Below are 57671 nucleotides of genomic sequence, written 5' to 3'. Positions count from 1 at the left end.
AAGCCCCCGCAAAGTTCGGCATATTGTTGGCGACAGTGGTTTCCGGCCGCTGCAGCAGGAAGTGTGAGCGGCGGGCAACCACGATACCTTCGCCTACCAGCATGCCCTGGCTGATGGCGACGCGGTTGCGGTCGTCGTAGCGATACCAGTTGCTGTAGCCCACCCAACGGGTGCCGGCTGTCTCCATGCTGGCCCCCAGCACGGCACGACGGTTGCCGGCACCGTCGTAGTAGTAGGTCATGGCCACGCCGTTGGCGGCGACGCGTTCCAGCCGGCCGGCGTTGTCGTAGGCGGTGGCCTGCACCCAGTAGAGGTTGCCACGATCCTGCTGCTCCATTACCACGCGGCCTTCGCTGTCGTAACGTCGCGTGGCATCGCCCAGATTGGTGATCTGATCGCGGATCACGGTCTGACCGTTCACCCAGTCGGCGACGTTGGCGGTACGGCTCTCGCGAGTGCTGATGAGGTGGCCGGCTTCGTCGTAAGCAAAACTGCGATCAATGCGGCCCGTGCGGTACTGCAGACCGGTGGTTTCTTCGTTGCGGGCGTTCTGGCCGCTCAGCGTCATGCGCTGGCTGGCCTGCTGGCCGGCCGCGTTGTAGGTGTAGGTGTAGACGTTATTGCTCAGATCGCTATGGCTCTTCAGCAACCCGGTGGCGTCGTAGCCCCAGGTTTTGGCATCGGCGGTGTTTTCCTGGCCAGCGGCATTCCACCAGAGGTTCTTTTCCGAAACCTTGTTGCCAAAGACATCGTAACCGCTGACATGACGGGTGCCTCGGTTGCTGATCTGACCGTTCTGCAGTTCAAGCTGCTGGCTGGCGATGACATGGCCCTGGCTGTCGAAGTCCTGACGGGTCTGCAGCTGGCTGGTGGCCAGATTTTCACGGTAGCGGGCTTCGAGAACCCGCTGACCACGGCTGTCGTAGCGGTAGTCGGTGAGCTCGGTAACTTGGGTAATTTGGGTGCCCGTTTTGGTGGATACGTTAGTGGAATCGGCTTCCTTTGACAGTTGGGAAACATCGCCGGTACGGCGAATCTGGATCAGCTGATCGGCCACGTTGTAGCGATAGACGTTTTTGGCGACAGCCGTATCGGCCTGTTCTTCGCTCAGACGGCCGAAGCCGTCGTAACTGCGGGCGCTATCGAGGGAATACTGGCCGGTCGCGCCGTTGCGGCTATTGAGTGCGCTGATGTCGTCTGCGCTGAGCGTGGTCTGGTCGGTAATGCGATGCCACTGCGCCGTGTTGTGGCCGACGCGGTCGTAGTCGAATACGGTGATATGGCCTTCGCCGTCACGTTGTTCCTGCACTTGTCCGAACAGGTCGTAACGTGCCTGGTTGAGCAGCACGGCCTGCCGCAGCTGGCCTCGCTCGTTGACGCGGGCGGTGATGGCGCCGTATTCGTTGGTCACCTGATTGAAGCTGTTGTAGAGCCAGCGGCTGGTATTGCGCTGGCTATCGGTCAGACTGACGCGATTGCCCCAGCGGTCCTGCTCCATAAAGCGCTCGGCGGTGGTGGCGGTGATCAGGCCATCGCCAGTCAGCGCGAGCTGGGTCTGACCATTGACGCGTGACAGATTGAAGCGGGCGTAGCCGACGGCGTGCTTGGCCAGCGCGATGCTGTCCATGTCGGCGGTCAGGCCGATGCCCGGCATCATCTTGATGATTTCGACTTCGCGTGGGCCGGCGCTGCCGCCCAATAGCTTGTCGATCTCCTGGCGGTTGAAGTCACCATCGAGCGAAGTATCCGGCGCAAAAACTTTCCAGCTGTTATCCGGCTGGCGTACCCGCACCCAGCTGACGGCGGAATCGGGGGTCTGCCGGGGCAGACTCAGTAAGGCGATGGGTGCCTGGGTGCTATCGCGCAGTAACTGGCGGCTGCCATTGACTGTGCCATAGACGCGAACAACCGGTTCTGAAATCTGCACCGCATTGGCAGGGTCTTCAATATCGTCTGGGTAGACCGCAGTGCTATTCAGGTCGGCTTCCTTACTGATGGTTCGGGCGACCCCATTCAGTGTGAAGCTGGTCTCGATGGTCAGCTTACCCGTGAGGCCGGTCACACCGGCCACGGATAGCCAGCGTGGCAAAAGGGTAATCCTGGTGCCCTTTTGTACTTCTCCTTCCGGCCCGCTGATATTGCCGCCCGTTTTCGGCACCATGATTGGCGCAGTTTTGATATCTCCGCTTGCTGGTCTGAGCTGGGTCTTTGTATCCGGCGCATAGAATAATCCGCCCACCGAGGTGTTGAAGGTCGGGTCGATCTGGCGGGTGACCTGGCCCAGCGCGTTGTAGTCGGTGTAGCTGCGGCGCCAGACGGGGCTGGCGTTGATGATGCGACGGCCGCTCGAATCTGCCACGACATTCAGCCCCAGCGCTTCGGCGCTGGCGGCATTGGCGATGGCACCTTCAACCGGGCTCACCAGGCGGGCGGTTTCCTGGCCGGCGCGGTTGTAGAAACTGGCGCTCCAGCTGCCTTTTTCATAGCGGGCCCAGATGCGGCCGGCTTCGTCGTAACGGTATAGCGACTGGGTCTCGTTGTTGATGGCGCGGCGGGTAATGTCGCCATAGCTGTTGTAGTCCACCGAAGTGGTTACCAGACGGGTAGCCGTGCCGACCCCGCCCAGCCGCTCGATGGTGGCCGTTTGCCGGCCGGCCGCATCAAACACAAAGCTGCGCACGGTGTTGTTCTGGGCGCCGTCGGCGTTCTGGTTAGCGGTCCATTCGAGTACGGCACGGCCTTGGGCATCGTACAGCCAGCTCTGGCGGATGCTGCCACCTTGAATACCTTCTGCATCGAGCCGGTATTCGATCTGATGGCCTGCGGCGTCAAAACGGCGGGTTTCGACTTTGTGAACGAGCGTCTTGGAGAACATATCGAAGACGCTGTTCGGTGACAGTGCTTCTGGTGAAGCGCCCAGACGTGAGCGGGCCAGGGTTTCGCCATAGCGTAGGGTGCGTACTTCGTTGCCGAAGGCGTTATAGCTGTGGCCGATGGCGGTGTACTGCAGCTCGCCATTCAGGTCGCCCGTTGCGTTCAGCTCCAGTGCCAGACGGCCCAAGGCATCGTAGTAGCGATAGTGGCTATTGCCACGGGCATCAGTCAGGACGATCAGGTTGCCGGCGGCGTCATACCGGTTGAATGTGGTGAGATCGCCACGTACCCCCATGCCGGCGTGGGCATTGACCTGTACATCGGCAATCGCCCGGTTCATCCGGTCGTAGACCTGCCGATGCACACGGGCGCTGCTGCTCCCCTTGTCGCTACGATTGGCTACCTGCTCGATCAGGTCGGCCAGCTTGCTGTCGGCGTTGTAGCTGCCGGCACGCAAGGCGGCGCTGTATTGCACATCGACGAAGGCATTGCCGCGCTCGTCATAGTTCCAGGTGCTCAGATAACCGCCGGCATCCACCTGTCCGACCTTGCGGCCGAGGGCGTCGTAGTAGAAATACGTGTCGGCAGTCTGGGTCGCATCAAGGGTCACCGACTGTTTTACCAGCTGGCCGAGCTTGTTATAGACCTGACGGGTTTCGCGTTCGAACTTGCCGGCTTCTGCGGTGCCGGACTGGTTGAACTGATACGCCTTCGGCTCGATGGTTTTAACGAGTTGGCCGTTGCGGTCATATTCGTAGCGCATGACACGCTTGTCGTTCTGATCCAGCCCCGCCACCTTCGCGGCCAGTTCGGCCGTGGTGTAGCCGGTGGCGTTGGCCGGTGTGCTGATACGGCCGCCGTAGCGGATCAACTCCTTCTGATTGCCGAACATGTCGTAGCGATGTTCGGTGACCTGGCCGAGTGGATCGACCTCAAAGCGGACGCGGCCCGATCCGTCGTAAGACTTGCAGCTCCAGTTACCTGCTTCATCCAGATGCGCCACCGCGTTGCCGAAGGCATCGTAAGCGGTTTCACTACGCGGCACCTTGCTGGTGCTCAGGCTGGCCAGATTCAGGCTGGCGAGGTTGTACAAGCCTTCGTTGTCGAGTGCGGGGGTGCCATTGGCGCGGGCAAAGGTAGGCTGCTCCAGCGCGTACTGGCGGCCCGCAGCGTTATAGAAGAATTTGGTGACACGCTTCTGCTCGGCTACGCCGGCGCCATCGTTTTCCCAGCGCTCGGTCAGGTTGCCGGCCTTGTCGTAGACATAGCGGGTGATCAGCTGCGGATAGCCGATCTGCGCCTCTGCGGCCGTCATGACCGGTATGGCAGCGCTTGTCTCTGTGTTCAGCCGGCCGGCACCATCAAAGGTATAGGTAGTGACGCTGCCACGTACATTGGTCAGCTGAGTCTTGCGACCGATGCTGTCGTATTCGTACTTCTCGCTGCTGCCATCCGGGTTGGTCAGGGTCTTGAGCCGGCCGGCTGCATCGTAGAGGTAGCCGGTGACCAGATCTTCCTTGGCGTCATGGACTGGTTTGCTGAAATAAGCCTGGAAATCCGCATTCATACGGGCGGTATCGCCTGCATTCAGTACCGATTGATCAGAGGCCAGCTGCAGGCCGTAGTCGCGCTGCCATTGCTGGGCGATAGCGGGGCTGAGGCTGGCGATTTCCGCCACGCTCATACTTTGCGTCAGGCGGAAGACCTGTCCTTGCGGATCGGTGTAGGTGGCCGAGTCGTCCAGATTGCGCACCCACTTGCCCTGCGCCCAATCCATGCTCTGGCCGGGCTGGCTGTTGGCCCACAGGGCAGCCAGCTCGCTGGCGTGGCGGGCGGCCTGGGGTTGGGCAACGATGGCGTAGCCAATGCGGAAGCCATAGCTGGCTTGCCAGGCGCGGGCCAGGGCCGGGCTGCGACGGGCGATATCGAGATAGCTGGTCTGCGCGGTGAAGTTGATCTGTTCGCCTTCCGGGCCGTGGAAGGTGTAGCTGCCATCGGCTTCGCGGCGCAGTACGCCGCCTGCCAAAGCCTGCGTCGCCAGCGTCCACTGCCGGCGTTCCTTGATGCGGCTGGCGGCATCGTAAACAAACTCGGTGACCTGGCCTTTGGCGTCGGTCTCACGGGTTTTGCGGCCGGCGGCATCGTATTCGAAGCGGCTGGCGGTGCTAGCGGCATTGGTGACCGTGAACAGATTGCCGGCGGCGTCGTAACGATTGGTCGCGACGGTAATACCGTTCACGGTGAGCGTCTGCTCGCGGCCCAGTGCGTCGTAGCCGCGGCTCAGCACACTGTCGGTGGCATCGTTGCGGTAGTCACGCAGGAAGGTCCATTCGCGCTGGGTGGCGTTGTCGATATTGTTGTCGATGGCCTCATCGCTCGTCAGGAAGGCCCAGACCAGTTCACCACGCTTTGCAGTGTTTTCGGTTCTCAGCAGACCCATCCAGCCATCGACTTCGCTGACGGAGGGGTCCTGAGTCCGGCCCAGCAGGGTGCGGTAAGCCCAGATGACGAAGTTGCGGTTGTTGGCGGCGCCGTCCAGCGGCAGGCTGTAGCCCGCCCAGGCGGTTTTAAATTCGCCGGCATTCAAAATATCCTGCGCCAAGCCCGGTCCGCGCAGCTCAGGATGTTTGCGTAAGCTTTCCATGTAGTTGGCAAAGCTTGGTGCATCCGGTTGGCGATTGAGCAGGCGGCTGTACAGCAGGTTGGCGTAGTCGCTGCCGTTGAGGCGGGTCAGATTACCGTTGGCATCGCGAATGGCCGGCACGTCGGCCAGCACCGCGCTGGCGTAACGGCGCTCACCCACCACCAGCCCGCGCTTGTCATAGATCCGCTCGGTAATCTGGCCGTCGGGGCCGATTTCAAAGATATTGCGGCCATCCTTGTCGTAAATGAAGCGCTGGCGTTTATCCAGTGCGTCGTTACGCAAGCTGCGGCGGTCGGTGTTTTTCAGGACGGCCGGCAGGGTGGCGGCGTCGCTCATCCGGTTGGCCCACTGCCGCTTCTCGATCAGGCGATTGCTGTTGTCGTAGATCGACTCGACCACTTCGCCCTGATGATTGACCTCCATCACCAGCAGACCGCGGTTGTCGTAGGCAAAGCGGGTGATGCGGCCTTCGCCGTCGGTCTTGCTGATCACCCGGTCGTCGCGGTCGTAGCGGTAAGTGGTGGTCAGCTTGAGCCCGGCCGGATCAACGATTTCCTGTTCGCGCCGACCTTGCACGTCGTAAATGTATTGCGTGGTTTTCGGCTGGGTGCTGCCAGCGCCTTCGATGACTGTCAGTACGGCGCCTTGCGTGTCGTAGGTGTACTCGGTGCGCAGGTTGAGGCCGTTCGGATTGGCGGTGGTCTTGGGGTCGATCACCGTCGCTTTGACGCGCCCTCCGGCATCGTATTCGGTCACCGTCACGGTGCCGGCCGGGTCGGTGGTCTGGATGGTGCGACCCACGCCATCGAATGCATAGCGGGTCGCCAGATTCAGCCCATCCGGGTCGGTACGCTTGGCTAACACACGGTTGGCGGCGTCGTACTCAAAGCGGGTGACCACGCCTTTGGCATCGACAACCTGGAATGCATTGCCTGCCTTGCGATAGGTCTTGAGCACGGTGTCGGTCAATCGGCCGGCGGCGTCGTAGCTCTGGGTCGTTTCCTGGTATTCGTCGGCGCTGACCGGGCGTTTGGTGGTAATCAGCCGGCCGTTGCGGTCATAGGCGTACTCGCTGACATTGCCTTCCCCGTCGGTCAGCTTGAAGGTCTCGCCAAAGCGATTTTTCTCGGTGACGGTCTTGATGCCTTCCGGCGTCGTCACGGTGATGGTGCGCAGCTTGTCGTCGTAAACCGTGGTAGTGGTGCGGCCGTAGGCATCGGTCTGGGTCAGCACCCGGCCGAAAGCATCGAAGGTGGCGCTGCTGTTCTGCGCGCCCTGTACGGTTACCACCCGGCCGAGCCGGTCGTAACGCTGGCGTTGCACCACATTGCCGGCGCTGGTGGTCTGTACCACGCGGCCGAAGGCGTCGTATTCGGTGCGACTGGTTTTGGCCTCAGTACCATCGACCGTTGCCTCTTTCAGCAGGCCACGGGCATCGTAGACAAAGCTGGCATGCCGGTTGCGGTTATCCCCCAGGGCACTCAGGCTGTCCTTGAGTTCGCCGAAGGCCGTGTAGCTGAAGGTCTCGCGCCCGCCGGCACTGGTCAGGGTCAGCACTTTTTCGCCGCGTGCGTTGTATTCGTAGTGCTCGGCCAGATCATCGGTGCCGGTCAGAGTGCCGATGTGCGCGCTGATGGTATTGAAATCCCCGCCTTGCCATTTAGCCAGGGTATCGGCCGCCACCCGCTTGACCAGTTTGCGGGTGTCGGTGAGCTGCCCCAAGCGGCTGTAGAAGTTGATCAGGACATCACCCTGCGCGTTGACGGTGTAGACCAGATTGTCACCGCCATCGTAATAGAACAGCGTGCGCACCTCCTTGTCATCGACCGGATTGCGGCTGATGGCCTGGGTGCGGCGACCAATCGCATCGTACTGATAGCTGACGCCATACTTTGCCCAGAGGGTATCGGCAGCGGCAGGCGTAGCGGCGGCGATGGCCAGGGCTGCGCCTTCGCCGTTCAGTTCCGCAATCACCTGACCCAAGGCGTTGTAGCGCGTCAGGCTGTAGCGGGCATCATTGCCAGCATTCGACCCGATGACCGTCTGCGTGCGCTGACCCATGGCATCGTAAGTAAAGCGGCTGACCGTGCCGTCGGTGGCCGTGGTGGTCTCGACTTGCAGCAGCTTGGTATAGGTAAAGCTCTGGGTGTGATCCAGCGGGCTGTCTGCAGGCCGCAGGCTGTCGAGTGTGGAACTGGCACTGAGGTTGAGACTGCTGGCGACCGGCGTGGCATAGCGGGTTTCGCTCAGCTTGTTGCCAGCGGCGTCGTAGCGGACTTCGCTCAGATAGCGCTCGGCATCCAGCGTGCCGATGGCGCGGTTCTGGCCATCGTAGAAGGTATAGCTGTGCTGGTCCTGAGCTGCATTGGCGGCAGGCTGCAGCTGCGCCAGGGTGCTGCTGGCGGCCAGGGTGGCATTGACCGCCGTGGCATAGCGCACGGCATGCCAGGCGCGGCCGGCTTTGTCATAGTCGATGGTGTTCAGATAACCGGCGGCATCCAGCGTGCCAACCAGCTTGCCATCGTTATCGTAAAAGCGGCGGCTGACGCGGCTGTCGGTGGCCGAGGGCTGAATGTCTTCAGCCTTGCTGGTGGCCGTTGGCAGGGTGGCCTGCGGGGTGGCATAGCGGATCTCGGCCACAATGCGGCCGGCGCCATCGTAGCGGGTCTCGCTGACATAGCCTTGGGCATCGACGGTCTTGGTTTGCCGGCCGGCTTTGTCATACAGATACCAGACTGACAGATCGTGTGCGGCATCGGCAGCGGGGCGCAGCTTGTCCAGCGATGGATTGGCCGGGCTGCCATCAGGTTTGGTCAGTGCCACGAACCCTTCGTACGACAGTGGGTTGAGGTAGCGAATGGTGCGGACTTTTTCGCCCCGCTGGTTGTAGAGGTGCTCGGTCAGTTGCGAGGTGCCGGCATCGACTTCGCCCACCAGTCGGTTCGCTTCGTCATACAAGCGGTATTGGCGGGTGCCATTGGCATCCTGGCTCCAGGCCAGACGGCCCGCATTGTCGTAGCGGTACTGAACGGGCAGCTGGCCGCCAGTCAGTTTGCTGATCAGTTGGCCTGCAGCATCATAAACTTCCGTGTCAACACGGGCGTTGGCCAGGGTGTGGGTGATAGTGCGGCCGGCGTCGTCATAACTGTGCAGGGTGGCCTTCTGATTGGCGTCGGTCGTACTGAGCAAACGGCCCAGGCCATCGTAGCTGTAGCTGGTCTGATTGGTATTGGCATCGACGCTGGTCAGCAGGCGACCGGCGGTGTCGTAGGTCTGGCGGGTAATGCTGGCCCCGGCGGCCACGCCATTGCCGTTGCTGTCCACTTGCGTGTAGCGGGTGGTGACGTCGTTCAGGCCGCGCAGGGAATAGCCATAATCTTCACGGCTGGTCTGGGCTTTGCTCTGGCCATTGCTCCAGGCAAGGAGCTGGGCTTCGGTTAAAGCGGCATCCTTGCCGAGTCCGCTTAGCGGATAGAGGCCGCCCAGGTAGGCAATCTGGCTGGTGCGTTGGCCCTGGGCGTTATAGCGGTATTCAGTGACCCGACCTTCGGCACTCACCACAAAGCGCAGATTGAGCTGGCTGTCGTAGGCAAAGCGGGTGGTCATTGGCTGGCTGGCCGTGGCCGCGCCGGCCACGCCATCCGGGTCGGGTACTGCGAAGCTGGTTTCGGTCAGCAGCTGGTTGGCACTGCCATAGCTGCGTTCGATCCGGTTGCCAAGTGCGTCCTGCTGACTGGTCTGGTTGCCGGCCGCATCGTAGCTGTAGGTGACGACATTCCCTTGCGCATCGGTGCTGCGGTACAGATTGCCAGCGGCGTCGTACTCGAAACCGACCGACTGCGCGCCGGCACTGGTGGTGGGGGCGGTGACCGATAGCAGGCGCTGCTCACCGTCGTAGGTGTAGAGCGTGGCGTTGCTATAGGGGTCGAATACGGTGGTGGTGCGGGTGGTTGTGTTGTAGCTGAAGCGGGTAACGCGGCTCAAGGCATCGGTGACAGTCTCCAGCCGGTATTCACCCGCCACTTGCACATAGGTGAAGCTCAGCCTGCTGCCATCGGTCTGTTCAATGCCGGCCAACCGATTGCTGTTGCCGTCATAGCGATAGACGGTCTGGTAGATCTTGCCATCGGTGGTGGTGTTGTCATCAGGACTCAGATCGACCGTCACCTGCTTCAGGCGGTTCTGCTCGTCGTAAGCGTAATAGGTGCGGGTGACATTACCATCTGCTTTGATGACACGCTCGCTGGTCAGATTGCGACCGTTGTAGGTCAGTTCGATGGCTTCGCCATTGGCTGTGCTGATGCGGCTCAGCAGGTCGCCGTTATAGCTGTAGGTAAGGGGGTTGCCGCTGAGGTCGTTGCTGGCAACCAGGCGGTAGACACTGCCAAAGGCGCTATAGGTTTCGGTAGCCTGGCTGCTGCCATCGGTCCAGGTCCAGCTGCCGTTGCCAAAGCTGAGGGTGTCGTGGGCGCCATCGCCATCGGTGCTGCGGTAGACGCCACCACTGCAGGTAAAGCGTTGCACGCTGCCATCGCCCGTGACCCGCTCAATTGTGCTGCCGTTGGCACCGATATTGCCTTGCAGGTTCTGCAGGCGACGGTATCCCGCCAGCCACCAGGCGTCGCTGTTGTCATCGGAAAATTTGGCCTGGCTGTTGTAGGTGCGGACCAGCGTGGCATCCAGCCCCCGGCCGCTTAACAGTTCATCCTGCCGTTGCAGGACAAGATTACCGTTGGTGACGTTGACGGCAACGCTTTCGCCGCTGCGTCCCTGTACGCCACTTTGTTGTCCGGCGCCGATCTGGGCGATGGCGCTACCTGAAAATAAACCTGTATCACGTCCGGCGACGATGGCAACCATGCAATTTCTCCGCGAGAGCGCGGCCAGCAGGGCGGAACGGGACCGGGAAGCGCTACCTTGTCAGCACTGGCTGACGGGTGGCTTCCGAAATCAGGGTGTTACCGATGCAGGCCGCAAACGGCTTCGTCACCATGAAGATGGACAGAGAAGGCACTGACCAAAGGCGACGAAGCTTTGTTTGTTTAAGTAATTCGTCTGGACACCACGTTTGTCGTTTTAGGGTGTCTTCATAGGAATGTATCTGCGGATTTTCGAAATCGTTTAGTGCTTTCGATTGAAAATTGGCCAGAAAGCGTGGTGAAAATTACCGTTTCTCGTGATTGCGAGGCGGGACACAAAGCTGATATGGAATTCAATATTGTTGTATGTAATTTATTGAAATTAAACAATTAATTGATTCGACATAATTGCCAACTTTTTGAGTGAATAACCAAATGGACAGGTCTTGAGTCGGGGTGGTGGTAGGTCGATGATCTGGCGCGGCAGAGCGAAGTGGGGCAAAAAATGCGGGCGGAGAGGAAGATCCTGGCTCCGCCCGGGCTGGGTGGCTGATCAGCCGCCTTGGTGGTCTTTACCGGTCAAAACGGTCGAGGTTCATGACTTTGTGCCAGGCGGCAACGAAGTCCTGCACAAATTTCTCCTTGGCATCGTCCTGCGCATACACCTCGGCCAGGGCGCGTAGTTGCGAGTTGGAGCCGAATACCAGATCGACGCGGGTGGCTGTCCACTTTATGGCGCCGGTCTTGCGATCGCGACCTTCAAACTGTTGCTGATCGTCGCCTGTTGCGACCCATACGGTGTTCATATCGAGCAGATTCACAAAGAAATCTGTGCTGAGGGTGCCGGGTTGTCGGGTCAGAATCCCATGCGTGGATTGGCCGGTGTTGGCGTTCAGTGCGCGCAGGCCTCCCACCAGGACGGTCATTTCTGGTGCGGTTAATGTCAGAAGCTGCGCTTTGTCGAGCAGGCACTCCTCTGCGGGCAGTCCATTCTCCTTCAGATAATTGCGGAAGCCATCGGCGCGGGGTTCTAGCACGGCAAACGAGGCTGCATCGGTTTGCTCTGCCGTGGCATCGGTGCGGCCGGGCGTAAACGGCACGGTGATGGTGTAGCCACCCGCTTTGGCGGCCTGTTCAATCGCGGCACAGCCGCCGAGCACGATCAGATCTGCCAGCGAAACTTTTTTCGGCCCGGCGTTGAAGGCCGACTGGATGCCTTCCAGAACCCCCAGCACTTTGGCCAGCTGTGCGGGCTGGTTGGCCTCCCAATCCTTTTGCGGGGCGAGCCGGACGCGGGCGCCATTGGCGCCGCCGCGTTTATCGGAACCACGGAAAGTCGAAGCCGATGCCCAGGCAGTGGCGACCAGCTCGGCAATACCAAGGCCACTGCTGAGCAGCTTGGCTTTCAGATCGGCAATATCCTGCGCATCAACCAGCGGATGATCGACAGGTGGTAGCGGGTCTTGCCAGATCAGGACTTCTGCCGGAACTTCAGGGCCCAGATAGCGTGCGCGCGGGCCAAGGTCGCGATGGGTGAGTTTGAACCAGGCGCGGGCAAAGGCATCGGCAAACGCTTGCGGGTCTTGATGGAAACGACGCGAAATCGGGCCGTAGATCGGGTCCATGCGCAGGGCTAGATCCGCCGTGGTCATGATGGTGGTGACCTTTTTCGAGGGGTCGTGTGCGGCGGGGGCAAGATCTTGATCCGCCACATTGGCTGGCACCCATTGCCACGCGCCGGCCGGGCTCTTCACCAGATTCCAGTCGTAGCCGAACAGCATGTCGAAATAGCCGTTGTCCCATCGTGTTGGATTCGGGGTCCATGAGCCCTCGATGCCGCTGCTGATGGTATCGCCGCCATGCCCGCTGCCTTGCGAGTTCCGCCAGCCCAGGCCCATCTGCTCCAGTGGTGCCGCTTCCGGGTCGGCGCCCACCTGCTTGGCGTCGCCGGCGCCGTGGCATTTGCCGAAGGTGTGGCCGCCGGCAATCAGGGCTACGGTTTCTTCATCATCCATCGCCATGCGGCGGAAGGTCTCGCGAATATCCCGGCCGGAAGCCAGAACGTCCGGTTGGCCGTTAGGACCTTCCGGGTTGACGTAAATCAGCCCCATCTGCACGGCTGCCAGCGGATTTTCCAGTTCACGCCCTTCGCCATACCGTTTGTCGCCCAGCCATTCCGACTCGCGACCCCAATAGATGTCTTCCTCGGGCTCCCAAATATCTTCACGCCCGCCCGCAAAACCGAAAGTTTTGAAGCCCATTGATTCCAGTGCCACGTTGCCGGTCAGGATCATCAGATCGGCCCACGATATCTGGTTGCCGTATTTCTGCTTGATTGGCCAGAGCAGACGGCGTGCCTTGTCGAGGTTGACGTTATCCGGCCAGCTGTTGAGTGGCGCAAAACGCTGGTTGCCCTGGCCGGCACCGCCTCGACCATCAGAGATCCGGTAGGTCCCGGCGCTATGCCAGGCCATGCGGATGAACAATCCTCCGTAATGCCCCCAGTCGGCAGGCCACCAATCCTGGGAATCTGACATCAAGGCATGCAGATCTTGCTTCAACGCCGCCAGATCGAGCTTTTTGAAGGCTTCCGCATAGTTGAATTGTTCACCTAATGGATTCGACTTGGCCGAGTGCTGGTGCAGGATTCGCAGGTTGAGCTGATTGGGCCACCAGTCGCGATTGGACTGCATGCCAACGGTGGTTCGGCCGCCATGCTGTGAGGCAAAGGGGCACTTGCTTGGGGTGCTCATGATGTCTTCCTCCAAAAAGTGAGTGAATCCCCTTCCGGTAGGTAGGGGAATGAAGCTCATGCTACGGCGCATCCTTCAATTAATCAAATCAACTGATTTTATAAATTTAATAGTTAGTAACTATTTAAGCGGGTCGCATTGAAAGGCGTGGCTCGGTCTCTGCGGCGTCTGTGGCTGATGACTTGAATGACCTGCACTATTTATTCGGTGGGAGCTTTTTTACTGCTTCCTATGTTTTAGACGACGGCAGGGGAGGGTGTGGTTAAGCAATTTCATACTGACAGCCACGTTTTAAAAGGTCTGCTATGGGTTTGCGGTGTTTGGGCTGAATAATTACCCATTATCCACTGTCTAAACTATTAGAATTTCTCTTGAAAATTGACTATTTCATATCACGATATAAAATAATACGTAACACAGTATGAAATGGAGTTCGGAATGGCACGTGCAGGGGTCTACAAATCAGAAGTTAAACGGGCACGCGATGCGCTACTGGCCTTGGGGCGCAATCCTTCGATTGATGCGGTCAGGGTGGAGCTTGGGAATACCGGCTCGCGTACCACCATCCATCGCTACCTGAAAGAGCTGGAAGAGGAAGAAGGTCGGGGGAGTGAAGACAGGCAGCGCACCATCAGCCAGGCATTGCTGGACTTGGTAGAACGCTTGGCGGCAGGGCTGCAGGAGGAAGCAGCGGCGCGTGTGGAACGCTTGCGGGAAGAATACGAGCAGCGCAAGCAACAGCTGGATGCTGAGCTTGCACGCTGGAAACAGGATAACGCGCAGCTGGCGCAGCAGCTGGCGCAAACGCAAACGCAGCTGACACAGGAGCAAGCTGCTCATGCCGAAGCTCGCGGGGCAATACAGGCGCAGGCCGTGGTCGAAGCACAGCAGGCCCAGCAACTGCTGGGTATGCAGGAACGCCTGAATGAGCTGGAATCGCATCGGCAATCGCTGGAAGAAAAGCACCAGCATGCGCGCGAGGCGCTGGAGCACTACCGGCAAGCCAGCAAAGAACAGCGCGACCAGGATCTGCTGCGGCATGAACAGCAAATCCAGCAATGGCAGGCGGAAGGGCGTGAATTACGCGAGGCGCTCAATCGCAAGAATGAAGAAGCCGTACAGATGAACCGCGACCTAAGCCGCCTGGGGGCGCTGCTGGTACAGACAGAAAAGCAGGTGGCGGAACAACAGGCTGCCCTGCAGCAGCAAAGCCAGCTCCAGGCCGAGTTGAAAGTAGGCGAAGCCAGACTGCAAACGCTCCAGGCGCAGTCGGAATGGCTAAACCAAGCCAATGAGCAATTGAAAGCGGATCTGGCGGCCAGCAAGCAGCTGGCGAGGGAGGCTGACCAAGCCCGTCAACAGCTGGAACGCGAACTCGCAGGCGCCCGCAGTGGCATGCAGACGCTCGAAGCCATCCTGGCTCGCCTGACTCCGGCATCGCCGGCTGATAGCTCGGCTAAGGAGCGCGCTAAGGATGCGTAATTGGTAACGGAAAAGTAGTTGCTACTGGCCAAATCATCCCGTTTCGCGAATTACCAGACTTTTTGAGATCAGCATGGCTTGCCCCGCTTGCCCGCTCTGGCTTTACAATCCGCAGCAATACGGGCTTCCCAAAGCCGAGGACGGGTGGCAGGCCACGAGCTGGCGCCGGGCTCGGCGTATTTCCAATTCAAATGAATGGGCGTTGGCACCCCGGCGCCCCAGAACGACGGGATAGAGGCATGGCAAACAATCAACGAGAACTCGAAAGCAGCATCGTCACGGATTTTCAGGACCGTATGTCGTATGGCGGCTATCTGCGGCTGGATATTCTGTTAGCGGCACAGCAGCCCCTGTCAGATCCGCCCAATCATGATGAATTGCTGTTTGTCATCCAGCATCAGACTTCCGAGCTGTGGATGAAATTGATGATTCATGAGCTGCGCGCGGGTATCCGTCTGGTTCAGCAGGATGATCTTGAACCCTGCTTCAAGATCCTGGCCCGGGTGAAGCTTATCCAGCAGCAGCTGTTTGATCAGTGGGCGGTTCTGGAAACGATGACGCCTTCCGAATACCTCGCTTTCCGGCCGGTTCTGGGCAATTCCTCGGGCTTTCAGTCGTTTCAGTACCGTACCCTCGAATTTCTGCTGGGCAACAAGAATGCGCAGCAGGCCAATGTCTTCCGCCATGACGCCGTGCAGCATGCCCAGATTCTGGCAGACCTCCAGGCGCCGAGTTTATGGGATGAATTTCTGCGACTGTTGTCGCGGCGTGGCATGCGGGTGCCGGCGGAGTGTGTTGAACGTGACTGGTCGCAACCCTATCAGGCCAATCCGGGCTTGTTGCCAGTGCTCAAGACCATCTACCTGAATCCGCATCAGTACTGGGATGCTTACCAGATGTGTGAAAAACTGGTGGATATTGAAGAAGGCTTTCAGCTCTGGCGCTTCCGCCATATGAAAACCGTCGAGCGTGTCATTGGATTCCGGGTTGGCACAGGCGGCTCGTCTGGCGTAGGGTTTCTGAAGAAAGCCCTTGATTTAACCTTCTTTCCCGAACTTTTTCAGGTCAGGACCGAGTTATGACAGATATCGCCAATGCCATTGCTGCGCTGGGCGACGGCCCGCTGTGTGAAGAAAGCCTGCGGCGCCATGTTTTCCCATTGTTCAGTCGGGTGCTGGCGCGGCACGAAATCTATCTGGCCAACCACTCCCTCGGGCGGCCGCTTGATCAGACCGCTGCCGATGTCGCCAGTGGCCTGGATGCCTGGTATGGCCGGATGGATGATGCCTGGGAAGACTGGATGGAGGCTTTCGAGCTGTTCCGGCGCATGACGGCAAGGCTGGTCGGCGCCCGCCCGGACTGTATCGTGCCCAAAGCCAGTGCCGGGCAGGGTTTGCGCACGGTACTCAATAGCTTCCATTACCCGCCGAGGGTGGTCACGACCCGGGCGGAGTTCGATTCGCTCGACGTTATTCTCAAACAATATCAAGTCAAACGCCGGGCTGAAGTGGTGTGGGTGGATACGGATGACGAAGGTCTGATCGACCCGCACAAGCTGGTTGAAGCGCTCGAACTGGGGGTTGACCTGCTGGTGGTGTCCCAGGCTTTCTTTTCCACCGGCCAGCTGTTGCCCAGGCTGGCGGATGTCATTGCCGCTGCGCATCACTACGGGGCTTTCGTCTTTCTGGATTGTTACCACAGCTATGGCGTGGTGCCGCTTGATGTCATGGAGCTGGGCGTCGATTTTGCCGTAGCCGGCAGCTACAAATATCTGCGTGGCGGGCCGGGCGCCTGCTGGTTGTATCTCGCCCCCTGGGTTATCGACAGCGGCTTTACCACGCTCGATACGGGGTGGTTCGCCAAAAAATCGCCCTTCAGCTACCAAAGACCTGATCCACCTGTATTTGCGGAGGGGGGCGATGCCTTTCTTGAATCCACCTTTGCCGTGTTGCCCTGGCTGCAAGCCCGTGCTGGCCTGGAACTGACCACCGAAATCGGCGTTGGTCGCTTGCGGGAGTATTCGTTGCAGCAAAAACGCATGATGGCAAAGTATCTGGCCGACCACGCTCTTCACTGTGTGGGTATGGGGGAGGAGTTTGGCGCCTTTCTGCGCCTGCCGCATCCCGAGGCGGTCGCCATGGCGGCACGGCTGAAGGCGCATGGCGTCAATGTTGATGCGCGCAGCAATGGGGTACGGATTTGCCCGGATCTGCTCAATACCGAAGCCGAGATGGCGCAGGCCGCCAGTCAGATTGCCGAGCTGTGGCACGCCCGCTGACGCCCGCCTGAATTTGATTAGCAACGATTACAACGGCTGGCCGCTATCGCCCCGGTTCGCTATGTTGGGCCCCCATCATTTTGGATGTGGCTTGTAGAAGGGCAGTGCCAAGGGGCTGAGATGCCTGATCCGCGTAGCGCGCCGGTTTTACAGGCTGCTTCTTCTTGCAGAGGCAAAACCATGTTGAGTTTTTGGGAGCAGGATGTACTGACCCGCACTGATTGGATCGTTGTCGGTGCCGGCATCGTTGGCTTGCAGACGGCGTTGGAATTACGCCAGCGGCGGCCGCAAGATCGTATCGTGGTTCTGGAGCGCGGACTGTTGCCTGCGGGGGCTTCCTCGCGCAATGCCGGGTTTGCCTGCTTTGGCAGCTTGACCGAGATTTTGTCGGATATTCGCAAGCTCGGGGATGCTGCGGCACTGCAGCTGGTCGAGCAACGCTGGCTGGGCTTGCAAAAGCTGCGGGGCAGACTGAGCGATGCGGCGCTGGGGTATGAGCCGCTGGGCGGGTATGAATTGTTATTTGCCGCGCAGCTGCCAGCTCTGGAGCAGCTTGATGCCGTCAATCAGCTGCTCAAGCCCTTGTTTGGCCAGCCGGTTTTCTCTGTTGAGGCGGGTGGACGTCAGCGTTGTGGCTTTTCTGGCAACGTGCAGGCTTTGCTGGCTAACCCGTTTGAGGGACAGATTCATTCAGGCCGCGCCATGCAGTCGCTGGCTGCGCTGGCCCGTAGTCAGTCCATAGAAATCGTTTATGGTGCCGAGGTGACCGCGCTGGAGCCCGCCGAGGGCAAGGTTGCAGTGCAACTGCGAGGCGGGCTCGAAGCCATTTCGTTCGTCGCGCGTGGGGTGGCACTTTGCACCAATGGCATCAGTCGCGAATTGCTGCCTGATTGCGGCATCGTGCCGGGAAGAGGGCAGGTGATTGTCACAGAACCGATTGCTGGCCTGCCCTGGAAAGGCACTTACCATCTCGATGAGGGCTATTACTACTTCCGCAATGTCGGTGACCGGGTATTGCTGGGGGGCGGCCGTAATCTGGATTTCCCGGGTGAAGAAACAACGGCCATGAATACGACGCCGGCCATTCAGCAAGCACTGGAAACCCTGCTGGCCCAAGTCATTCTGCCGGAGAGGCCGTTTACCATTGCGCACCGCTGGGCCGGCATCATGGGCTTTACGGCGGATAAGCTCCCTCGCGTCCAGTCCATTGCCCCGCAAACCGTCATTGGCTTTGGCTGCAATGGCATGGGTGTTGCGCTCGGCGCCCATATCGCCAGCCAGACAGCGCAGTGCTTGCTGGATTGCGCTTAGGCTCTGTGGACGCAAGGTTTGCAGATCGTTTTCCGGCGAAACCCTGCGGGCCGGGTCGATTTCTGTGGCATGGCGTCGTTAGCAGAACCTAAGTGCTGGTAGGGGTCAAGGTCTTGCCCGACGCCAACAATGCCTGGAAAGCGTCGGCCGGCAAGGGTCTGCTGAAGTAATAGCCCTGCATTTCATCGCAACCGTGGTGCCGTAGATAGCCAAGCTGCGCCTCGGTTTCGACGCCTTCGGCAATGGCGCGCAGTTTGAGGCTGTGTGCCAAAGAAATGACCGACTGCACAATCAACGACTGGTCTTCCTGCGATTGAATATCGCGCACAAAGGATTGATCCACCTTCAATACATCGATCGGGAATTTGTGCAGGTAGGAGAGGCTGGAATAGCCCGTGCCGAAGTCATCAATCGCAATGGTTAACCCCAGCGCCTTGAGTTCGTGCAGCACCTTGATCACATGATTGACATCGGTCATGACCATGCCTTCGGTCAACTCGATTTCCAGCAATCCAGCGGGTAAGCCACTGTGATGCAGGGTGTCCGCAATGACCTGCACCAGATCCGGCTCGCGGAACTGCCGGGCGGAAAGGTTGACGGCCATTTTGAGGGGCGGGAGGCCCGCGTCAATCCACGCCTTGGTCTGGCGACAGGCTTCGTGCAGGGTCCATTTGCCGATGGGCACAATCAGGCCGGATTCCTCTGCAAGGCTGATGAATTTGGCCGGGGACACCATGCCCATCTCAGGATGCTGCCAGCGTATCAGGGCTTCTGCGCCCACAATGCGGCCCGTGCGCAAATCCACCTTGGGCTGATAATGCAGCAGAAATTCCCGCTGCTCGATCGCCAGACGCAGAGCGCTTTCGATTTGCAGGCGCTCTTGCAAGCGCTGATTCATCTCCTGCGTGAAAAACTGGATATTGTTGCGGCCGCTTTCCTTGGCTTGATACATGGCAATGTCGGCACGCTCGATCAGCTCGGCTGCGTTGTCGCCATCCTGAGGGTAAATGGCGACGCCCAGACTGCAGCCGAGAAAGAATTCTTTCTCATCCACTTCAACGGGCTGGGAAATCACCCCCATGATGCGTTGCAATAAGGAAGTGAACAGCGCCCGCTCGTGCGCGCCAGGGAGGATCAGCATGAATTCGTCTCCGCCAAGACGCGACACGGTATCCGACTCCCGTACCGTTGCCGTCAGCCTGTCGGCAATGACCGTCAGAACATGGTCGCCCGCTTTATGGCCCAAGGTGTCGTTGATCAGCTTGAAGCGATCCAGATCAACGAATACGACCCAGACGGCATGTCGTTGGCGGGCGGCCGCCGCGATGGCAGTTTGCAAGCGGTCGTTTAGCAGGTGCCGGTTGGCCAGCCCGGTCAGCGTGTCATGGGTGGCCTGGTATTGCACCTGGATTTCCAGCTTCTTGCGCTCCGAGATGTCGCGCACAATGGCTACGATTCCGCCTTTAACGGGTACGACTTCCCGGTAGAGCCATTCGGCCCGGATGGCGGGATGCTGATTACGCCACTCTTTTTCATTGGTCTGCCCGGTTTCCACCACACGAATCAGGTCGTATAGCAAGCCATCCTGTGCGGCTTCGGGCAGCAGTTCGAGCAGGCGTTTGCCGATCAGCGATTCCTTCTGGGTGCCGAACAGCGTAAAGCCACGCCGATTGGTGTCTCGCATCACGAAGTCGGTGACTTTGCCGTCAACTTCGATGGCATCCAGTACATAAAACGCTTCCACACTGGCTTCGGATGCCGCGTGATAAGTCTCTTGCAGCAGATGCCGCTGCATTTCGCTATTCCCAAGGCGGATGGACAAAACTGCCAGCACCCCGAGAACGATCAGTAAAACCGCGCTGGCAATCGCGGCTTGCCAGAAATAGCTGTGCCGGTGTTGCATCACGGTACTCAGCTGCTCGGTTTCAGAGAGCCCTACCAGCACGGCCAAAGGGCTATTGGGCAAGGGGAGGGCGGTGGTATAGCGGCGCAGGCCATCCCAGGGGCTGACCAGCAACGCCCCCGACGCATATTGCGCATTCTGCAAGCCCGTTACCTGCCGGTAATTCACCGGTTGGCCAATGGCAACCGCATCGGCAACCCGTCGGACCCGGAATTCCCCGTCCTGACCAAGCAGGCCAATCACTCCCTGTTCACCGATCCGCTTCTTGTCGTAGCTGCTGGTGAAGTAACTGGGGTCTACTGCCAGGGTCACAATGCCATCGAAATCCCCCGAAGGGGTGTTCAGCCGTCGGCTGAATATCATGACCGAGGTATCACTGCCCGCTACCGGTTGAACGCGGCTGATATACATATTGCCGGCATCAAATGCGCGATGGTTCTCCAGCCAGGGTTTACCGGCAGCGCTGGGATGAGGAGACAGGTTGTCCTCGTCGCGATAAGTCCCATCGCTACTTGCAATGCCTACATCAAATACCAGCGAGGGAGGGAGCAGACCCTTGAGTTTCAGATCACTCAAAGTGAAGGCACGGCCACGTAGCTCCCGCGCGTATTTCACCAGCCTCAAGGTCTGGTCTATGGCTCCAAGGTTGCGAATGACCTGAGCCTCGTAAGCTTCGGCCAATTCCCGACTCGACTGGGCTGCCGCTTCGCGCGTGCTGGTTTCCTCAAGACCTACCACATGCCAGGTCGCAAACCAGATGACAGCCAGCCCCAGCAAGGCAACCAGCAAGAAAGTCCCGATCACCCGCACCATCTGCAGGCGCCGTCGTCTGTTTGACTTGAAAAGCGGGGTATGGTCCATCGCTTCGCGGCAATCTAACGCAGCGTCAAGACAATCTTGACGCTGCCATCCACCTCGCCCCGGTCGATATATCCGACAAAACCCGGATTGCTGGCCACCAGTTTGCGGAGCTTTGCCGGATCGCTGACTTCGCGCGGGGGTTCTGCCTGACCGGTAAAAATCAGCTTGGTCCAATACGACTTGAGCAGTTGCGGCGTCTTGCCGGTGGCTTTGAGGTAAAAGTCCTGGCGAATGGCCGAATCTGCCGGCAGGTCAAGCGGAACGGCCTGTCGCCCGTCAGGAAAAGTACCGGCTTTGCCCAGAAAGATGTCGGCGGCCTGGTTAGCCGTCAGGGCCGGCAGGGGCGAATTCGCAGCAACGACCACGACTGTCTCGGCATGGACCATCGACCAGAGCAGAGGTAGCAGGGGGATCAGCAATGTGGTGTGTTTCATCATCGCAATCCCCCTCAGTAGGTGAAGTCGAGGGAAAAAGTCAGAACATGATAGGCACGCCCCGGAACGTAGTCATCGCGGCGATTCCACAAATAGCCAGCCGAGTTATTGGGTAACACCACACGGTCTATCTGGAATTTCAGATCGGTATTGCGGCTAAGGTCGTAACGAAGCCCGAGTGAATACGTGCGCTGCGGGCCGCGCGACTGCAGCAGATAGTTCAAGGAATCATTCAGGACATTGGCGACGGCCGCCGCGTTAGGAGGAAGCCTGCGCGTATCGAGGCCAGGGTCGCTGGTGGCGCTGAGCACAGAGCTGCCTGCAATCGTGGCATAAGGCGTCCAGGCATTGAGCCGCACGCCACCGCCGACATACCAGCCAGTCCGATCACCCAGAAAGTTGTTTGGTGTGGTCCGGCCATATTCTGCGGTTGCAAACCAGTTTCCCGGGTCGTAATTGGCGCCAATGCCATAAAAGCGGACGCGCTTGTTGTGGCCGGAATAGCGATCGGCGATGGCAGTGCCGGGCGGCCCGAACTGTCGAAAGCCGTTCCACAAATCATCCGCCAGATCCAGATCCAGATTGGCGCGTGAATAACTCAGCCGAAGTTTGAAGTTGCCATATTCCAGTGTGTCCGAGATGGCGCGAATAGCCGAGACATTGGCGTGCCCATTGCCTGGATAGCGGATTTTGGCCGTGCCCACAGCGGCCTGAATGGTGTTTTGTACTTCCCCCCAGCGCTGGCGGTAATTCAGATCCAGCCCGTCGCTATTGGTAATCGGCACCAGATTATTCAGTTCAACCGGCATGCGGACCCATGGCGTGGCATAGGCAACCTTGCGATAGTCCGCATCAAGGAAATTGGGCAAGGCAATACGCCCAAGTCGGAGCTTGAAGTCTGGATTGAGCTGATATTTGACGTTGGCCCACTCGACAGTAGGTTGCCAGGAGCTGTCGTAACGGCGCTCGAACACCAGTTGCACCACCGCTGAAAAGTCGTTGCCGAGATTGCTGGTCAATTGCGCGCCGATCCGGCTATCGACCTCGCCACCCCAGCTTTGCGAATCGCCGACGCCGCCAGAGCTCAGCAGGCTGCTGTTGTATTCCGCTTTATCCTCGCTTGAATACGTCAGCGCCAGCGTGCCGTAACTGGCGAAGGTAAACATCGGTTTTTCGTCATCATTCGCCTGTGCAGTGCCTCCGATGCATAAACCGAGCAACAGACCCAGCCCTATGCTGCGAGGAGTAAGGTTGTCAGTCCTGTGCATAAGTTTGTCCACCCTGGGTAGATGAGTGAATGTGGCCTGCTGCGGCTTTGACTTCGGCAAATGCCACCTTGCCAGAGGGGGTGTAGTGGCAATTGGCAACTTAGGTATAGATGATTGCATCCGGACTGACACACCCTTAACCGGATAAGCGCATGAATGGCAGGCAAAAAGCAAACGGCCAGCCTGGGATGGCTGGCCGTCTTGAAGGACAACTCAACAGCGCCTAATACCCCGCTGCCGCAGCCATGGGCAGGAAGTTGGACATCAAGCCCAGATCTGCTGGTGCGGCGGAGCCAACGGTGTAGTAGAAAATCCGGTCACCCTTGAATGCCAGCATGCTGCCGGTATCAGCGTAGTAGCGGTAGTAGTAGTCCCCAAGCCGGCGCGATGCCGAGAAGGCCGGCGCAAACAGGGAACCATAATGATCTTCCGCCCAGTTCATGATGCGATCTTCATCGCGTCCTGCCGCAGCCTTGAAATTGGCCATGCCGTTGATCTGGCCGAAGGAGCTGGGCATATCAAACAGGTAGCTGACGGCGCCATTCGAGGGGTCCACCTTGAATAGCTTGGAGTTGGCGCCGCCATACAAAATGTTGCTGTCACTGGTTGCCAGCCCGAAAACCGAGGTCGCCAGGCCAAAGCTGCCTTTGATGCTGGAAGTCCCGGACCGCAGATTGATCAGGCCCAGCGTGTCGTTGCTGCCAGCCAGCAATAAACGGCCATTCATCAGCGCCAGATCGCCCGCCGATGCAACTGGCAGGCTCCCGACCGTGCTTGATTGTGCCGTTGTCGGGTCGATCTGATAGAGATTGGTGTTGCTGAACGAAGCCGCCAGCAGTCGGCCATTACTGTCAAAGGCCAGCGCATTGGCGCCGGTGATGCCATGGTTGCCGATCTTGGTCGCTTTCTGAGTGCTCAGGTCGTAGCGATAGAGGGCGTTGAACGTCAATAGATAGAGGTTGCCGCTGGCATCGGTTGCCATATCCGTCATGCTTCCGTCCAGCGTCGGGCTGGCCAAAGCGGTGCTTTGCTTGGTTTCCATATCCACCAGCGCAATCTGGTTGCTGCTGTGAACATAGATTTTATCTCCCGCCAGAGCTGGCACGCTGGCAAGGCAGAGGGAAATGATCAAACCCAGGTGTTTCATGCGGTCTCCTTTGAGCGGCAGGCAAACCTCGTTGCCAAAGTGGCTTACTTTAGCGGAAAAGCTGACGTCATAAAAATCCGTGTGAATAGTGCCGAACAACGGTGTGAAACAAGACATGGAAAAACAAAAAGCGGCGCCCATCTGGACGCCGCTTGCAGGTTGGCACAGAAAAGATCAGCTACGCTTGCCAAATTTCAAAGCGTAAGGTTTTCCATCGGTTTTATGTGTCTGTTTGATATTCATGGCCTTGAGTACCGTAGGCAGGATATCCACAGAACGGAAGCCATGTTCTGACACTTCCTGTTTGATGTTGCTGGCCCAGACGAACATCGGGATACGCTGTTCCTGCTCCTTGGGCCCACCGTGATCACCGCAAACCGAGTAGGTCGTGCCCGAAGCCAGAATGCCCACGACGTCGGCACTGCTGTCAGCGGCCATGGTATCCATCAGTTCCTGGCCGTGCTTTTTCCACCAGGTGTACTCGGCAGGGGTCATTTTGGCGGAAGTCTCGGTAGCGGTATCCAGCACATAACGCTTGCCGTCACGGTAATAGGTGGCAACCACACCCGGCAAAGTGCGCATGACCAGGGCCATTTCCTTCCGCTTGGCCGGGCTGTTGTCTTTGAGCCAGGTATTGACAGTAGTCGATTGGTAGTTGAACAACACATTGCCGGTGTCGATCAGGGGTTTGATGGCCGGAACCGGCTTATCAAGCCCTGTCGCATTGGCGGCCTCGCCGTAATACCAGTTGTAATCACTGGCACCTGCCGCATTGGCACCCTGGAAACCATGCCAGCCATTGACGCCGCCATGATCGGCGGTGATGACGATCAGGGTTTCGTCAAGTTGGCCCAGCGCCTTCAGCTTTTCAATAAGACGGCCAAACTGCTCATCGGCATGCTTGGCGATGAAGGGCAGCTGAGTACGGGCAGCCGGGTCGGCAGCTTGCCCTGTGGGTTGGCCAGGCCCCCACATATGGCCGGCCTTGTCGATGCCGCCGAAAGTCACCAGCATGCCGCTCCACTTTTCCTTTTCAGCCATCAGCATGGCAGCATCGGCAACCCAGGCATCGCCGCCCAGATGCTCGGGATCTTCACCGGGTACAAAGCGATTGCCATCGAGCGGGTAAAGCCAGCTGGGTTCGCCGGCCTTGGTGCCATAGTCATTGCCTTTATCCGAGTTGACATAAAACCGGCCACAGCGCGGCTCAGTCAGATAAGTCGGCACGCCTACACCAGCAGGGCTGCGCCATTGGCCCTTGAGGTTTTCACAACCGGTTTCCTTGCTGACGTCCTTCATGCGGTCAGACATGCGCACGGCGATATCTGCAGACGGCGCCGCCAGCGATTCAACGGCGTAATCCTTCTGCCCGACGGCGATGAATTTGGTTCCCGGCTGAGCTTTATGCAGGTAGTCGGCCAGCTTCGGGTAATTTGCATCCTTGATCAGCGTGGTGAATTGGTCTCGGGTCATGCCCCCTGTAGACCACATCACATTCTTGCCCTTACCCAGCAGATTGCGGGTGTCGCGGAATGCCTCATCCTGCCAGCCCATGTTTTTGGGAAACTGGCCGCTAACCATCACATTGTGACTGACGACGGTTTCAGAGGTGGTATGGCCCAAATAGCCCTGAGAAAAATGCACGCCACTATCACGCAGGCGTTTGAGATTCTCCATGCCGAATTGCTCGACATATTCCGGCCGCATCTGGTCAAAAACCGCAATCAGCACCCGCTTTGGCGCTTGGCCGGGTGCGGCATGGGCGGTGAATGGAACCAGGCTGCTCAGGCCCAGCGCACAAGCAGTCAAGCTGCTGATCAGGCGTGGATTCATATCAATCATCTCTCTTCTCGTCGGTTCGATTAAACACACATTACCGCCAATTAAAACAACTGCTTATCAATTAATAATGTAATGGGCGCTGAACCTTGTTTTACAAAGACCGGCTGCACAATGCAAACCGGTAGTGGCGCTAATTTACCAGAAGCCCTGTAGATAGCGGGAATGCAATCAAAATACCCATTCAACATAAACAAAGCGGCATCCCGTTTTGTTGCTGGATGCCGCCCGGATATTGCTGGTAAAGAAGCCCAGCTAAAAGCCATGCCGCTTTTCTACTTTGCACTCATAAGTCAGAATCACTCGCCCTGATTCATCAACCGATTCAAGCCGGACCGAAAAACCCCACAAGCGGGCGACATGCTTTAATACCTCGTGTACGGTATTTGCCAATGGCCGGCGATTATGCTGAAAATGCCGCAAAGTCATCGACCGGTCTCCTCGCGTATTAACTTCATACACCTGAATATTCGGCTCCCGATAAGAAAGATTATATTGATTCGCGAGCTTATGCCTGATCAAGCGATAACCGTCTTCATCATGAATGGCAGAGACTTTCAATTTGGATTCATGATCATCGTCAAGAATCGAAAACAGCTTGAAATCCCGAATCATTTTTGGTGAAAGATACTGCGAAATAAAACTTTCATCCTTGAAATTACGCATGGCAAAATCAAGTGATTTCAGCCAGTCAGAGCCCGCCAGATCGGGAAACCATTCTTTATCCTCATCAGTCGGGTGTTCGCAAATCCGCCGGATATCGCTCATCATGGCAAAACCCAACGCATAGGGATTAATGCCGTTATACCAGCGCGCCGTGACCGGGGGCTGATAGACCACATTGGTATGCGATTGCAGAAACTCCAGCATAAATCCGTCGGTGACCAATCCTTCATCGTAGAGCCGGTTAAGAATGGTGTAATGCCAGAACGTCGCCCAGCCTTCATTCATGACCTGAGTTTGACGTTGCGGATAAAAATACTGGGCAATCTTGCGCACAATCCGCACGATTTCTCTCTGCCAGGGCTCCAGTAATGGCGCAAATTTCTCGATGAAGTACAGGATATTTTCCTGCGGTTCATCAGGAAAGCGCCGCACCTCCAGCTTTTCCTCTTCTTCAGGCCGGCGGGGCAGGGTGCGCCATAAATCATTCACCTGCGATTGCAAATAAGCTTCCCGCTCTGCTTGACGGGCTTTTTCCTGATCCAGCGATAATTTAGCAGGGCGCTTATAACGGTCCACCCCGTAATTCATCAGCGCGTGGCAGGAATCCAGCAAAAGCTCGACCGTATCCACCCCGTAACGCTGCTCACATTCAGAAATATAATTCTTGGCAAATACCAGGTAATCAATGATTCCTGAAGCATCGGTCCAGGTGCGGAAAAGGTAATTCCCTTTGAAAAAAGAATTATGGCCAAATGCCGCATGGGCAATCACCAGCGCCTGCATCGTAATGGAATTTTCCTCCATCAAATAAGCAATGCAAGGGTTGGAGTTAATCACGATTTCATAAGCGAGACCCATTTGGCCGCGCTTATAATTTTTCTCGGTAGACATGAAATGCTTGCCATAACTCCAATGCTGATAATTCACTGGCATGCCTACCGAGGCATAAGCATCCATCATCTGTTCGGCAGTAATGATCTCCAGCTGATTTGGATAAGTATCCAGCTTGAAATCGGCAGCAATTCTGGCAATTTCCTTGTGATAACGCTCAACGAGTTCAAACGTCCATTCCGACCCCGTCGAAATGGGCTTTTTCTTGCGGGACCGTCGTTTGGGCGCCGCTTCGGTAGAGGGGGCAATGATCTGGCTCATGCTGTCACCGCGCTTTTCTTGAAAAGGTCTCGGAACACCGGGTAAATATCCGCCGGCGTCTGTATTTTCTTCATGGCAAAGTGGGCATGCGTAGCATGGATTTTCTCATACTCATACCAAAGGTTTTGTGGTTCACCTTCGGTGATTTCGATATAGGCATAATATTGCACCAGCGGCATGATTTCCTTGGTTAGGATTTCCCGGCACTGCGCCGAATCGCTATCCCAGTTATCGCCATCAGATGCCTGTGCAATATAGATATTCCAATCCTCTGTTGGAAAACGCTCGGTAATGATTTTACTGGTCAGCTTCAGCGCTGATGAAACCACCGTTCCACCGGTATCACGGGCATGAAAAAATTCATGCTCATTCACTTCGGCCGCCTGTGTGTGGTGCCGCACAAAGACCACTTCTATTTTCTCGTAATTCCGGGTTAGAAACAGATACAGCAGAATAAAGAAGCGCTTGGCAATATCCTTTTTATTTTCATCCATCGAGCCTGATACATCCATCACACAAAACATGACCGCCTGAGTCGTCGGCCTTGGAATCTTGACGCGATTGGAATAGCGCAGATCGAATGGGTCGATAAAGGGAATACTGATGATACGCGACTTTAAATGCCGGATTTCCTCGCGGATATGCATGACTTCCGGCGAATTTTCATCATGCTCTTCCAGAAGAATATCCAATTCTTCCTGTAACTCATTCAATCGCGACATGGGCTCGGCAGAAAGCGCAATACGTCGCCCCAATGCCCCTTTCAATGAGCGGACAATGTGAATATTCGAAGGCGTGCCATCGGCAGTAAACCCGGCACGTACATTCTTGAAGGCTTCGGTCGCGGTCAGCTGGGTTTTTACCAGATTGGGCAGTTCGAGATCATCAAAAAAGAAATTCAGGAATTCCTCGCGTGATAATTCAAAAACGAAATCATCTTCGCCTTCGCCCTCATTCGAGGCTTTACCACCACCGCCGCCACCACCACCCGGAGGTGGCCGGTCGATCGAATCACCCTTTATATAATCCTGATTACCCGGATGAACTGTTTCCCATACACCGCCATGGGAATGGCCAAATACCGGTTCGGAAACATCCCTGACCGGAATCGAGACTTTTTCGCCATTATCAATGTCGGTAATGCTGCGGCCTTTCACGGCCTTGGTTACCGCTTGTTTGACTTGATCCTTGAATCGACGCAAAAACCGTTCGCGATTAATGGCCGATTTGTTTTTGCCGTTCAGGCGGCGGTCGATGACTTGGACCATGATCGCTCCCTACTGGCCGGGTCAGATATTTTCGCCGGCTCTCATCGTAATGGTGGTTAAACCGGGCCCGGTTATTTACCAGGCCCGGACCGGATTACGACGATTTCCTGACGCGCAAATACCACTCGCACAACAAGCGGACTTGCTTGGCTGTATAGCCTTTGGCCACCATGCGATTCACAAAGTCTTCGTGTTTGCGGGCTTCTTCGGCACTGGCTTTGGCATTGAATGAAATCACCGGCAGCAATTCTTCGGTATTCGAGAACATCTTCTTCTCGATCACCATCCGCAGTTTTTCATAACTGGTCCAGACCGGGTTTTTGCCATTGTTATTGGCACGGGCTCGCAATACAAAATTAACGATTTCGTTGCGGAAGTCTTTCGGATTGGAAATACCGGCAGGTTTTTCGATCTTTTCCAACTCGTTGTTCAGCGAATTCCGGTCGAAACTTTCACCGGTATCCTGGTCCCGATATTCCTGATCTTGAATCCAGAAGTCCGCAAAGGTGACATAACGGTCGAAAATGTTCTGACCATATTCAGAATAAGATTCGAGATAAGCAGTCTGAATTTCCTTGCCGATAAATTCAACATAACGCGCGGCCAGGTATTCCTTGATATATGCCAGATATTTCTGCTCCAGCTCTGGCGCATATTGCTCGCGCTCGATCTGCTGCTCCAGCACATACAGTAAATGGACGGGGTTGGCGGCGACTTCGCTGTGATCGAAGTTGAATACCTTCGAAAGAATCTTGAAGGCAAAACGGGTTGAAAGACCGGTCATGCCTTCATCTACGCCCGCATAATCGCGATATTCCTGAATCGACTTGGCCTTGGGATCGGTATCTTTCAGATTGTCACCGTCGTAAACCAGCATTTTTGAATAGATGCTGGAATTCTCCGGTTCCTTGACGCGAGACAGCACTGAGAACTGCGCCATCATTTTCAGGGTTCCGGGTGCGCAAGGCGCTGATTGCAGAGAGGAATTGCGAATGAGCTTGTCGTAAATCTTGATCTCTTCCGAAACGCGCAGGCAATACGGTACCTTGACGATATAGATCCGGTCTAGAAACGCTTCGTTATTCTTATTGTTCTTGAATTGTTTCCATTCTGATTCATTCGAGTGGGCAAGAATGATCCCCTCGTAAGGAATTGCGCCAAAACCTTCGGTACCTTTGAAGTTGCCTTCCTGAGTGGCCGTCAGCAAGGGGTGTAAAACCTTGATAGGGGCCTTGAACATTTCCACAAATTCAAGCAGGCCTTGATTGGCAAGGCATAACCCCCCGGAATAGCTGTAGGCATCCGGATCATCCTGGGCATATTTTTCCAGTTTGCGGATATCGACCTTACCCACCAGCGCGGATATATCCTGATTATTTTCATCGCCGGGCTCGGTTTTCGCCACGGCAATTTGTTTCAATTGTGATGGGTAACGGCGCACGACGCGGAATTGGTTAATGTCTCCATTGTATTCGCTCAACCGCTTTACCGCCCAAGGGGAGGGGATGATTTTTAAATAGCGACTGGGAATGCCATACTCTTCTTCCAGTATTGTCCCATCTTCATCATAGCTAAACAGGCCAAGCGGTGATTCATTCACCGGCGAGCCTTTGAGGGCATAAAACGGCACATGCTCCATTAATTCTTTGAGCTTTTCGGCAATCGAGGATTTGCCCCCACCAACCGGACCCAACAGATAAAGAATCTGTTTCTTTTCTTCGAGCCCTTGCGCGGCATGGCGGAAATACGCCACGACTTGCTCGATGACTTCTTCCATGCCGTAAAACTCACGGAATGCGGGATAAACACGAATGACTTTGTTCGAGAATATGCGTGAGAGCCGCGAGTCGTGCCGGGTGTCGATCATTTCCGGTTCGCCAACCGCCATCAGCATTCTTTCGGCCGCGGTTGCATAGGCAGACTTATCGCGTTTGCAGAGTTCAAGGTATTCCTTGAGGCTCATTTCTTCTTCGCGGGTTCGGTCGTAGCGAGAACTGAATTTGGCAAATATGTCCATGGTCGACTCCCTTCCGGTTGTAATGGGAACCTGGAAAACCGGCTTACTGGTTTTTCGTCCCGCATGGGCTTTCCGCAGGTTCCCTGATGCTCTGCCGGTCTGTTTGCCAAGTGGATACGGGGTAGGGCGCCTATAGGGCGAAGCTTCTGCAATCCAGTCCGGCGGCGATTTTGGTATAGCACACGATTTGCAAGCCCGGTTGAGATTGCCAATCGAAACGCCGCCGTGGATTGGGTTTTAGCAATAGCCCTCAGGCAAATTGCCAAGGCTAGAAAATTGATCTGATTCGGGATTTTGGCAAGGCGCCGATTTTGCGGAGGGCGCCTTATTTTTCATCCTCCTCCTCGGCGTCACCGGTCAGGCGGTGTTTGGCGGTGGTCTGAAAGTGCTGCTCGGCGTCGCCGGCATGCAGATACAGCGAGGTGGTGGCGATGCTTTTGTGGCGGGCGTTTGCCTGGATCACGCGTAGATCAAGCCCGGCATCGGCCTGATGGGAAAAGGCCGTGTGCCGCAGCCAGTGAGTGGATGCCTGATTAAGGATCGAAGCGTGTTCGGTCTGGTTTGCCAGATGCGCCGCCAGGCCGGCGTCAGCAAACAGGGCCTTCAGCCATTCATAGAAAGATCCTGGCTCCAGGGGCTCGGTGCTATGCAGCCGGAAGATCAGTGGTTCGCTATCGCCGTGGCGCGGCAGGGGAGATAAACCCCAGTGCAGCCGGTAGCGGATCAAGGCGGACAAGGCTTCTTCGGGCAGAGGAACCTGATCAATGCGCGTGCCTTTACCGAGGATATGAATCCACCAGCCATTGCGGTCTTTGCGAACATCGCCCATTTGCGCCATGCAGAATTCCGACAGGCGCAAGCCGGTCTGCTGCAGAAAGGGGATGGCAAACAGGGCGCGTTCCTTCCTTGCGATTTCGCGTTGGTTGGTGTTGGGCAGCTGGTTCAGATAGGCCAGCAACCAGTCAAACGTCTCGCGTGGCAGAAAACGGGTGATCATTTGCCGTTTTTCAAGAATCGACTGGGTTTCGCGGCGGGTTTTGCGCACGGTGCTGGCCGCGGCAAGGCGACCCTTGCCGCGAAACAGTGCCAAGGGATTGCCCGATAGATAGCGCGCTACAACCAGCCAGCTGAACAAGGCATTGAGGGCTACCAGTGCATGGCGCTTCGATGCCGGCGCCAGCGGGCCTTCAAAAGGTCGCCAGGCCGGATCGTCGCGTCGGACTGATCTGGATGCCCGCCAGTCGGTTGGCGGATTATCGAGAAATGCTTCATAGCGATCGAAATCATCCCGAGTCAGTGATGACAGCGGAATGGCGCGCTCAATAACGGCCCATAGCAACAAACGTTCGGCTTCTTTGCGGTAAGCCCGCCAGGTTGGTGACTGCGGGACAAACTCATCCAGCCAGGCTTTGATGGCAGAAATATCGTCATTGGCATCAATTTGCCGCTGACCTTGTAAACGATTGGTGCCTGCAGAACCGTCCAGCGTGGCGGGCAGCGGCAATAAGTATTCAAGTGGCGCAATCGGGATCTCGGTGTTCATGGCAGATGGGAAGTTCTTTGTTTGAAGGTTGATTGGCTGGCGTGAAAAACGCAGGCGCTGCGCATGAGTAAACGATTCATGCAGCGAACAATTCGAAAACGTCGCAGGCCAATACAATAGGTAAAAGCTGCTTTTCCTTACTATATATCAAAACGATGATAATCACAGTTATCATGGGATTGATAGATGTTAAGGGTGCCCTTCTCAGAATGAGCTTTAAATGGGCAGGCTTAACCGTTAACAAACTACATACCGCCTTGCCTTATAGATACCAGCATCCAGCAACCTTTGATTCGCTCAAAACGGTATTCTTTCTGCCAGATATCGTTATCAACCGAGCTTTGAATCACTCGATACCGTTGCGCATTCTGCTTCTCGATAGTCTGCTGGCTGCGCATCTCTGGGTCGGGATGATTCGGGTTGATCTGTGCCCGAGGCAGGATCAGCGGCTGGGTCTGCGCATGTAGCGCAGTCTTGGACAGCGCACTACGCCTGGACGCTTCGCTATCCCATTCCTCGACCAGTAAAGGATCTTGCACGCGATTGCGCTGAAAACCGGGCTGATCCTGAAACTTTTGCAGGAACAGATGAAACCGAGGGTCTGGCGGAACGCAGGTGGGTTGCGCCAGCGCTGCGGTGCTCATCAATGCCAGAGCGAGCGTCATGCCGGAAGATCTGTATGGCATCCGATACCTTTCATTCAACCTCTACAATCAAACATCCCAAACACAGCAAAGGATGCACCATGCAGGAATTTACCGGCAGCTGCCATTGCGGCGCTATTCGATTCACGTTTCGGGCTGCGGCCATTGATAAGGGGCTGCGTTGCAATTGCTCCATCTGTCGACGCAAAGGTGCCCTTATGTCGGCATTTACGGTTGCAGCGGAAGACCTCGCCATTGACGCCGCCAACGATGCACTCGCCACTTACCATTTTGGCACTGGCAAGGCACATCACCACTTCTGCAAACACTGTGGCATCTATCCCTTTCATCAGACCATGCGCAAACCCGGCCACTATCGCATCAATCTCGGCTGTGTTGAGGGCGTGGATTCTTGTGCCTTGCCTTTCGAGGTCTATGACGGCGCATCACTGTAAAATCTCGCCAGAGTCATCTTGATCAATAACGTTGACCAGTATCGCTCCTGCGTGTCACAGTCCGCCGTTTTCCCGCATCTGAGTATCTCGCCATGACCGACCATTCCGACCTTGCTTCGCAAGCCGATGCCTTGATTCAAGCCTCCCAAGCCGCCAGTGCGCGGGGTGATACTGCCGAAGCGACGCGCTTGCTGGAACAGGCAGCAGCCGTCGGTGGCGGCCATCCTGTCGGCCTGTGGCTGCTGGGGGCTGAATATGCTGAGGCCCGGCGCTACGAGGAAGCCGAGCAATGTATGACCCGTGCTATCGAGCTTGCTCCCAATATGGGCGTCTGCCGTTTTCAGCTGGGTTTGATGCAGCTGACGTCCGGTCGGCCGCAGCAAGCGGCGCAGACCTGGACGCCGTTTGATGAGCTGCCTGAAGAAGAGCCGCTACGCTTGTTTGCAGTAGGTTTGCTTGCCATGGTGCGTGGCGAATACGATCTGGCAACGGCTGCGCTACAGCGCGGCATCGCACTCAACGCCACGGTCTTGCCGCTGAATCGGGATATGCAGATGGTTCTGGGCGAGATTGATCGCCTGCGCAATGAAGTGCCGCCGGCCGATGGTCAGGCTACGACAGAGGGCAACGCTCAGACGGAAGAAGCTGAAGAGACCGACTCGGATGCTCATGTGCTGTTGACCGCTTATCGTGGTTCCCAATTGCAGTAATTCGGCCAATCCGCCCATCGTCTGGACGCTGCCATGACCATCAGCCCGATTCAGCAGATCGTTGCCGCCATTCGCCAGGAAATGGTGAGTGCGGTTGGAAGCCCGGAAAACCGCCCTCCCCGGCGCGCCACCATGCTGCGCACTCCGCAGCATGAACGTGTTGCGCCGGCAGGCTTGCAAACCACCATGGCGCGCCGGGTGCGAGCCATCTCCAAGGATGACCCGGACCGTGGACGCAAGGCTTTCCGGGTGTTTCTCGAATCGCTATTGTTGACGGAACTGGGCGAAGAGCTGATCAACGATCCGGAGTTTCACTTGCTGGTTGATCGCGTCCAGCAGCAGATGGAAGCCAATGGTCAGGTGGCTTCACAGATCGACCTGGCCATCCGCCACCTGCTGGCAGAACCTTGAAACCCCCTCAAGGCTCTGCTCGGTAGACGTTAGAAGCCCTTCAAGACTGAATCAGATAGCGCACCCGATGCGCTTCGCTTGGCAGGACAACCTCCCAGCGATGCAACATCCGCTCGATACCAGCATTGGTCAGCGTCGTATCCCGGTTGCGGTTGCGGCGCATGATCTCTGCTTCCGAGGCTTCCAGATACACCACCTCCACCGAGGCGCCATAGGCAAACAGCAAGTCCAGCGTTTTACTACGCATCTGCCGGGAAAGATGGGTGGCATTCCAGACAAACGCCTGTTTACGGCGCAAATAGGCTTTGGCCTGATCAATGGCAAAGTGAGCCGCCATGCCGTCGTTTTCACCATGACGCAGCTTGAGGGCCGCGCGCGCATCATCGAAGCCGACACACGGTAGATCCGCACATTGCTGCGCAATCCAGCTACTTTTACCCGTCGCCGGCAAACCACATAACACCGTTACCGTTGATCCAGGATCACAGTGGTACACATAGTCCGGGTGAACGTCGTCGCCATTGAAATAACGCTGGCGGGTAAACGCATCCGCAAAGGCTCTGGGTTGGCCATAGCAGCCTTCCTCCTTGGCCAGTTCGCGAAAAAGTTCGATGTCTACCAATATCTCGGCGGCATCCGGGCAATGCCGGCCGCGCATATCCGCTTCTGCCAGCGCAGCAAGTTCAATCAGATCAACCTCGTGCGACAGCTTGCGCACAATGAACTCCGCAGAATCGCCATTCCGGTTGCCCCGCAAGGCGTAAAAAGGCAGCTGGTGTACGGCAATCAGCCGGCAGATTGATTCCCGCAAATCAAACGGTACACCACTACGCCATAGCAGCACCCGCGCATCGACAGCGCCCCGAGCGGAATGGCCCGGCTGACCGATGCGGCCACTTACCGGGTCCACTCGGGTAGTGGCAGGTTTGGCAATGTCGTGCAGCAAGGCGGCAAAGAACAGCACGAACTGCCGGCTGGCATCGGCTTGCCGGTAGTCTTCGAGATCCTGCATCGCTTCCACCACCATTTGAGTGTGAGTCCAGACATCGCCTTCGGCATGGTAGTGCGGATCTTGCGGAGTCCGTTGCAAAGCATTCAAGCAGGGCAACTGCTGCAAGATCCGTTGCCAGTCCACAGACTGGCCGGCGCCAGGTACCAGACGTTGCAACCCTGCGTAGTCCGGGCCTCGCAACGGCAGGGGGTGATTGAGGCTGGCCAGGTTTTCTGGCGTCAGCAGTAATGGCAAGGTATTGGAATAATTCATGATTTCCCCCATCAGCCCTTGCTGGATGGCCATTGATGCGTCAGTTGCGGCGCGAAAATATCGCAGCCTGCCGCCAGCAGGTTGGGTACGAAGGGTTGCTCGGCGTGATGACGACCCGCATCGAGGATCGCCTGCACAAAATCTGGCCGGACCCACTTATAACGCCCGGTCGTCGCCCCACCCTCCTCCACCTTGATATAGAGCCCTTCCGACAGATCGGACTTGTCGGTCTGCTGCCAGGCACGATCCAGGTCCAGCCTTTCTGTAGCAATCGTCTGTGCGAAGCGTTGCCGCCACTGCGCTGATTTGGCTAGCGATGGCGCCAGCATGGCCAACAGGTCGCCCAGTTTGCGCGGGGCGACCCCTGCGTATAAAACCGGAACCGGCAGTACCGGACTCGCCGCCAGCAAGGATTGGCGCCGTTCGGTGGAGAGGAACACGCCGGTCTGACGGTCCCAGATATCAAACTCACAAAAGTAGTGCGGCAGCTGGTCGTAAAACACCGAGTGCTTTTTGTGTAGCCACTCACCAAACATCAAATAGCGGTCTTCAAGCACCTGCAATAGCGCTTGCTCATGCGCACTCGCCCAGCGTTTGAACAGATTGAACTGGCGCTCTCGGCCACCGCCACTCAGATAGTGGCCACGACTTTGCAGCAATAGCTCGCCCCCTTCTGAAAAGCTGAGGCCTGCGTTGCCCCCATCCAGTTTTTCTTCGACCACGATGTAACGGCCAGCCAGCGCCGAATACGGGATATGGCCATGGCCTTCGTCGCCAGCTTGCAGACGAGAGCCCTCAAGGTGTGGCGTGCGTGGATATTTGATCAGATCAAGGCTATGCAGCCCGATATTGGAATTCAGAGTCATTTTGGTCTCCAGATGGAAAGTATCGGAGCCAACGACGCAGGCGCACCATTCAAACGTCAAACGACGGGGGCGGGATCGGAAATGGCAGGGGAAAAATCAGGCGGAGTGTAAGTACCCAGGTTTCTCGCATGCACAGCAGAGGATCGCGCGGGCGCGCCATCGGCACTCTGCGTGTGCAGGTGTCGTCGGCATCAAGCGGTGATGGCGAAGGTGCGGGGCACTTGGGTTCTCCGATATTAAGTCAGGTAAAGCGGTTGAAATGCTCGCCACGGTGGCGAAGCGGCGCGCACAGTAACATAGAAATCAGGGGGTGCAAACACTTTCGTCACACTTTTTCATGACAAATGAGTTGTTTGCTTGTGCATTATCCTGAAAATTTGTGCATTTTTATCAGCTGTTTAGCTAAATACTCCCTTGCCAGGCCATAAAAGCTGTCGAACAAGTCATGCCGGTACGCTTGCCTGTCCAACGGGTACAGCCGGATAATTGCCGCATGTCTGCTCGCATCAGCCGCCAACTTGCTGTCTATTGCGCGCTATTTGCCCTGATTTTCAATGTTCTTGGCATAGCGCGCGCCAATCCTTCTACGCTGGATAACCTGCTGATGCAGGATTTTTGCAGTGTGAACGGCAAGCCTGCGAGCCCAATCGCCGATCTGGCAGGAGCGCCGCTCAAAGCGATGCAGGCGCATGACTGTCACGATTGCTGCTTTGGCGGTCTTGCGCTTGATCTGCCGCCTTCTGCCCAGTCACCACTGGCCCAACCGGGCCTGGCCCCCTTCCCTGCTTTTGTCGGTCGGCAATGCCTGGTCACTCAGGGGCCACGACCGCCGCCGGCCCGCGCCCCCCCATCTCCATCGTCTGAATCGCTATTCCGGGTATAACAGGCCCGGAGTGGCCCGTGTCGCGCCTTGGCTACCGATTCCCCCTGTCGTGCAAGCGAATGCTTGCTGCTGACGGGCCGGGATAGCCGAGGCTGGATTTCCCTTTTTGGCGTGGCGCATGCCGGACTGACTGTCCTGCCAGCCGCCATCCGATTGAAAGTCAGACGATGTTGCCCCTTACCTATCCGGCGTGCCGCCAAGCACGGCGCGCCTTTGCCCTGGCCCCGCTTGCCCTGTTCTGTTCACTGGTTTTTGCTGCCGACGCGCCTTCCAGCGTCGAACAAATCGTTATTTCCGGCTCCCGCGTGGCGACGCCACTGCGCAATACGCCTGCCGCCGTCGGTCGGGTCAGCCTGACCACCCTGCGTGGCCTTAAAGCCACTTTTATCGGGGAAGCGCTGGACCAGATTCCCGGTGTCTACATGACGGATCTGGGCAACGAGCAGCACAGCATGGCCATCCGCATGCCGATTTCCACCAATGCCTACTATGTCTATCTTGAAGACGGTGTGCTGATCCGGCCGGTTGGCATCTTCAATCACAATGCCCTGTATGAAGTGAACCTGGGTGGCAACGCTGCCGTGGAGGTGGTCAAAGGACCGGCCTCATCGCTGTATGGCAGCAATGCGGTTGGTGGTGCGGTGAATTTCCTGACCCGCGCTCCGGCCAGCGAAGCCGATTATCAGGCCAGTCTGCAACTCAGTGATCGGGGCTATCGACGGCTGGATGTCGGACTTTCGGCCACAACAGGTGACTGGGGCTGGCGCGGTTCGGCCTACCATGCCAGCTCGAATGGCGGCGATGATGACTACAACGGTTTTGACAAGACTGGCGCCACCTTGCGGCTGGACTACCCGCTGGCAGGCGGAAAACTGAGCAGCGTATTCAGCCATAACCATCTGCGCACTGACATGCCGGGCAGCCTGAGCCCCAGTAGCTATCTGAACCGGCCCGGCTTTTCCAACCAGACCTTCACCTGGCGCCAGGTTGATGCCAGTCGGCTGAGTACCAGCTGGACCGGGTCGCTCAACACCGGCGGTGAGAGCAGCGTTACCTTATTCCTGCGCGATAACGATACCCGCCAGCTACCCAGCTACCTGATTTTCAACACGGGCCCCACCAGCGCCAGTGGGCGGCAGAACGACAACCACTTCCACTCCGTTGGTCTCGACCTGAGACAGAAGCAGGATGTTGGCAATCTGCGGCTGATTGGGGGCCTCACCTTCGATCGCAGCCCCAACCAGTACAACGAGCAGAATCTGGCCGTGGTGCGCGATGCGCTCAGCGGCAAGTACACGCGCTACAGCGTGGGCAGCACCCGCCGTGATTACGAAGTAATTCTTGGCAACCGGGCCGCGTATCTGCAGGCGGAGTGGCAGTGGCAACCGACCCTGCGCCTGGTAGGCGGGCTGCGCTATGACCAGATCGAATACGACTACCACAATCGCCTGACGCCCTCCACCACGACCGGCGCACCATCCGAAACCCGGCGCTTCAGCCGCGCCAGCCCCAAAGTCGGGCTGGTCTGGAATCTCGATAGTCAGCTCGATGGCTTCATCAACGCCAGTCAGGGCTTTACCCCGCCAGAGGTGTCCAGCCTGTACGGCAGTCTGGATACGCCCAACCTGCAGCCGGCAATCTACGACAACCTGGAACTGGGAATGCGTGGCCGGGCGACGCACTGGCAATGGGAAGCCAGCCTGTACCGGCTGGCCGGGCGCGATGAGCAGGTCAGTTACAGTCTGGCACCCGGCAAGAGCGAGCCGCGCAACGCTGGCCGTACCCTTCATCAGGGTCTGGAGCTGGGGCTGAGCTGGCAAGTCGCCGACGCGCTGAAACTGCGCGCCTCGGCCGCCTGGTCGAGCCATCGCTATCGCGAATATCGTCTGGGCAACCAGCTTGATTACGCCGGCCGCAGCATGCCGCAAGCACCGGAAGTCATGGCCAATCTCGAAATGATCTGGCAGCCGCAGGAAAACAGCCGGCTATCGCTCGAAGCCCAACATATGGGCCCGTGGTGGATGGATAACGCCAATAGCATCCGCTATGGCGGCCATACGGTCTGGAATCTGCGGGCCAGCCAGCAGTTAGGCGCGTGGGAGCTATGGGCCAAGGTCAAGAATCTGGCCGACCGTCGCTACGCTGAATCCGCCAGCTCCAGCTTCAGCGGCGTGGGCGCACGCAGCCCGGAAAGCCAGGACAGCTATGTAGCGGGTGCCGGCCGCAGCTTCTTTTTGGGCTTGGCCTACCGCTTCCGCTGAACGCGCCTGCTCTTCGTGCCGGCACCCATGACCGATTGCTCAGGAAAACTTCATCGTGACTCATTCTGATCCGCAACTTCTGCAACGCCTGAACCAGGCCAAGAGGCTGGGCTGGCTGTTCCGCTGGCATCGCCGTATCGGCTTATTGGCGGCGCTTCCCGTTCTGCTCTGGGCCTTGTCCGGGCTGGGACATCCGATCATGACCCGGCTGTTTCCCAGCGCCGCCTCAATGCAGGCGCCCGTTGCCAGGGCGCCGCTTAGCGGGGTATCGCTGGCGACCATCGCTGAGCGCCACCCGCTCACCCCACTGCAGGAAGCCCGTTTGCTGGCCATCGACGGTGCCGCTGTCTGGCAGGTGCGGGAAGCCGGCCAGATCAGGCGTCGCTACTTCAGTGCCGACACCCAGGCCGAGCTGCCGGACGCTGACCGCCAATACGCCATTCAGCTGGCCCGTCATTTCACGGGTGACCGGCAAAGCGCGGTGCAAGGCGCTGAATTGCTGACAGACTTTAATGAGGATTACCCGTCGGTCAATCGCCTGCTGCCAGTCTGGCGCATCGAGTTCGACCGCCCCGACCATCTGCGCGCCTATATCGAAACCGGCCCGGCCCGCCTCTCTGCCTTGGTCGATGACCGCAAGGCGCTCTGTCAAAGCTTGTTTCGTACGATACACACTTGGGAATGGGCCAAGCCCTTGTCAACGGCGCGGCAGCTGACGATGAGTGTGCTGCTGTTGGCTGCAGCCGGCAGCGTGATCCTTGGCCTCTGGCTCTATGCCCGGCAGCCATCCCGGCCAGTCAAGCAGGCCGGCAGGCGTTGGCATCGACGCCTGGGTTTGCTGGCCGGGTTAAGTACGCTTGCTTTCACGCTCAGTGGTTTGTTCCATATCTGGCGTGAAGGTCAGTTGACGACGCCCCGCTTGCCCCACACTGCCATCGCCGCTGAAGCGCTCCATCTGACCCCTGCACAGCTGGCGTTCGGTGCGAGTCTGCTCAGCTATAAAAGCCAGCCGGTATGGCGGCTGGCCGCCGGCAAGCCGCCTACTGCGGATGAGCATGCCCACCACGGCGGTCATGCCGCCCCCAAACCCGCATCGGCCCACTACCTGGATGCGGGCAATGGCCAGCCGGTCGCGGACGTCGAAGCCGCGTTGGCAACCGACCTTGCCCGCCAATATCTCGGCGATACCAATGCTCCGGTCAAGGACCTTGTCAGCCTGCATCAATTTGGCGGGGACTACGGATTCATCAACAAACGTTTGCCGGTAGTCAAAGTCACCTTCGCGACTAAAAACCAGACCTCCATTTTCATTGAACCGGCAACGGGTGCGCTGGCCGCCCGGGTTGAACCGATCGACCGCCTCGAAGGCTACAGCTTTGGCTGGCTGCACAAAGCACACTGGCTGGACGGCCTCGGCAAAGATGGTCGAGACGGGATACTGGCGATATTTGCGCTGCTTAATGCGGTGTTGATTGGGCTGGGGGTCTGGCAATGGCAACGAAACGCAATCCGGAAGCAAAACGTCAACGGCGCCTAAGTTTGGTGGCCGGTCGGCGACAACCATCTCAAACCGAGGCAACGTTTCATGCAGCGAGCCAGTAAAATGTCAACAGAGCCTAGACGCCTTGCCACCATTTTTTCCGGATCCCTATGCTGAAGCTTGAAGATTATCTGGATGCCGCCACCCGGCAGAACACCCGACGCAGCTATGAATCGGCCCTGCGTCACTTCGAGCAGGAATGGGGCGGCTATCTGCCAGCCACCACCGAAAGTGTGGTGCGCTATCTGGTCGATCACGCCAGCAAGCTCTCGCTCAACACCCTAAGGCATAGGCTGGCAGCGCTATCGCAGTGGCATCGCGAGCAAGGGTTTGTCGATCCGTGCAAGTCGGCGCTGGTGCGCAAGACCCTCAAGGGTATCCGGGTGCTGCACCCCGCCACCGAGCAACGGGCCGTCCCCTTGCAGATCGAGCACCTGTCGCAGGTGGTTGTCTGGCTGGAAAATGCGATTGAACAAGCCGCACAAGCGGGCGATCACACTGCGCTGCTACGCCACTCGCGGGATAAATCCTTGCTGCTGCTGGGTTTCTGGCGCGCCTTCCGGGGAGATGAGCTGACCCGCCTGTGCATTGAGCATGTCAGCCTGACTCCCGGCGAGGGAATGAGCTGCTTTCTGCGGCAATCAAAAGGCGACCGCCAGCTGTCCGGACGCACATTCAAGGTGCCGGCACTCTCCCGCCTCTGTCCGGTATCGGCCTATATCGACTGGATACAACTGTCCGGGCTGACAAGCGGTCCGGTGTTTCGCGCCATCAATCGCGCCGGCCATGTCAGCGATCAGGGCTTGCATATCAATAGCCTGATTCCGCTGCTACGGCGGCTGTTTACCCAGGCTGGCCTGCCCTCACCCGAAGGCTATAGCAGCCATTCCTTACGACGCGGCTTTGCTGGCTGGGCCAACACCAACGGCTGGGACGTCAAAACGCTGATGGAATACGTCGGCTGGCGAGACCTCAAGTCGGCAATGCGCTACGTGGATGCCGCCGACCCATTCTCTCGCGATCGCATCGAACGGGGGCTGGCAAATCTGCCGGTAGATTAGATATTGCTGGCAAGGGCTTCTATTGGTCTTTTGTTCATTAATTAATGCTAATTAACCGGTCATTTCCTCTAAATTGTCTTACGAGATTATCGGTATTGATAAACAAGTTGTAATACCCCGGTAAAATTATTTCAAATACAGGACGTTTGTCCCTTGTGATCTGCACTATCGGAAACGATACTCCTTTCGGGCAATAAATCAGTCTTTTGCCCTATTTGCCGAGAAAATCTATTTTGGTAACCGGATGTAATCTTCCTGTCAGCTTATTCGGCTATTTGCAGAATGGTGCAATAACCGCTGATTTGGCTAACGGGCGGGATTATGGGGAAAGGAGTCCGTTTCATGAGGAAAATCGCATCATTGGCGCTCGGGCTTTGGCTATCGGCCATGCCTGCCCTGCAGGCCCACGCCGCTGGCGCCGCTTTTACTAACCCATTGACTGGGCAGCCACATATGTTTGTGGCTGGCAACTATACCGATCTGGGTATCGGTGCCGGAGATCAGATGCCGTCTGATCAGGCAGGCCTTGAAAACAACGCCCGACCCGACCTGGACAGGCTGCGTAGTCTTGGCGTCAGCAATGTGCGCATCTGGGCACATCTGGGCTATGCGATGAATAATTATGGGGCCATGGCCAATCGCGTTTCATGGCTCGCCGAAATGGCCCGCCAGCGAAATATGACGCTGACTGTGGATTTATTTGATTCATCGGGGAATAACACCCTGCAAAATCTGCGAAACAACGAAGCGCATATCAATAATATGATCAATTACGTGATCGGCGCGAATGCAAATAAATCTCATATTTACTGGTCTTTAGGCAATGAGATTGGCGAGCCGAATACACCGCTGGATTTTGCGGCGTTTTATGAAGGCAAGGTAGCCATGATGCGCAACAAGGGGGCGGTGAAAATCAGCTTCCAGCCAGTGCCCGGTTCTTTGAACCATCGCTGGGGCGGCGATACCACCAGCGCCGCAACGCGGGTGATTAACGTCTCGGATGACGTATCCGTGCATTTCTACGCCAATGGCGCTCTGGCCAATGAAAACAACTCGAATGGTCTGGAGTTCGGCTCGACCCGGCAGTGGATGGATCTGGCCAGCAATCTGTGCAAGCCGGCGGTGATCGGTGAATTCGGCATCACCGACCTCAATCAGCGCACCGATGACAATATCCGTACCTGGCTGGCTTATTTTCGCGACACCCTGAAAGTGGATCAGGTGTCGTTCTGGCAATTCACCAAGGATGAAGGCGGCCATACCGACGAGCAGTGCTTCTGCAATTTTGCGCCGCCCGGTAATGGTTCGCACACCGGGGCAATGGCGGGTTTCCTGGGCGCGCCGCCGACCTATCCGGCCGGCACTTGCGGCCCGCAGCCCCCAACGGGCGGCGGCATTGCCTTCCAGCTGGGCAGCCCGCTTTATATTCAGGCATCGAATGGTTTGTATCTGAGCTCGGAAAATGGTCAGCAGTACATCTATGCCAACCGGTCAGTACGGGATGTATGGGAGGTGTTCACTGTGCATGCCAACAGCGATGGCACGCATAGCGTAAAGGGCAATAACGGCCTGTGGCTGCGCCACCATAAACTCGATGGCAATCAGATGAAGTTCAGCAGTGGCGACCCCGCCTGCTGGGGCTGCAAATTCCGCTTTGAGCGAATTGGCAGCAGTGATGTTTATGGCGTGAAGTCTGAAATCACCAGCCGCTATATGTCGTCTGAAAACGGGCAGCACCCTGTGCATGCTGATCGCAGCAACCTGGATATTTGGGAAAAGTGGACCATCCGCAATCTGAGCACCCCCAACGATCCGTGGCGGACGGTAGCAACTGGCGGTGTCGGCTTGCCCATCGACCAGAACCTGTGTTCCAGCAACAATGTGTATTGCCTGAAAATGCAGTCAGACGGCAATCTGGTGCTCTACGGTGCCAATGGTTCGGTGCGTTGGCACGCGGGCACCTGGGGCAACCCTGGTTCGAGCGGCGTCATGCAGTACGATGGCAATCTGGTGATTTATCGCCCGAATGGCACCGCGCTTTGGCACACCTACACCTATGGCAATAACGGTGCTGAACTGCAGGTTTCCAACGATGGTTTTGTCCGCGTCAGCCGCAACGGCAACGCCCTGTGGCAAAAGCCCTGATCGGCCGGGCCATGAAAACAAGCGGCACTGCGAATCTTGGCAGTGCCGCTTTTTCTTGTCGGCCTGCAAGTCGATCAGGCTACCGCTGGCAGACTGGGAGGCCAGGCATGGGTTTCTGCTTGCCCATGCTGGCACCAGGCATAGAGCGCGTCATACATGATCATGCCGTGCCGCAACATCGTATGGTCATCCTGGAATACTTTTGACAGCCCCAAAGACAGCGCAAACAGCCCGGCCGACTGCAAAGTCAGATCAAGCCGCGACGTGTCCGCCCCGCGCACAATTGCTGCCAGCGTATGAAGCGCCGGGTCGGTGAGCCGGTATTTGTCCAGGAAGGCATCGAAGCTGCACAGATCCCCCACATGCGATAGCTCAACCCCCGGAATGTCATAGGGCGTAGCGCCCGTCGCGGCGGCCGTCGTCAGCACCTCGGCCGGCGGCACAAACAGAAATTCGGCGTTTGCATCAATAAAGCGGGAAATCAGCCAGGGGCAGGCAATCCGGTCTATCTTCGGCCGTTCACGCGTGACCCACTGAGACGAGGCCGCAGGGAGCGGGCGTACCGGCAAGCCCTGCTCGCGCCATTGGGCGATGCCACCTTCGAGAAAACTCGCCTCTACTCCCATTGCACGTAGCGCGGCGGTCAGGCCCTGGGCGATTTCGTGGCCAAAGGCGCAGTAGAAGACAACCGGGTGGTCGGGCGAAATCGTGTCTTTCCAGGTCAGCCAGTCTGCGGGATTGAGCCATTGCAAGGCTCCGTCAATTTCGACGCCGGACGCTTTACGTGCCGTATCGCGCCGGACATCGTAGAGCCGGGGCGGGTTCGGTGACAGTATGGCTGCATGCAGGGCATCGGCAGTCAGGGAGGGCAACATGGGGGACTCCTTTCAGTGGATCAGCTGCCGGCTGATCAGGCCGGCTACAGCGCGCGCAACAACAACCAGAAGCACATTGCGCTTGAAGTAAATACAGTGCCAGCAACACAAAGACTCCTTTCAGTGAGTCAGTAACCGGGCGATGAGGCCGGCCACCGCGCACACAGCAACGACTTGCACCACACTGCGCTTGAAATAAAACAGTGCCAGCGCAGCCCCTGCGGCAATCAGCGCCGATATGCCATCAAATCCCCCGCCAAATCCTTGCGGCCACAATACGTGGTAGCCAAAAAACAGCGCGAGATTGAGGATGACGCCAACTACCGCCGCCGTAATCGCCGTGAGTGGCGCGGTGAATTTGAGATCGTTATGCGTGCTTTCCACGAGCGGCCCCCCTGCCAGAATGAACAGGAAGGAAGGCAAAAAGGTAAACCAGGTGACCAGACAGGCCGCCACCGCGCCGGCAAGAAACGGGACATCCGCCCCCAATGCCGCTTTGGCATAGGCCCCGACGAAGCCGACGAAAGCCACCACCATGATCAGCGGCCCCGGCGTGGTTTCACCTAGCGCCAGCCCGTCGATCATCTGGCTGGGCGTCAGCCAGCCGTAATGCCCGACCGCGCCTTGATAGACATACGGCAATACCGCATAGGCGCCGCCAAAGGTCAGCAAGGCTGCCTTGGTAAAGAACCAGCCCATCTGCGTCAGGGTGTGCTGCCAGCCAAACTGATTGCTCAGCCAGGCCATGGGCAGTAGCCAGAGCAAGGCACCGATGACCACCACCTGCGCCAACCGCCACCAGCGGAACTGCGCATGGGCCGGTGTGGGCGTGGCATCGTCGATCAAGGCAGGCCCGAAATGCTTGTCGGCCGGGCGATGGCCGCCGCCGACCGCAAAATGCGCCGGGGCGAAGCGGCCACCCAGGTAGCCCAGCAAAGCAGCCCCCGCGACAATGGCCGGAAACGGAAGATTTCCGGCAAAGATCGCCACAAATGACGCCGCAGCAATCGCCCACAGATACTGATTCTTGAGGGCACGCGTACCAATACGGTGAGCCGCCTGCACCACAATTGCCGCCACCGCCGGTTTGATGCCATAGAACAGCCCCGCAACCAGCGGCATCTGGCCGTAAGCGATATACAGCCACGACAAGACAATCAGAATCAGCAGCGAAGGCAGCACGAACAACGCCCCCGCCACCACCCCGCCCCAGCTGCGATGCATAAGCCAGCCGATATACGTTGCCAGCTGCTGCGCCTCCGGCCCCGGCAGAACCATGCAGTAATTGAGCGCATGCAGAAAACGCCGCTCTGAGATCCAGCGCCGGTTTTCAACCAGCTCCTGATGCATGATGGCAATCTGCCCGGCCGGGCCGCCAAAGCTGATGAAACCCAACTTCAGCCAGAAGACAAAGGCCTGCCAGAAACTGACGGGCTGTGGTGCGGATGTGGTATTCATGATTTCGGATTTTCCCGGCTGAAGTTCGCCAACAAGCCATCAAACACCCCGGATGCCGCAGCCAGCAGCTGGTCATCATCCAGCAAGCTCTCGCGCAGACCCGCGAGCACGCTTTCAATGCCCACGGCCTCGGGTGGCTGTACGCCGCCGACATCCAGGTAATGCACCAATAAGCCCAGCCGGGCCAGCGGCGCCTGCTCCAGCCCAAAACTGCTGGCCAGCACTTCAAAAGTGACCCGACCATCCAGATGGCTGAAAGACGCCCCGTCAAAATCAAACCCCAGCACCCCGTCAGGACAGGCTGCCAGGCTATCCAGCCAGAGAATTGGCGCGGCGGGATCAATAAAACGCCGGATCAACCAGGCACTGGCCAGCCGATCGCCCCAAGGCCGGCGCCGCGTCGCCCAAGTCCGGCCTTGATAGTCCTTAATCTGCAAGCGCGAAATCCGGCCGACCTGCCCCTGCGGCTCGTCAGGCGACAAGATGCGGGAACAAGCCAGCTCCAGCTCGCACAAGGCGCTATCCACCTGCGCCTGCGCTTCGCCGGGAAAAAAGTCGATGGCGGCCAGCCCGGCAAAGGCTTTGCGCAACTTCCGGGCCTGGCGTGTCACCTCCTGCACCGCATCGGGCGTCAGCGTTTGCCTCACCCGCCCGACATCGCCCAACAGGACCGCAAAGTCACCGCTACGGTCGAACAAGGGCACAAAGTCGGCGCCATCCAGACTTTCCACCCGCACCAGATAGGCCTGGCCGCCGTTATCCCGTACATCCACACCCAAGCCCTGCAGCGTGGCCAGACAATCTTCGCGATCCGGCATGAGGTAGACCCCATCCCGAAGCACCGCAGCCCCCGAAGCCTTCAACGCCCGCCAGATACGCTGACGCACTGTGGCATTTTCGGTGGGGAGAGAGAGAATAAGCGCTAGCAACATAGTGAGTAGAGATTACTACTATTTTGATAACATATCTACAACATTTTTCAGGGGCTGCATGCTTACCCGTGGGGGGCCAAGCTGGGAGCCGGAATCCCGAAGGCAAGATTGCATCTGACTATTGCAGTCATGCCTGGCCAAGCTCAGCCTCCTCAGCTCGACCCTCTCCTGATCCTCCCAGGTTGGTTTAATGTCATACCATTTAGTAAATTATGTAGATCAATTTTACTGATCTACGTTATGTATATTTCATAGCTGAAATAAAATTCATTGAGATGCCATCAAATCGAAACAGCACATTTAATGAGAATAAATTTCAATTAACCAATTGATTTTTAAGTGAATCATCTTCACGAAGTGTCATTAAATCGGCGTGAGCGCTCGATGTTTTATATTCATTGAACTTGACAGCTCATCAAGGCTGAAAATAATCTAATAACCCCTTCTGACTCGCAGCAATTATTTTTCAGGTTTTGAAAAATCGGCAATGCCATTGAATGCAACGAGAAGGGGATTTCTGGATGTTTCTCTTTGAAGATCAATAACGCAATTTAAAAAGGTATTTAAATTTGACAAACTTCGAAAAAAAAGACATGCCAATTACTTTGGACCAATCAGGCATGATCGTGATTAGCGATCCAGAGCTCCTGGAACTTGTTTCTGGTGGTGAAGGGGGTGGAGGAGGTGATAGTAGCGACCGTGGCAATGGCATGTGCGGTGGGACAGGCGGGGTCAATGTATTTTGCCCTGGAGGCGGTTCGAATGCCTATTGCGGGGGTGGAGGTGGAGGCGGTTCGCCACCACAACCCAAGCCGCCAAAGGGCCCCAAATAATAGCGCCATTAATTAAAAGCATAAGTGGGGATTTAGTAGTTCCCCACTTACGATTCAATTTTTACTTTGAGATGGGAAAGTCATGCCAGGAAACTCAGAAATTACCCTGGATACTAAAGGGATGATCATTATAGATGACCCAGAATTATTGGATTTAATTTCAGGAGGCGGGGATGCCTGTGACGGGCCATCTAACACTATTTGCGGTGTCAATATAGTTTGCGTTCCTGTAAATGTGGTGTGTGGTGGCGATAGCGGTGGGGGCGGTGTCAATCGTCCAAAGTACCCTCCTCAGAAATAACTTTCTCTTAAACCATCCAACTTCTGCAATGAAAGTCCTAATGAATTTATCAATCTCGCAAAAACAGCAGATCAGTGAAGCCATAAATCCAAAGCATTTAAGCCTAACTATTCTCCCCACAGAGAAATGCAATTTCCGTTGCACTTACTGCTATGAGGATTTTAGTATTGGAAAGATGCCTGCCAATAAAGTGCTCGCCATTAAGCAGTTAATCCTGTCCAGAATGAAGGATCTAACGACCTTGCGCTTAAACTGGTTTGGTGGAGAGCCTCTTATTGCATCTGATATTTTGCTGGATCTGAGTAGTTTTGCTAAAAACGAGTGTGAAAAATATGGCATCTCTTTTCTATCTGGCGACATAACGACGAATGGTTCACTCCTGTCGAAAGAACTACTTGAGAAACTTATCGCAGCTAATCAGAAGTCCTTTCAGATTTCTCTGGATGGTTGGCAGGAAGGGCATAATCAAACGCGCAAGAGTGGAAATGCCGAAGGCACCTTCAATGCCATTTGGTCCAATCTGCTGATGATGAGGGATACCCATTTTGACTTCTCAACAACGATCCGTGTGCATCTCACAGATTCAAATTTTGGCTCTGCGAAACAGTTAGCTCATGAGATTGTCAAAGAATTTTCTACCGATAAGCGTTTCAATGTATTTATCAAGGCTATTGAAAACCTTGGCGGGCCGAACAAGAATAAAGTCAATTCCCTGTCGGAGAATGAAAGAAAAGCACAATCCAACGAGTTGGAAGAGATTTTTCGTCCATTGAAACAATCTGATACATCAAGTCTCTTGCAGGGCGGTTATATCTGTTACGCTTCCAAGCCAAACCATTTGGTGATTCGCGCCGACGGTAGAATCGCAAAATGCACTGTCGCCTTTGATGACCCCAAGAACGCTGTTGGCTTGCTGCAAGACGACGGAACGCTAAGTTTCGATAATGAGAAATTAAGTCACTGGTTCAGAGGCATCATCCGACGAGATGCGGAAATCATGGCTTGCCCGGTTTTTATCCGGCAGCATGAAAAAGTGCCCCAAGGGAAGAGAGTCATCAAAATTGCTCAAGAAGCCATTGTTTAATTCAAGCCCACTGCTTGCCGGGCTGGCTATTCTCGGACTATGCAATATCGGAAATCTGGCGAGCGCGGAAGAACCGGGGAATCAATCGCTGTTGCAGCAGGAATGCCAGCAAGATCTGGCGGCCATCCCTGATTATCTCCAACAGAATGATCCGGGCGTGCAGTATTTGGTATCAACCCAAGGGCTGCATTTTCTGGACGAGAAAAAGGAGCAAGCCAACCGGTTGGCCGGACAGATCACCACTCCCGATGAATGTCATAAAATTCTGAATGATTATTTGCGCCGGTATCGTGCTGGGCATCTTTCGGTTATTGATGCCTATCCATCATCCCTCACAAGCCAACAGCAGAACATTCAACAACCAGAATTCAAAACGCTCAGTTCGCAGACGCAGCTTCTTCGCATGCCATCTTTTGATTCATCAATGGCCGATGCCATTAAAAATTTACTGCAACGAAATCGCAAAGCTTTACGGAAGTCGCCAAACCTTATTATTGATGTCAGGGGTAATGAAGGCGGGTCTGATTGGTCATGGGCCTCTTTAAAACCGTTGATTATGTCCAATCCGATCCGTCAGTATTCTATGGAATTTCTAGCCACTGCGGACAACGTGGAATCTGTGGCACTAATGCGGGAGGTTAAAAAATCTGATCCGGTCTTGGAAAAATTTCTGGGCAGCGAGAATAAACTAATGCGGTCCAGCCCTTTCGGGCAGTATTTTCGTAAGGGCACTCACCCTGTACGATTTACTGATGTCATGGCATTTGAATCGCAAGCCAGACCAAGCCGTATTGCCATTCTGGTTGATGCACACTGTGCGAGCGCTTGCGAAGAATTTCTGCTGCAGGCAAGACAAAGCTGGAAAACCAAAATATTTGGCAGCTATACCGCGGGTATCCTTGACTATTCCAATTTACGGATTCATTGGCTACCCTCGCACAAGCGGTTACTGGCTTATGCCATTTCACGATCTACCCGGCTTCCGGATTTTCCGATTGACCGGATTGGGATTCAACCCGATTTTTTTGTCCCTCCAATAGAAAATCGATCTAGCGAGGCGCAGGACGATGCCATCACTTTCATTGTGAAGGTACTGGAGACCAAGCAGAAATCTCGAAGAAAACTTGATGTGGACTGATGTAGCTGTATTCGGGGACCGTTGAACTTCTGATAGCCAAAACTGCCTGAGCGTGGGCGGCTTGGGATGCGGGTTGTCCGCAGGGGCCGTTCACTCTTTTCCGTTCATCCACAAACAGGGAGCAGAAGCAATGAATATCAACAAGGCACTCGACAAGGAATACGAAACCAAGCCTTTGAAGGAGCTGGTCAATGCGCCAGTTGCGGCGCTCGAAGGCGTTTCGGAAAAGGATGCCCAGCTTTTGAAGGAGGCTTTCAATATCAAGACGATTGGGGATCTGGGAACCAACAAGTTCTTCCTGCGTGCGCAGGCCATCGTTGCGCTGGCTTCGACTGAAGAGTAAGCCCCCACCGGCCGGTGACCCAAACGGTGTGGGTGTCGCCGGCCTTACCTCCCTTTCAATTCCTGCACCGCCCGCCAGGCCATGTCGATGGCTGCATCGGTGTAGGCGCTACCTGCTGCATCGGCATTCGCCATCACAATCTGTCCGTGGCGCCTGCTGGCCAGAACATGCGCAGGCTGTCCGCGATATTCGGCCTCTTCATAGACGTAACCATGCGGCCAGCGGTTGACAGTTATCGCTGCGATATCCTGCTCGGCATTGAAGCCAAAGGGGCCATACATGGCCGTGAGCTGTGCGCGGATCTGTGCTTCGAACGTTGCAAAGTCGGTCGCCAGTAGCTCGGCGCGCCCCTGGCGCAACAGGTCGGGTACGCTGCCCTCGCCCAACGGCGGACATGGCATGCGGATCATCAGCAGAATCATCGGGCTATCTGGCTGTCGTAGCGCGGTATAGGCGCCCAGCGTGACCGGGAAATCCGGCTGTACAAACTGGAAGTACGCGGCCGGGCAATAGGCGGCTACCACGCCGCTTTTCTGAATGGCAGGCCAGCGCCGCAAAGCCACCTGGGCATAGACCAGCGGCATCTTGATGTTGGCGCGCATCGCCGCCTTCTGCGGCGCGGGCAGGCTGGGGATGAGATGCGCAGCCATCATGTGCCAGCCCGCCATCACCACATGCCGGGCGCGTGCTTCGTGGAGTTTGCCCTCACGCAGGTAGCGCACGATCGCCCCGCCGCCGCTGTTATCGGCCAGAACCGCCGTGCTTGAAAGGCGGATGCGCACCGGCTGGTCGGCCTGATCAAGCTGGCCGTAGTCGAACCGGGCAGTCAGGCACTGTTCCGGGCCGGCGAAGCTGGCGACGCGCGGAATCAGCTTCTGTACCAGCAGGCGGGCCAGCGTCGCATTGCCATCCGGGAAGTGGTAGACGTAGGCTTCCTCGTCATCATCATCTTCTGGTAGCAAACTCTCGTCACCCATCCAGGCTGCCATTTGCCGGGCCGGGGGCAAGCCCAGCAGACCGCCTTCCAGAGCAGTTGGCAGTGAGATGCCCGACCCACCGAGCGCGGCATTTTCCGCGAGTGGCATCGACAGTAGCTTCAGCAAGGCCTCGTCCTTGATGCCGTAAGCCGTCCGTAAAAAGTGTAGATAGTTTTGTTGCCGGAAGCGCTTTTTGCCTGGTGCCCCCTTGAAGTACGCCGCCGCTTTGGGCGAAACCGCCAGCACCTCACGCAGGCTGGTACGCTGGGCGGCACTCAGCGGTGCCTGTGCCAGAACGGATGCAAAAGCAGGCGCCACTTGCAGTCCCGGCACCCACTGCCGTGAGTAGAAAGCGGGGGAGTGCATCGTCGGCAGGCTGCTACGCAGCAATGCAGCTTTGCCAAAGCTGGCAGCATCGAAATACACACCGCAGCTCAGCCCCAGGCGCTGGAAGAACTGCCGGTCGTAGGCAGCCTCCAGCTTGTCCAGATCAATCCCCAGACTGCTAAGCAAACCGGCCGCCTGCTTGCTGTAGCCCGATGGGCTGTCGAATGACTGGGTGCCGCCATAGCTCAGATAGGTCTGGCCATCCAGCGTGAACTCGTTGCGCTTGGCATGACCGCCAAAGTCGTCATGGTTGTCCAGAATCAGAATACGGGCATCGCGCTGAATGTGCTGCCTGTAGAAATAAGCCGCCGACAAGCCACTCAATCCCGCGCCGATAACGACTAGATCGTAAGTTTCAGCGGGTGCCGCCAACGGGCCAAACTCGCGTACCCCGCCCCAGGCCAGAGCGTGCGCTGCTTCAAATGCGCCAGGATGCGCCCCGCGCAGGCCCGTCAGTGCGGGTGGGTAGCCGGCCAAATCTGTAGCGCTGGCCAACGCCTCCAAGGGCTGTAACAAACTGCTGGCACCCAGCCAGGCCACTCCATTCAGAAAATCACGTCGCGTGAGTTGCGGCATTGCCTATGCCCTCTCGGTTGGTTTTAGCGGTTGTTCTTACTTTAGGCGCTGTTGACCCATTTTTTCGGATCGCGGCAAAGGCGATGCCGGGAGCCCGCTGCCTGCAGCACCCGGCAGCCTTTGCTTGAGTGGCAATTGTGCGTGTTGTATCGTACGATTCAAACAAATAGTGAATCGTACGAAACACATGACCACGCTACGCCCCACGCAGGAAACCTACGCCGAGCTGCAGCATGCTTACGACTCGTTCAACGCCGAACTGTTCGGTGGGGAATTACCGGAATGCCTGATCACCCTGCAGCGTGAACGGCTGACTTACGGCTATTTCTCGGCCGAGCGTTTTTCCAACCGGGAAGGTCGCCGCACCGATGAAATCGCCATGAACCCCGTTTACTTTGCGGTGGTGCCGCTGGTCGAGATCATGCAGACCCTGGCCCATGAAATGACCCACCTCTGGCAGTTTCATCACGGCACGCCGGGACGGGGGCGCTATCACAATGAAGAATGGGCAGACAAACTGGAGTCGATCGGCTTGATGCCTTCCAGCACCGGCCAGCCCGGCGGCCGCCGCACAGGTGACCGCATGAGTGACTACCCGATTGCCGGCGGACTGTTTCTTGATACCTGCGATAAATTGCTGACGCAGGATTTCCGGCTTTCCTGGTACGACCGCTTTCCGACCTATCCGGCCTTGCTGGCTGGCCAGCAAAGTTATTCCCTGACGATGGATCTGCCGGAAAACGTAGCCACCGTGGCCGCCAATACCGGCGTTGATATGGCCACCGACATTGCCACCGCGCTCAGCGAAGGCATCAGCGCCTACCCGCTGACTTCAAAAAAACGAGACAAGACCAAGTACACCTGTCCCTGTGGCGTCAACGTCTGGGGCAAGCCCAAGCTGCGCATCATCTGCGGCAATTGTGGCGACCCCTTCCTGGCCAGTATCTGCGCCGAGGAAGAGTAGCCCTGCCCTGTTCCTTCCTGCGCCAACAGACCGGCAAGCATCAGGACCGCCGCCAGCCCACCCGTTGCCAGCACGGCTGGCGCACCATTTCTGCCAGCTGTCCGCCATTTTTGCGGCGCACCCCCCTATTTCTGCATTACATCCCAGCGGTATCGCAGCCGTGACAGCCTGGCCATATCCTGCAACCATTGAATGAAAACGCTGCAGTGGCAGTAACCCAGTAGCCGCCGGCCAAGCCCGCCGCGCGGTTACCTGAATGGAGATCAATAAAATGAGCAGCGAATATCAGGCAGACAAAGCCGGACGCAAAGAAGAACGCGATGCCTTCAAGGCCAGAATCCGTGATGGGTTGGAACGCAAGATAGAGCGTGCAACGAAAGGTGATGAAGTGGCCGATACTTTCCAGCAACTCGAACGGCTGCTGGTAAGGATCTGGTGGCAATTCTTCGACTGGCTGGCCGTTGTGCCCTGGGGACGGCTGGCGATTGTTTCACTACTGGTGATGATCGCCACAGGCGTTGTCAGCGATCGTGCTGCCGGGCCGGTGGTATTCCTGATCCTGATGTCGTTCGTGATCAAGATCGTGGCTGGCGGCAAGGTATCGGCCGACAAGGTTGCCGCCGAAGCCACCGCCAAGGCGGAGACCGAACAGCTCGAACGCAATGTGCTCGAAGCACGGCTTGAGGCCCTGCAAGCCCAGATCGAGCCCCACTTTCTGTTCAACACCCTGGCGTCAATCGACCAGCTGATCCAGATGGACCCACCGCGCGCCTCGCAGATGCAGCAGAGCCTGATCCGCTATCTGCGCTCGGCCATGCCGAAGATGCGCGAAGGCCGCCGGCCGACACTGGGCCAGCAGGTTGATTTGTCGTCGGCCTATCTGGAGATCATGCAGGTGCGCATGGAAGAACGGCTGCAACGTTCGGTGAATGTGCCGGATGGCCTGCGCTCGGCGGCTTTCCCTTCGATGATGTTGCAAACGCTGGTCGAGAATTCCATCAAGCATGGCCTCGAACCCAAGTCGGATGGCGGCCAGCTTGCCATCGCCGCCGAGATCCGCGATGGCCGGCTGGAAGTGAGTGTCACGGATACCGGTATGGGCTTTGCACCCAAGGGGGTTGGCGGCTGCGGGCTGGCCAATATCCGGGAGCGCTTGAAGGTGCTCTATGGCAAACGCGCCGAGCTGATCATCTCGGTGCCGGCCAGTGGCGGCACCCGGGCGCTGATCCGTGTACCCTATGAGGTGATTCTGGACGAACCAGAACCGGCAGATCTCGCGCCAGTGAGCCAGACCAAAACCGAACCGACAATCAACCTGGATAAACCTGAAACCGTATGAACCGTACCGCCGCCCCCACCGCCGTGATTGCTGATGACGAGCGCCTGATGCGCCAGCAGATTGTAATGCGCCTGAAAGAAGCCTGGCCCGAGCTGGTGATTGTGGGCGAGGCGACCAACGGCCTAGAAGCCGTCAGCCTCGTCCGTGCCCAGCAGCCCGACATCGCCTTTCTCGACATCCGCATGCCGGAAATGGATGGCATCCAGGCTGCACGGGCGCTGGGGGGGCAGTGCCATGTGGTGTTTGTGACGGCATACGATCAGTACGCAGTGACCGCTTTCGAGCAGGGTGCGATTGATTACGTGCTCAAACCCGCCGACCCGGAACGCCTGAAACGAACCTGCGAGCGACTGAAAGAGCGCCTCGACAGCAAGCCCGACAGCAGCATGGACACCTTGCTGGAGCAGCTGACCCAGCGGCTTGGCAGTACGGCCGGCGCGGCCGTTGCCAAACCACGCGAATATCTGCGCTGGATTCAGGCATCGGTTGGCAATGCCCTGCGCATGATTCCCACCAGCGACATCCTGTTCTTCCGGGCGGAAGACAAATACACGCGCGTTCAGACGGAAGATTTCGAGGCGCTGATCCGCAAGCCGATCAAGGAGCTGGTTGACGAGCTGGACCCCGAGGAATTCTGGCAGATCCACCGGGCCATTCTGGTGCGGGTGGATGCCATTGAACAGGTCACCCGCGATTTTCGTGGTCAGCAGCATGTGCATATGCGGGGTTTTGATGGCGGACTGGAAGTGAGCCGCAGTTACAACCACTTGTTCAAGCAGATGTAAACGCAGAGCTTGACGCTTCTCAGCCCTTCAGGCGACAGACCAGCGGGACCAGAGCGGGCATAATCGCCCGCTTTGCATTGCTGGCAGACCCATCGAATGGCCATGTCCTCAAGCCTCGCCCGGCAAGTTGCCATCACTTTCGATGACGGCCCGGTACTGGATCACAGTGGCCTGCTTGACCCGGTGTCGCGCAATCAGGCCATTCTCTGCGCCCTGGCTGCGGCAGAGGCTCCCGCCTGTTACTTCGTCAACCTGTCTTCCACCTCGCCGGCTGGTGTCCAAGCATTGGCCCAAGCCTGGCTGCGGGCTGGTCACAGCCTGGGTAACCACACCGCCAGCCACTGCAATCTGGATAACCCGGACACGCCACTGGATGCCTTCGTGCATAGCATCGCCGATTGCGATCTGGCTTTGCGTCATCTTGGGCAGCCGCCCCACTATTTTCGCTACCCCTATCTACGGCATGGTGAAGATCCCGTCCGACGGCAGCGCGTTGAGGCCGCACTGGCCGGCATGGCTTACCAGATTGCACCGGTGACGCTGGATACCTCGGATTGGCGACTCGACCAGCATCTGCAAAACCGGCTGCGTTCGACCCCCGCCCCGCCGCTGGAGGCGTACCGGCAGCATTATCTGGCACATATCCAGCAGCGCTCCCACGCCTATGCCGGGCTGTCCGGGCAGTTATTGGGACGTGCGCTGCCGCAGATTCTGCTGCTGCATCACAACCTGCTGAACGCCTTGTTTCTTGCAGACGTGCTCGCCCTGCTGCGCGCCCAGGGTTGGCAGTTCATCAGCCTTGAGCAAGCGCTGGCTGATCCGTTCTACACCGCCAAGGCACCGCCCCTGCTGGCCGGCCAGAGTCTGCTGCTGGCTTATTGCCGGGCCGCGCACCAACCCATTGATGCCCGATTAACCGACAACGGCGACTGGGACATTGCTGCGCTGAATGCAGCAACCACGACGGCGCTACCAGCACTCGACCAGGCTCTGTTGACCTCACGTCAACAGAATCTCGGCTCTGTTGACGTTTTGTTTCCGGTCGCGCCGGGCCGAGTTTTGGGGCAGGGCGAGGCAGGGTGAGTGAGGTTTAGCGAGCTAAATAAGCGAACCCTAACGACGCCATGCCCCAAAAATCGA

38 protein-coding genes (1 of these 38 running past the window's edge) are annotated in these 57671 nt (G+C 57.3%); 19 read left to right on the top strand and 19 right to left on the bottom strand.

Annotation, left to right across the window (positions count from 1 at the left end; translation table 11 throughout):
* On the bottom strand, positions 1–10378 hold the 5' portion of the coding sequence (locus PZA18_RS17790) for a LysM peptidoglycan-binding domain-containing protein (protein ID WP_284102224.1). It extends 3041 nt beyond the left edge of the window; 10378 of the gene's 13419 nt are visible here — the first part of the coding sequence; its start codon is at positions 10376–10378; its stop codon lies off the left edge, out of view.
* A gap of 571 nt (positions 10379–10949) precedes the next feature.
* Positions 10950–13130: a catalase/peroxidase HPI gene (gene katG / locus PZA18_RS17785; protein WP_284102223.1), complete on the bottom strand. Its 2181-nt coding sequence runs from the start codon at positions 13128–13130 to the stop codon at positions 10950–10952.
* A gap of 438 nt (positions 13131–13568) precedes the next feature.
* Here katG and PZA18_RS17780 point away from each other — a divergent pair, with 438 nt between their 5' ends.
* The 4 genes from PZA18_RS17780 (at position 13569) to PZA18_RS17765 (ending at position 18201) form a co-directional block, all read left to right on the top strand.
* Positions 13569–14612 (top strand): DNA-binding protein, encoded by a 1044-nt coding sequence (locus tag PZA18_RS17780; protein WP_284102222.1) that lies wholly within the window; start codon positions 13569–13571, stop codon positions 14610–14612.
* A gap of 239 nt (positions 14613–14851) precedes the next feature.
* Positions 14852–15694: a tryptophan 2,3-dioxygenase gene (locus PZA18_RS17775; RefSeq protein WP_284102221.1), complete on the top strand. Its 843-nt coding sequence runs from the start codon at positions 14852–14854 to the stop codon at positions 15692–15694.
* Positions 15691–16890 carry an aminotransferase class V-fold PLP-dependent enzyme gene (locus tag PZA18_RS17770; RefSeq protein WP_284102220.1) on the top strand — a complete coding sequence of 400 codons (1200 nt, stop codon included), beginning with the start codon at positions 15691–15693 and terminating at the stop codon, positions 16888–16890. The genes PZA18_RS17775 and PZA18_RS17770 overlap by 4 nt, the downstream gene beginning before the upstream one ends.
* Positions 16891–17070: 180 nt before the next feature.
* A complete protein-coding gene (locus tag PZA18_RS17765; RefSeq protein WP_284102219.1) occupies positions 17071–18201 on the top strand; it encodes an NAD(P)/FAD-dependent oxidoreductase in 1131 nt (376 codons plus the stop codon).
* 88 nt (positions 18202–18289) lie between these two features.
* On the opposite strand, the gene PZA18_RS17760 is transcribed toward PZA18_RS17765, so the two are convergent.
* From PZA18_RS17760 to PZA18_RS17710, 11 genes are all read right to left on the bottom strand, one after another.
* A complete protein-coding gene (locus tag PZA18_RS17760) occupies positions 18290–20965 on the bottom strand; it encodes a bifunctional diguanylate cyclase/phosphodiesterase (RefSeq protein ID WP_284102218.1) in 2676 nt (891 codons plus the stop codon).
* Positions 20966–20979: 14 nt separating this feature from the next.
* Entirely contained in the window at positions 20980–21402 is a 423-nt protein-coding gene (locus PZA18_RS17755; protein ID WP_284102217.1) for a type 2 periplasmic-binding domain-containing protein, read from the bottom strand.
* A gap of 11 nt (positions 21403–21413) precedes the next feature.
* Positions 21414–22667 carry a porin gene (locus tag PZA18_RS17750; protein ID WP_284102216.1) on the bottom strand — a complete coding sequence of 418 codons (1254 nt, stop codon included), beginning with the start codon at positions 22665–22667 and terminating at the stop codon, positions 21414–21416.
* 223 nt (positions 22668–22890) lie between these two features.
* Positions 22891–23814 carry an NHL repeat-containing protein gene (locus tag PZA18_RS17745; RefSeq protein ID WP_284102215.1) on the bottom strand — a complete coding sequence of 308 codons (924 nt, stop codon included), beginning with the start codon at positions 23812–23814 and terminating at the stop codon, positions 22891–22893.
* A 174-nt stretch (positions 23815–23988) separates the two neighbouring features.
* A complete protein-coding gene (locus PZA18_RS17740) occupies positions 23989–25656 on the bottom strand; it encodes an alkaline phosphatase family protein (RefSeq protein ID WP_284102214.1) in 1668 nt (555 codons plus the stop codon).
* 41 nt (positions 25657–25697) lie between these two features.
* A complete protein-coding gene (locus PZA18_RS17735; RefSeq protein ID WP_284102213.1) occupies positions 25698–25919 on the bottom strand; it encodes a hypothetical protein in 222 nt (73 codons plus the stop codon).
* Positions 25909–27471: a SpoVR family protein gene (locus tag PZA18_RS17730; RefSeq protein ID WP_284102212.1), complete on the bottom strand. Its 1563-nt coding sequence runs from the start codon at positions 27469–27471 to the stop codon at positions 25909–25911. Before PZA18_RS17730 ends, PZA18_RS17735 begins: the two co-directional genes overlap by 11 nt.
* The gene (locus PZA18_RS17725; protein WP_284102211.1) at positions 27468–28739 is read right to left on the bottom strand and encodes a YeaH/YhbH family protein; all 1272 of its coding nucleotides are present in this window, start codon (positions 28737–28739) and stop codon (positions 27468–27470) included. The genes PZA18_RS17730 and PZA18_RS17725 overlap by 4 nt, the downstream gene beginning before the upstream one ends.
* A gap of 94 nt (positions 28740–28833) precedes the next feature.
* Positions 28834–30756 carry a PrkA family serine protein kinase gene (locus PZA18_RS17720; protein WP_284102210.1) on the bottom strand — a complete coding sequence of 641 codons (1923 nt, stop codon included), beginning with the start codon at positions 30754–30756 and terminating at the stop codon, positions 28834–28836.
* Positions 30757–31081: 325 nt separating this feature from the next.
* Positions 31082–32299 carry a tyrosine-type recombinase/integrase gene (locus PZA18_RS17715; protein WP_284102209.1) on the bottom strand — a complete coding sequence of 406 codons (1218 nt, stop codon included), beginning with the start codon at positions 32297–32299 and terminating at the stop codon, positions 31082–31084.
* Between the two features lie 245 nt (positions 32300–32544).
* Positions 32545–32985 (bottom strand): hypothetical protein, encoded by a 441-nt coding sequence (locus PZA18_RS17710; RefSeq protein WP_284102208.1) that lies wholly within the window; start codon positions 32983–32985, stop codon positions 32545–32547.
* On the opposite strand from PZA18_RS17710, the gene PZA18_RS17705 reads away from it, so the two are divergent.
* The 3 genes from PZA18_RS17705 to PZA18_RS17695 all read left to right on the top strand — a co-directional run bounded on the left by PZA18_RS17705 (position 32946) and on the right by PZA18_RS17695 (position 34519).
* Entirely contained in the window at positions 32946–33398 is a 453-nt protein-coding gene (locus tag PZA18_RS17705) for a GFA family protein (RefSeq protein WP_308447419.1), read from the top strand. The two genes, PZA18_RS17710 and PZA18_RS17705, sit on opposite strands and share 40 nt — an antisense overlap.
* A gap of 92 nt (positions 33399–33490) precedes the next feature.
* Positions 33491–34108: a tetratricopeptide repeat protein gene (locus tag PZA18_RS17700; protein WP_284102206.1), complete on the top strand. Its 618-nt coding sequence runs from the start codon at positions 33491–33493 to the stop codon at positions 34106–34108.
* Positions 34109–34141: 33 nt separating this feature from the next.
* Positions 34142–34519 (top strand): hypothetical protein, encoded by a 378-nt coding sequence (locus PZA18_RS17695; protein ID WP_284102205.1) that lies wholly within the window; start codon positions 34142–34144, stop codon positions 34517–34519.
* Positions 34520–34559: 40 nt separating this feature from the next.
* Here PZA18_RS17695 and PZA18_RS17690 read toward each other — a convergent pair whose 3' ends face one another.
* Positions 34560–35783 (bottom strand): AAA family ATPase, encoded by a 1224-nt coding sequence (locus tag PZA18_RS17690; RefSeq protein ID WP_284102204.1) that lies wholly within the window; start codon positions 35781–35783, stop codon positions 34560–34562.
* An 11-nt stretch (positions 35784–35794) separates the two neighbouring features.
* Complete coding sequence (locus tag PZA18_RS17685; protein WP_284102203.1) at positions 35795–36649, bottom strand: RNA ligase family protein; 855 nt, start codon at positions 36647–36649, stop codon at positions 35795–35797.
* Positions 36650–37142: 493 nt separating this feature from the next.
* On the opposite strand from PZA18_RS17685, the gene PZA18_RS17680 reads away from it, so the two are divergent.
* The 5 genes from PZA18_RS17680 to PZA18_RS17660 all read left to right on the top strand — a co-directional run bounded on the left by PZA18_RS17680 (position 37143) and on the right by PZA18_RS17660 (position 44539).
* Positions 37143–37532: a DUF2946 family protein gene (locus PZA18_RS17680; RefSeq protein WP_284102202.1), complete on the top strand. Its 390-nt coding sequence runs from the start codon at positions 37143–37145 to the stop codon at positions 37530–37532.
* Between the two features lie 167 nt (positions 37533–37699).
* Positions 37700–39793, top strand: a complete 2094-nt coding sequence (locus PZA18_RS17675) for a TonB-dependent receptor family protein (RefSeq protein ID WP_284102201.1) — start codon at positions 37700–37702, stop codon at positions 39791–39793.
* A 55-nt stretch (positions 39794–39848) separates the two neighbouring features.
* Complete coding sequence (locus PZA18_RS17670; RefSeq protein WP_284102200.1) at positions 39849–41330, top strand: hypothetical protein; 1482 nt, start codon at positions 39849–39851, stop codon at positions 41328–41330.
* 113 nt (positions 41331–41443) lie between these two features.
* A complete protein-coding gene (locus PZA18_RS17665) occupies positions 41444–42394 on the top strand; it encodes a site-specific integrase (protein WP_284102199.1) in 951 nt (316 codons plus the stop codon).
* Between the two features lie 342 nt (positions 42395–42736).
* Entirely contained in the window at positions 42737–44539 is a 1803-nt protein-coding gene (locus tag PZA18_RS17660; protein ID WP_284102198.1) for a cellulase family glycosylhydrolase, read from the top strand.
* A 74-nt stretch (positions 44540–44613) separates the two neighbouring features.
* Here the strand turns inward: PZA18_RS17660 and PZA18_RS24995 are convergent, their stop codons facing one another.
* The 3 genes from PZA18_RS24995 to PZA18_RS17640 form a co-directional block, all read right to left on the bottom strand.
* Positions 44614–45414: a sulfurtransferase/chromate resistance protein gene (locus PZA18_RS24995; RefSeq protein ID WP_308447418.1), complete on the bottom strand. Its 801-nt coding sequence runs from the start codon at positions 45412–45414 to the stop codon at positions 44614–44616.
* Positions 45415–45534: 120 nt separating this feature from the next.
* Positions 45535–46872: a chromate efflux transporter gene (gene chrA, locus PZA18_RS17645; protein WP_284102197.1), complete on the bottom strand. Its 1338-nt coding sequence runs from the start codon at positions 46870–46872 to the stop codon at positions 45535–45537.
* Entirely contained in the window at positions 46869–47759 is an 891-nt protein-coding gene (locus PZA18_RS17640; RefSeq protein ID WP_284102196.1) for a chromate resistance protein ChrB domain-containing protein, read from the bottom strand. The genes chrA and PZA18_RS17640 overlap by 4 nt, the downstream gene beginning before the upstream one ends.
* A 1219-nt stretch (positions 47760–48978) precedes the next feature.
* Between PZA18_RS17640 and PZA18_RS17635 the strand changes: the two genes are divergently transcribed.
* From PZA18_RS17635 to PZA18_RS17625, 3 genes are all read left to right on the top strand, one after another.
* Entirely contained in the window at positions 48979–50022 is a 1044-nt protein-coding gene (locus PZA18_RS17635) for a radical SAM protein (protein WP_284102195.1), read from the top strand.
* Positions 50000–51160, top strand: a complete 1161-nt coding sequence (locus tag PZA18_RS17630) for a S41 family peptidase (protein ID WP_284102194.1) — start codon at positions 50000–50002, stop codon at positions 51158–51160. The genes PZA18_RS17635 and PZA18_RS17630 overlap by 23 nt, the downstream gene beginning before the upstream one ends.
* A 130-nt stretch (positions 51161–51290) precedes the next feature.
* Positions 51291–51503 (top strand): hypothetical protein, encoded by a 213-nt coding sequence (locus PZA18_RS17625; protein WP_284102193.1) that lies wholly within the window; start codon positions 51291–51293, stop codon positions 51501–51503.
* Positions 51504–51547: 44 nt separating this feature from the next.
* On the opposite strand, the gene PZA18_RS17620 is transcribed toward PZA18_RS17625, so the two are convergent.
* Entirely contained in the window at positions 51548–53443 is a 1896-nt protein-coding gene (locus PZA18_RS17620; protein ID WP_284102192.1) for an NAD(P)/FAD-dependent oxidoreductase, read from the bottom strand.
* Positions 53444–53612: 169 nt separating this feature from the next.
* Here PZA18_RS17620 and PZA18_RS17615 point away from each other — a divergent pair, with 169 nt between their 5' ends.
* The 4 genes from PZA18_RS17615 to PZA18_RS17600 all read left to right on the top strand — a co-directional run bounded on the left by PZA18_RS17615 (position 53613) and on the right by PZA18_RS17600 (position 57614).
* Entirely contained in the window at positions 53613–54407 is a 795-nt protein-coding gene (locus PZA18_RS17615; RefSeq protein ID WP_308447417.1) for a SprT-like domain-containing protein, read from the top strand.
* Positions 54408–54678: 271 nt separating this feature from the next.
* Positions 54679–55746 carry a sensor histidine kinase gene (locus PZA18_RS17610; RefSeq protein WP_284102191.1) on the top strand — a complete coding sequence of 356 codons (1068 nt, stop codon included), beginning with the start codon at positions 54679–54681 and terminating at the stop codon, positions 55744–55746.
* Complete coding sequence (locus PZA18_RS17605; protein ID WP_284102190.1) at positions 55743–56531, top strand: LytR/AlgR family response regulator transcription factor; 789 nt, start codon at positions 55743–55745, stop codon at positions 56529–56531. The genes PZA18_RS17610 and PZA18_RS17605 overlap by 4 nt, the downstream gene beginning before the upstream one ends.
* Before the next feature lie 102 nt (positions 56532–56633).
* The gene (locus PZA18_RS17600; protein ID WP_284102189.1) at positions 56634–57614 is read left to right on the top strand and encodes a polysaccharide deacetylase family protein; all 981 of its coding nucleotides are present in this window, start codon (positions 56634–56636) and stop codon (positions 57612–57614) included.
* Positions 57615–57671: the final 57 nt, after the last annotated feature.

This window comes from Parachitinimonas caeni (genome assembly GCF_030129945.1).
GTDB classification, from domain to species: Bacteria; Pseudomonadota; Gammaproteobacteria; order Burkholderiales; family Chitinimonadaceae; genus Parachitinimonas; species Parachitinimonas caeni.
This window is presented reverse-complemented; position numbering and strand designations above follow the sequence as displayed.

Excerpts from the sequence above, each read along its gene's own strand:
- PZA18_RS17750 (WP_284102216.1), bottom strand. The coding sequence starts at position 22,667 with ATGCACAGGACTGACAACCTTACTCCTCGCAGCATAGGGCTGGGTCTG.
- PZA18_RS17620 (WP_284102192.1), bottom strand. The coding sequence starts at position 53,443 with ATGCCGCAACTCACGCGACGTGATTTTCTGAATGGAGTGGCCTGGCTG.
- PZA18_RS17660 (WP_284102198.1), top strand. The coding sequence starts at position 42,737 with ATGAGGAAAATCGCATCATTGGCGCTCGGGCTTTGGCTATCGGCCATG.
- PZA18_RS17600 (WP_284102189.1), top strand. The coding sequence starts at position 56,634 with ATGTCCTCAAGCCTCGCCCGGCAAGTTGCCATCACTTTCGATGACGGC.
- PZA18_RS24995 (WP_308447418.1), bottom strand. The coding sequence starts at position 45,414 with ATGTTGCCCTCCCTGACTGCCGATGCCCTGCATGCAGCCATACTGTCA.
- PZA18_RS17745 (WP_284102215.1), bottom strand. The coding sequence starts at position 23,814 with ATGAAACACCTGGGTTTGATCATTTCCCTCTGCCTTGCCAGCGTGCCA.
- PZA18_RS17760 (WP_284102218.1), bottom strand. The coding sequence starts at position 20,965 with ATGGACCATACCCCGCTTTTCAAGTCAAACAGACGACGGCGCCTGCAG.
- PZA18_RS17705 (WP_308447419.1), top strand. The coding sequence starts at position 32,946 with ATGCCAGAGCGAGCGTCATGCCGGAAGATCTGTATGGCATCCGATACC.
- PZA18_RS17730 (WP_284102212.1), bottom strand. The coding sequence starts at position 27,471 with ATGAGCCAGATCATTGCCCCCTCTACCGAAGCGGCGCCCAAACGACGG.
- PZA18_RS17665 (WP_284102199.1), top strand. The coding sequence starts at position 41,444 with ATGCTGAAGCTTGAAGATTATCTGGATGCCGCCACCCGGCAGAACACC.
- PZA18_RS17735 (WP_284102213.1), bottom strand. The coding sequence starts at position 25,919 with ATGGCTTTTAGCTGGGCTTCTTTACCAGCAATATCCGGGCGGCATCCA.
- PZA18_RS17690 (WP_284102204.1), bottom strand. The coding sequence starts at position 35,783 with ATGAATTATTCCAATACCTTGCCATTACTGCTGACGCCAGAAAACCTG.
- PZA18_RS17715 (WP_284102209.1), bottom strand. The coding sequence starts at position 32,299 with ATGAACACCGAGATCCCGATTGCGCCACTTGAATACTTATTGCCGCTG.
- PZA18_RS17775 (WP_284102221.1), top strand. The coding sequence starts at position 14,852 with ATGGCAAACAATCAACGAGAACTCGAAAGCAGCATCGTCACGGATTTT.
- PZA18_RS17675 (WP_284102201.1), top strand. The coding sequence starts at position 37,700 with ATGTTGCCCCTTACCTATCCGGCGTGCCGCCAAGCACGGCGCGCCTTT.
- PZA18_RS17755 (WP_284102217.1), bottom strand. The coding sequence starts at position 21,402 with ATGATGAAACACACCACATTGCTGATCCCCCTGCTACCTCTGCTCTGG.
- PZA18_RS17695 (WP_284102205.1), top strand. The coding sequence starts at position 34,142 with ATGACCATCAGCCCGATTCAGCAGATCGTTGCCGCCATTCGCCAGGAA.
- PZA18_RS17770 (WP_284102220.1), top strand. The coding sequence starts at position 15,691 with ATGACAGATATCGCCAATGCCATTGCTGCGCTGGGCGACGGCCCGCTG.
- PZA18_RS17740 (WP_284102214.1), bottom strand. The coding sequence starts at position 25,656 with ATGATTGATATGAATCCACGCCTGATCAGCAGCTTGACTGCTTGTGCG.
- PZA18_RS17605 (WP_284102190.1), top strand. The coding sequence starts at position 55,743 with ATGAACCGTACCGCCGCCCCCACCGCCGTGATTGCTGATGACGAGCGC.
- PZA18_RS17720 (WP_284102210.1), bottom strand. The coding sequence starts at position 30,756 with ATGGACATATTTGCCAAATTCAGTTCTCGCTACGACCGAACCCGCGAA.
- PZA18_RS17700 (WP_284102206.1), top strand. The coding sequence starts at position 33,491 with ATGACCGACCATTCCGACCTTGCTTCGCAAGCCGATGCCTTGATTCAA.
- PZA18_RS17625 (WP_284102193.1), top strand. The coding sequence starts at position 51,291 with ATGAATATCAACAAGGCACTCGACAAGGAATACGAAACCAAGCCTTTG.
- PZA18_RS17780 (WP_284102222.1), top strand. The coding sequence starts at position 13,569 with ATGGCACGTGCAGGGGTCTACAAATCAGAAGTTAAACGGGCACGCGAT.
- PZA18_RS17610 (WP_284102191.1), top strand. The coding sequence starts at position 54,679 with ATGAGCAGCGAATATCAGGCAGACAAAGCCGGACGCAAAGAAGAACGC.
- PZA18_RS17710 (WP_284102208.1), bottom strand. The coding sequence starts at position 32,985 with ATGCCATACAGATCTTCCGGCATGACGCTCGCTCTGGCATTGATGAGC.
- PZA18_RS17680 (WP_284102202.1), top strand. The coding sequence starts at position 37,143 with ATGTCTGCTCGCATCAGCCGCCAACTTGCTGTCTATTGCGCGCTATTT.
- PZA18_RS17765 (WP_284102219.1), top strand. The coding sequence starts at position 17,071 with ATGTTGAGTTTTTGGGAGCAGGATGTACTGACCCGCACTGATTGGATC.
- chrA (WP_284102197.1), bottom strand. The coding sequence starts at position 46,872 with ATGAATACCACATCCGCACCACAGCCCGTCAGTTTCTGGCAGGCCTTT.
- katG (WP_284102223.1), bottom strand. The coding sequence starts at position 13,130 with ATGAGCACCCCAAGCAAGTGCCCCTTTGCCTCACAGCATGGCGGCCGA.
- PZA18_RS17725 (WP_284102211.1), bottom strand. The coding sequence starts at position 28,739 with ATGGTCCAAGTCATCGACCGCCGCCTGAACGGCAAAAACAAATCGGCC.
- PZA18_RS17685 (WP_284102203.1), bottom strand. The coding sequence starts at position 36,649 with ATGACTCTGAATTCCAATATCGGGCTGCATAGCCTTGATCTGATCAAA.
- PZA18_RS17635 (WP_284102195.1), top strand. The coding sequence starts at position 48,979 with ATGAATTTATCAATCTCGCAAAAACAGCAGATCAGTGAAGCCATAAAT.